The organism is Massilia timonae (genome assembly GCF_001866515.1).
In the GTDB taxonomy this organism is placed as follows: Bacteria; Pseudomonadota; Gammaproteobacteria; order Burkholderiales; family Burkholderiaceae_D; genus Telluria; species Telluria timonae.
In genome coordinates, this window is record NZ_JRYB01000001.1 from 3,509,304 (window position 1) to 3,566,570 (window position 57,267).

The 57,267-nt window shown below is 66.8% G+C and carries 52 protein-coding genes (2 of these 52 running past the window's edge); 25 read left to right on the forward strand and 27 right to left on the reverse strand.

The window, feature by feature from the left end:
* From prmB to dapC, 6 genes are all read right to left on the reverse strand, one after another.
* Positions 1–772, reverse strand: the 5' portion of a protein-coding gene (prmB, locus tag LO55_RS15150; RefSeq protein ID WP_071362092.1) for a 50S ribosomal protein L3 N(5)-glutamine methyltransferase. 122 nt of this gene lie to the left of the window's left edge; only the first 772 of its 894 coding nucleotides appear in the window; the start codon lies at positions 770–772; its stop codon lies beyond the left edge, outside the window.
* 32 nt (positions 773–804) lie between these two features.
* Positions 805–1,941 carry a succinyl-diaminopimelate desuccinylase gene (dapE, locus tag LO55_RS15155; RefSeq protein WP_071362093.1) on the reverse strand — a complete coding sequence of 379 codons (1,137 nt, stop codon included), beginning with the start codon at positions 1,939–1,941 and terminating at the stop codon, positions 805–807.
* Positions 1,938–2,297, reverse strand: a complete 360-nt coding sequence (locus LO55_RS15160; RefSeq protein WP_071362094.1) for an ArsC family reductase — start codon at positions 2,295–2,297, stop codon at positions 1,938–1,940. Before LO55_RS15160 ends, dapE begins: the two co-directional genes overlap by 4 nt.
* Before the next feature lie 142 nt (positions 2,298–2,439).
* Entirely contained in the window at positions 2,440–3,591 is a 1,152-nt protein-coding gene (locus LO55_RS15165) for a PilT/PilU family type 4a pilus ATPase (RefSeq protein WP_071362095.1), read from the reverse strand.
* 80 nt (positions 3,592–3,671) lie between these two features.
* The gene (dapD, locus tag LO55_RS15170; RefSeq protein WP_071362096.1) at positions 3,672–4,496 is read right to left on the reverse strand and encodes a 2,3,4,5-tetrahydropyridine-2,6-dicarboxylate N-succinyltransferase; all 825 of its coding nucleotides are present in this window, start codon (positions 4,494–4,496) and stop codon (positions 3,672–3,674) included.
* A gap of 46 nt (positions 4,497–4,542) precedes the next feature.
* The gene (dapC, locus tag LO55_RS15175) at positions 4,543–5,757 is read right to left on the reverse strand and encodes a succinyldiaminopimelate transaminase (protein ID WP_071362097.1); all 1,215 of its coding nucleotides are present in this window, start codon (positions 5,755–5,757) and stop codon (positions 4,543–4,545) included.
* A 147-nt stretch (positions 5,758–5,904) separates the two neighbouring features.
* Between dapC and LO55_RS15180 the strand changes: the two genes are divergently transcribed.
* Complete coding sequence (locus tag LO55_RS15180) at positions 5,905–6,678, forward strand: YoaK family protein (RefSeq protein ID WP_005666613.1); 774 nt, start codon at positions 5,905–5,907, stop codon at positions 6,676–6,678.
* Here LO55_RS15180 and LO55_RS25885 read toward each other — a convergent pair.
* The 5 genes from LO55_RS25885 to LO55_RS15200 all read right to left on the reverse strand — a co-directional run bounded on the left by LO55_RS25885 (position 6,564) and on the right by LO55_RS15200 (position 16,081).
* Complete coding sequence (locus LO55_RS25885; protein ID WP_083415340.1) at positions 6,564–9,644, reverse strand: sensor histidine kinase; 3,081 nt, start codon at positions 9,642–9,644, stop codon at positions 6,564–6,566. The two genes, LO55_RS15180 and LO55_RS25885, sit on opposite strands and share 115 nt — an antisense overlap.
* A gap of 96 nt (positions 9,645–9,740) precedes the next feature.
* Entirely contained in the window at positions 9,741–10,727 is a 987-nt protein-coding gene (locus tag LO55_RS15185) for an SUMF1/EgtB/PvdO family nonheme iron enzyme (RefSeq protein ID WP_071363801.1), read from the reverse strand.
* Positions 10,728–10,742: 15 nt separating this feature from the next.
* Positions 10,743–12,614: an arylsulfatase gene (locus LO55_RS15190; RefSeq protein ID WP_071362098.1), complete on the reverse strand. Its 1,872-nt coding sequence runs from the start codon at positions 12,612–12,614 to the stop codon at positions 10,743–10,745.
* Between the two features lie 10 nt (positions 12,615–12,624).
* Entirely contained in the window at positions 12,625–14,787 is a 2,163-nt protein-coding gene (locus tag LO55_RS15195; RefSeq protein WP_071362099.1) for a TonB-dependent siderophore receptor, read from the reverse strand.
* Between the two features lie 253 nt (positions 14,788–15,040).
* Positions 15,041–16,081, reverse strand: coding sequence for an AraC family transcriptional regulator (locus LO55_RS15200; protein ID WP_071362100.1), 1,041 nt, complete (start codon positions 16,079–16,081; stop codon positions 15,041–15,043).
* 88 nt (positions 16,082–16,169) lie between these two features.
* On the opposite strand from LO55_RS15200, the gene LO55_RS15205 reads away from it, so the two are divergent.
* From LO55_RS15205 to LO55_RS27020, 4 genes are read left to right on the forward strand one after another with little or no spacing between them, the layout of a single operon-like run.
* Positions 16,170–17,777 carry an FAD-binding oxidoreductase gene (locus LO55_RS15205; RefSeq protein WP_071362101.1) on the forward strand — a complete coding sequence of 536 codons (1,608 nt, stop codon included), beginning with the start codon at positions 16,170–16,172 and terminating at the stop codon, positions 17,775–17,777.
* The gene (locus tag LO55_RS15210; protein ID WP_071362102.1) at positions 17,774–19,345 is read left to right on the forward strand and encodes a glycerol-3-phosphate dehydrogenase/oxidase; all 1,572 of its coding nucleotides are present in this window, start codon (positions 17,774–17,776) and stop codon (positions 19,343–19,345) included. The genes LO55_RS15205 and LO55_RS15210 overlap by 4 nt, the downstream gene beginning before the upstream one ends.
* A complete protein-coding gene (locus LO55_RS27015; RefSeq protein ID WP_229410150.1) occupies positions 19,309–20,157 on the forward strand; it encodes a xylulokinase in 849 nt (282 codons plus the stop codon). Before LO55_RS15210 ends, LO55_RS27015 begins: the two co-directional genes overlap by 37 nt.
* Positions 20,076–20,927: an FGGY-family carbohydrate kinase gene (locus LO55_RS27020; RefSeq protein WP_229410151.1), complete on the forward strand. Its 852-nt coding sequence runs from the start codon at positions 20,076–20,078 to the stop codon at positions 20,925–20,927. The genes LO55_RS27015 and LO55_RS27020 overlap by 82 nt, the downstream gene beginning before the upstream one ends.
* A gap of 4 nt (positions 20,928–20,931) precedes the next feature.
* Here LO55_RS27020 and LO55_RS15220 read toward each other — a convergent pair whose 3' ends face one another.
* From LO55_RS15220 to LO55_RS15240, 6 genes are all read right to left on the reverse strand, one after another.
* On the reverse strand, positions 20,932–21,330 hold the full coding sequence (locus tag LO55_RS15220) for a GFA family protein (protein WP_071362103.1): 399 nt from the start codon (positions 21,328–21,330) through the stop codon (positions 20,932–20,934).
* A 285-nt stretch (positions 21,331–21,615) separates the two neighbouring features.
* Entirely contained in the window at positions 21,616–22,509 is an 894-nt protein-coding gene (locus LO55_RS26375; protein ID WP_143054526.1) for a hypothetical protein, read from the reverse strand.
* A gap of 106 nt (positions 22,510–22,615) precedes the next feature.
* Positions 22,616–23,974 carry a diguanylate cyclase gene (locus LO55_RS15225; protein ID WP_071362104.1) on the reverse strand — a complete coding sequence of 453 codons (1,359 nt, stop codon included), beginning with the start codon at positions 23,972–23,974 and terminating at the stop codon, positions 22,616–22,618.
* Positions 23,975–24,186: 212 nt separating this feature from the next.
* Positions 24,187–25,380, reverse strand: coding sequence for an aminotransferase-like domain-containing protein (locus LO55_RS15230; protein ID WP_071362105.1), 1,194 nt, complete (start codon positions 25,378–25,380; stop codon positions 24,187–24,189).
* Between the two features lie 163 nt (positions 25,381–25,543).
* Entirely contained in the window at positions 25,544–26,005 is a 462-nt protein-coding gene (locus LO55_RS15235) for a RidA family protein (RefSeq protein WP_071362106.1), read from the reverse strand.
* Between the two features lie 75 nt (positions 26,006–26,080).
* Positions 26,081–27,001, reverse strand: coding sequence for a DMT family transporter (locus LO55_RS15240; protein WP_071362107.1), 921 nt, complete (start codon positions 26,999–27,001; stop codon positions 26,081–26,083).
* 112 nt (positions 27,002–27,113) lie between these two features.
* On the opposite strand from LO55_RS15240, the gene LO55_RS15245 reads away from it, so the two are divergent.
* Positions 27,114–28,535, forward strand: coding sequence for an aminotransferase-like domain-containing protein (locus tag LO55_RS15245; RefSeq protein ID WP_071362108.1), 1,422 nt, complete (start codon positions 27,114–27,116; stop codon positions 28,533–28,535).
* 5 nt (positions 28,536–28,540) lie between these two features.
* On the opposite strand, the gene LO55_RS15250 is transcribed toward LO55_RS15245, so the two are convergent.
* Positions 28,541–29,032, reverse strand: coding sequence for a VOC family protein (locus LO55_RS15250; RefSeq protein WP_071362109.1), 492 nt, complete (start codon positions 29,030–29,032; stop codon positions 28,541–28,543).
* Between the two features lie 201 nt (positions 29,033–29,233).
* Here LO55_RS15250 and htpG point away from each other — a divergent pair, with 201 nt between their 5' ends.
* A complete protein-coding gene (gene htpG, locus LO55_RS15255; protein ID WP_071362110.1) occupies positions 29,234–31,153 on the forward strand; it encodes a molecular chaperone HtpG in 1,920 nt (639 codons plus the stop codon).
* Positions 31,154–31,205: 52 nt separating this feature from the next.
* Here htpG and LO55_RS15260 read toward each other — a convergent pair whose 3' ends face one another.
* From LO55_RS15260 to kynU, 9 genes are all read right to left on the reverse strand, one after another.
* Positions 31,206–31,544 (reverse strand): DUF3325 family protein, encoded by a 339-nt coding sequence (locus LO55_RS15260; protein WP_071362111.1) that lies wholly within the window; start codon positions 31,542–31,544, stop codon positions 31,206–31,208.
* 9 nt (positions 31,545–31,553) lie between these two features.
* Positions 31,554–33,728: a TonB-dependent siderophore receptor gene (locus tag LO55_RS15265; RefSeq protein WP_083415342.1), complete on the reverse strand. Its 2,175-nt coding sequence runs from the start codon at positions 33,726–33,728 to the stop codon at positions 31,554–31,556.
* A gap of 107 nt (positions 33,729–33,835) precedes the next feature.
* Positions 33,836–34,732 carry an aromatic amino acid DMT transporter YddG gene (yddG, locus tag LO55_RS15270; RefSeq protein WP_071362113.1) on the reverse strand — a complete coding sequence of 299 codons (897 nt, stop codon included), beginning with the start codon at positions 34,730–34,732 and terminating at the stop codon, positions 33,836–33,838.
* A 7-nt stretch (positions 34,733–34,739) separates the two neighbouring features.
* Positions 34,740–35,138, reverse strand: a complete 399-nt coding sequence (locus LO55_RS15275) for a GFA family protein (protein ID WP_005666645.1) — start codon at positions 35,136–35,138, stop codon at positions 34,740–34,742.
* Positions 35,135–35,662 carry a GNAT family N-acetyltransferase gene (locus LO55_RS15280; protein WP_071362114.1) on the reverse strand — a complete coding sequence of 176 codons (528 nt, stop codon included), beginning with the start codon at positions 35,660–35,662 and terminating at the stop codon, positions 35,135–35,137. Before LO55_RS15280 ends, LO55_RS15275 begins: the two co-directional genes overlap by 4 nt.
* Entirely contained in the window at positions 35,659–36,207 is a 549-nt protein-coding gene (locus tag LO55_RS15285) for an RBBP9/YdeN family alpha/beta hydrolase (RefSeq protein ID WP_005666648.1), read from the reverse strand. The genes LO55_RS15280 and LO55_RS15285 overlap by 4 nt, the downstream gene beginning before the upstream one ends.
* Entirely contained in the window at positions 36,197–37,348 is a 1,152-nt protein-coding gene (locus LO55_RS15290) for an acyltransferase family protein (protein WP_071362115.1), read from the reverse strand. The genes LO55_RS15285 and LO55_RS15290 overlap by 11 nt, the downstream gene beginning before the upstream one ends.
* A gap of 59 nt (positions 37,349–37,407) precedes the next feature.
* Positions 37,408–38,256 (reverse strand): tryptophan 2,3-dioxygenase, encoded by an 849-nt coding sequence (gene kynA, locus LO55_RS15295; protein ID WP_071362116.1) that lies wholly within the window; start codon positions 38,254–38,256, stop codon positions 37,408–37,410.
* Between the two features lie 12 nt (positions 38,257–38,268).
* Positions 38,269–39,543, reverse strand: coding sequence for a kynureninase (kynU, locus tag LO55_RS15300; RefSeq protein ID WP_177185528.1), 1,275 nt, complete (start codon positions 39,541–39,543; stop codon positions 38,269–38,271).
* Between the two features lie 599 nt (positions 39,544–40,142).
* On the opposite strand from kynU, the gene flhD reads away from it, so the two are divergent.
* From flhD to LO55_RS15390, 18 genes are all read left to right on the forward strand, one after another.
* A complete protein-coding gene (flhD, locus tag LO55_RS15305) occupies positions 40,143–40,460 on the forward strand; it encodes a flagellar transcriptional regulator FlhD (RefSeq protein WP_005666655.1) in 318 nt (105 codons plus the stop codon).
* Between the two features lie 54 nt (positions 40,461–40,514).
* The gene (gene flhC, locus LO55_RS15310; RefSeq protein WP_071362117.1) at positions 40,515–41,114 is read left to right on the forward strand and encodes a flagellar transcriptional regulator FlhC; all 600 of its coding nucleotides are present in this window, start codon (positions 40,515–40,517) and stop codon (positions 41,112–41,114) included.
* Positions 41,071–41,877 (forward strand): class I SAM-dependent methyltransferase, encoded by an 807-nt coding sequence (locus LO55_RS15315; RefSeq protein ID WP_071362118.1) that lies wholly within the window; start codon positions 41,071–41,073, stop codon positions 41,875–41,877. Before flhC ends, LO55_RS15315 begins: the two co-directional genes overlap by 44 nt.
* 147 nt (positions 41,878–42,024) lie before the next feature.
* The gene (gene motA, locus LO55_RS15320) at positions 42,025–42,879 is read left to right on the forward strand and encodes a flagellar motor stator protein MotA (RefSeq protein ID WP_005666659.1); all 855 of its coding nucleotides are present in this window, start codon (positions 42,025–42,027) and stop codon (positions 42,877–42,879) included.
* 52 nt (positions 42,880–42,931) lie between these two features.
* The gene (gene motB / locus LO55_RS15325) at positions 42,932–43,861 is read left to right on the forward strand and encodes a flagellar motor protein MotB (RefSeq protein WP_071362119.1); all 930 of its coding nucleotides are present in this window, start codon (positions 42,932–42,934) and stop codon (positions 43,859–43,861) included.
* A 26-nt stretch (positions 43,862–43,887) separates the two neighbouring features.
* On the forward strand, positions 43,888–44,436 hold the full coding sequence (locus tag LO55_RS15330; RefSeq protein WP_005666662.1) for a hypothetical protein: 549 nt from the start codon (positions 43,888–43,890) through the stop codon (positions 44,434–44,436).
* A gap of 68 nt (positions 44,437–44,504) precedes the next feature.
* Entirely contained in the window at positions 44,505–44,870 is a 366-nt protein-coding gene (locus LO55_RS15335; protein ID WP_005666664.1) for a response regulator, read from the forward strand.
* A gap of 48 nt (positions 44,871–44,918) precedes the next feature.
* The gene (cheA, locus tag LO55_RS15340) at positions 44,919–47,093 is read left to right on the forward strand and encodes a chemotaxis protein CheA (protein WP_071362120.1); all 2,175 of its coding nucleotides are present in this window, start codon (positions 44,919–44,921) and stop codon (positions 47,091–47,093) included.
* A 31-nt stretch (positions 47,094–47,124) separates the two neighbouring features.
* Positions 47,125–47,628 (forward strand): chemotaxis protein CheW, encoded by a 504-nt coding sequence (locus tag LO55_RS15345; protein WP_071362121.1) that lies wholly within the window; start codon positions 47,125–47,127, stop codon positions 47,626–47,628.
* An 80-nt stretch (positions 47,629–47,708) separates the two neighbouring features.
* Entirely contained in the window at positions 47,709–48,563 is an 855-nt protein-coding gene (locus LO55_RS15350) for a CheR family methyltransferase (RefSeq protein ID WP_005666669.1), read from the forward strand.
* Positions 48,564–48,578: 15 nt separating this feature from the next.
* Complete coding sequence (gene cheD / locus LO55_RS15355; protein WP_005666670.1) at positions 48,579–49,178, forward strand: chemoreceptor glutamine deamidase CheD; 600 nt, start codon at positions 48,579–48,581, stop codon at positions 49,176–49,178.
* 23 nt (positions 49,179–49,201) lie between these two features.
* Positions 49,202–50,266, forward strand: coding sequence for a protein-glutamate methylesterase/protein-glutamine glutaminase (locus LO55_RS15360; RefSeq protein ID WP_071362122.1), 1,065 nt, complete (start codon positions 49,202–49,204; stop codon positions 50,264–50,266).
* Positions 50,267–50,407: 141 nt separating this feature from the next.
* The gene (cheY, locus tag LO55_RS15365; RefSeq protein ID WP_005666673.1) at positions 50,408–50,806 is read left to right on the forward strand and encodes a chemotaxis response regulator CheY; all 399 of its coding nucleotides are present in this window, start codon (positions 50,408–50,410) and stop codon (positions 50,804–50,806) included.
* 1 nt (position 50,807) lies between these two features.
* Entirely contained in the window at positions 50,808–51,449 is a 642-nt protein-coding gene (gene cheZ / locus LO55_RS15370) for a protein phosphatase CheZ (protein ID WP_005666675.1), read from the forward strand.
* 32 nt (positions 51,450–51,481) lie between these two features.
* Positions 51,482–52,696, forward strand: a complete 1,215-nt coding sequence (locus LO55_RS15375) for an EAL and HDOD domain-containing protein (protein ID WP_071362123.1) — start codon at positions 51,482–51,484, stop codon at positions 52,694–52,696.
* Between the two features lie 205 nt (positions 52,697–52,901).
* On the forward strand, positions 52,902–55,289 hold the full coding sequence (locus tag LO55_RS15380; protein ID WP_071362124.1) for a DUF3141 domain-containing protein: 2,388 nt from the start codon (positions 52,902–52,904) through the stop codon (positions 55,287–55,289).
* 11 nt (positions 55,290–55,300) lie between these two features.
* Complete coding sequence (locus LO55_RS15385) at positions 55,301–56,239, forward strand: phosphate acetyltransferase (protein WP_071362125.1); 939 nt, start codon at positions 55,301–55,303, stop codon at positions 56,237–56,239.
* A gap of 4 nt (positions 56,240–56,243) precedes the next feature.
* Positions 56,244–57,267, forward strand: the 5' portion of a protein-coding gene (locus LO55_RS15390) for an acetate/propionate family kinase (RefSeq protein ID WP_071362126.1). It continues 179 nt past the right edge of the window; 1,024 of the gene's 1,203 nt are visible here — the first part of the coding sequence; it begins with the start codon at positions 56,244–56,246; its stop codon lies off the right edge, out of view.

Sequence of the window (57,267 nt, forward strand, 5' to 3'; positions counted from 1 at the left end):
CGATCTCGACCACCAGGATGCCGTCCGGGGTCAGGCGCTCGGCGGCGCCGGCGATGATCTTGCGCACCAGGTCCATGCCGTCTTCGCCGCCGGCCAGCGCGATCTGCGGCTCGTTCAGGTATTCCGGCGGCAGGGTGCGCATCGATTCCGAGTTCACGTACGGCGGATTGCTGATGATCAGGTCGTACTTCTTGAACGGCACGTTCTCGTACAGGTCGGACTCGATCGGGTTGACGCGGCCTTCCAGCTTGTATTCGCGGATGTTGTGCTCGGCCACGGCCAGCGCATCCTTCGAGATGTCGACCGCGTCGACCACCGCGTTCTCGAAGATGTCGGCCGCCATGATCGCCAGGCAACCGCTGCCGGTGCACAGTTCGAGCACGTTCTCGACGCCGTCCGGGTCGGTCAGCCATGGGCTGAACTGCTGCGGGATCAGCTCGGCGATGAAGGAGCGCGGCACCAGCACGCGTTCGTCGACGTAGAAGCGGTATTCGCCCAGCCACGCTTCCTTGGTGATGTAGGCGGCCGGCACGCGCTCGGTGACGCGGCGCTCGATCACGGCCAGCACCTGCAGCACTTCGTCGGGCAGCAGCCTGGCGTCGAGGAAGGGCTCGAGGCGGTCCAGCGGCAGTTTCAGGGTGTGCAGGATCAGGTAGGCGGCTTCGTCGAAGGCCTCGGCGCTGCCGTGGCCGAAGAACAGCTTGGCGCCGTTGAAGCGGGTGACGGCATAGCGCAGCAGGTCGCGCGGCGTACTGAAGGTGGTGTTGGTCATGGTCTTGTTCTCGTGTTGGTTCAGCGCCCCGATCAGGCAGCCAGCAGGCGTTCGAGCGTGCGGCGGTAGATGTTCTTCAGGGGATCGATGTAGCGCAGCTCGATATGTTCATCGATCTTGTGGATGCTGGCGTTCGGTGGGCCGAATTCTATCACCTGGGGGCAGATGCGGGCGATGAAGCGGCCGTCCGAGGTCCCGCCGGTGGTCGACAGTTCGGCCTGCACGCCCAGCTCTTCCTTGATGGCGCCGCAGATCGTGTCCGACAGCGTGCCCTTTTCGGTCAGGAAGGGCTGGCCCGACAGCGTCCACTCCAGGTCGTAATCCAGGCCATGGCGGTCGAGGATGGCGTGCACGCGCGCTTCCAGGCCCTCGGCGGTGCTGGCGGTCGAGAAGCGGAAGTTGAAGTCGATCGTCAACTGGCCCGGGATCACGTTGGTGGCGCCGGTGCCGGCCGCCATGTTCGAGATCTGCCAGCTGGTCGGCGCGTAGTACTCGTTGCCTTCGTCCCAGACCTCGGCGGTCAGCTCGGCCAGCGCCGGCGCGGCCTGGTGGATCGGGTTGCGCGCCAGGTGCGGATAGGCGATGTGTCCCTGGATGCCCTTGATGACCAGGTGGCCCGACAGCGAACCGCGGCGGCCGTTCTTGATCGTGTCGCCCAGCACGTGGTTTGACGTCGGCTCGCCGACCAGGCAGTAGTCGAGCGTCTCGCCGCGTTCTTCCAGCAGGTCGACCACGACCGCGGTGCCGTCGACGGCCGGGCCTTCCTCGTCGCTGGTGACCAGGAAGGCGATCGAGCCCTTGTGGTCGGGGTGGTGCGCGATGAATTCCTCGCAGGCGATCACCATGGCCGCGATCGAGGTCTTCATGTCCGAGGCGCCGCGTCCATACAGCTTGCCGTCGCGCTGGGTCGGCACGAAGGGTTCCGATTCCCACTGGTGCAGCGGGCCGGCCGGGACCACGTCGGTATGGCCGGCGAACACGAACAGCGGCGCTTCGCTGCCCTTGCGCGCCCACAGATTGGTCACGCCGTTCGACTCGATGGTCTCGCAGCGAAAGCCCAGCGGCGCCAGTAGCTCGATCAGGCGCTGCTGGCAGCCCTTGTCGTGCGGCGTGATCGAATCGAGCGCGATCAGCTCTTCGGTCAGCAGCAGGGTGCGGGAAGGCTTCACTTGGCGCCCTCGAACTTGCTGGCGTACTGGTCGGCGGAGAAGCCGACCGAGACCGGGCCGACGCCGGCAAGGACCGGGCGCTTGATGACGGACGGGTTTTCCAGCATCAGATCGGTCGCGCTGTCGGCATCGTTGACTTGCGCCTTGCGTTCGTCGGACAGGTTGCGCCAGGTCATCCCCTTGCGGTTGACCAGGGTTTCCCAGTCGACGTCCTTCAGCCAACCCTGCACCAGTTCGCGGCTCAGGCCTTGTTTCTTGAAGTCATGGAAGGTGAAGTCGTGGCCATTGTCGGCCAGCCAGGTGCGGGCCTTCTTGACGGTGTCGCAGTTGGGGATGCCGTAGAGAGTCGTAGTCATGGGTAATCTTGGCCGCCGGGGCGGCGTGGTCGTTCGAAAAGGCGTGAGGATAGTGTATGCGCGCGGCGGCGCACAAGGTGCTTCGGTCGATTGTACACAGATGAGGCGGACGGGCGCGCCGCCTGCTGCATCGGGCGCCGGATCAGGAGTTGAGCGTGAACTCGGTGAACGAGGCGCCCTGGGGCGCCGCCGGTTTCTCCCGCTCCTGCTCTTGCGTCTGCTGGACCTGGCTCTCCGGCCCATTGTTGAGCAGCCAGAGCAGGTTGGTGGCCGAGTCGGCATTGGCCAGGGCCTCGTCCTGGGTCACCAGGCCCTCCTTGACCAGCTTGAACAGCGCGCCCTCGAACGATTGCGAACCGGGCGACAGGCTCTTGTCCATCGCTTCCTTGATCTGGCCGATCTCGCCTTTCTCGATCAGGTCGGCGATGTAGCGGGTGTTCAGCATCACTTCGACCGCCGCCTGGCGCGCGCCGCCGGCCGCCGATTTCACCAGCCGCTGCGAGACGATGGCCTTGACGCTCGAGGCCAGGTCTTGCAGCAGGGCGGCGCGGTTTTCCATCGGGTAGAAGCTGATGATGCGGTTCAGCGCGTTGTAGCTGTTGTTGGCGTGCAGGGTGGCCAGCACCAGGTGGCCCGATTGGGCATAGGCCAGGGCCGCGGCCATCGTTTCGCGGTCGCGGATCTCGCCGATCAGGATGCAGTCGGGCGCCTGGCGCATCGAGTTCTTCAGGGCGATGCCGAAGCTGCTGGCGTCGCTGCCGATCTCGCGCTGGTTGACGATCGATTTCTTGTTCTTGAACAGGTATTCGATCGGGTCTTCGAGCGTCAGGATGTGGCCGGTGCGTTGTTCGTTGCGGTGGTCGAGCATGGCGGCGATGGTGGTCGACTTGCCGGAGCCGGTGGCGCCGACCACCAGCAGCAGGCCGCGCTTTTCCATGATCAGTTCGGACAGCACCGGCGGCAGGCCGAGCCCGCCCAACGGCGGGATGTCGGCCGGCACGAAGCGGAACACGGCCGAGACCGAGCCGCGCTGGCGGAAGGCCGACAGGCGAAAGCGCCCGAGGTTCGGGACCGACACGCCCATGTTCAATTCGTTGTCGCGGTCGAGTTCGGCCAGCTGTTCGGGCGTGGCGACCTCGGACAGCAGCGACAGGATGTTCTCGGGTTCGAGACGATGCTGGTTGATGGGGATGAGGGCGCCGTTGATCTTGATGTGCACCGGGGAGTTCACGGCGAAGAACATGTCGGAAGCGTTCTTCTCTTTCATCAGCTGGAACAGGCGGTCCATGGCCATCGCATCGTCTCCGTTTGTTTCGGGTATTCCGGGGCCGGTTGGATGCGTCGGCGGCGAAGCCGCCGACGCATCCAGCCAGCTTAAACGCCGCGCAGCAGCTCGTTGATGCCGGTCTTCGAGCGCGTCTGCGCATCCACGCGCTTGACGATCACCGCGCAGTACAGGCTGTACTTGCCGTCGGCGGACGGCAGGCTGCCCGACACCACGACCGAACCCGACGGCACGCGGCCATAGGTCACTTCGCCGGTTTCGCGGTTGTAGATCTTGGTCGACTGGCCGATGTACACGCCCATCGAGATCACCGAGTTCTCTTCGACGATCACGCCTTCGACGATTTCCGAACGGGCGCCGATGAAGCAGTTGTCTTCGATGATGGTCGGGTTGGCCTGCATCGGTTCCAGCACGCCGCCGATGCCGACGCCGCCCGACAGGTGGACGTTCTTGCCGATCTGGGCGCAGGAGCCGACGGTGGCCCAGGTGTCGACCATCGTGCCTTCATCGACATAGGCGCCGATGTTGACGTAGGACGGCATCAGGACGACGTTCTTGCCGATGAAGCTGCCGCGGCGGGCGACGGCCGGCGGCACCACGCGGAAACCGCCGCGCGCGAAATCTTCCGGGGTGTAGTCGGCGAACTTGGTCGGCACCTTGTCGTAGAACTGGATGTCGCCCGAGGCGACCGGCACGTTGTTCTCCAGGCGGAACGACAGCAGCACGGCCTTCTTGATCCACTGGTTCACGACCCAGGCGCCGGTGTCCTTCTGCGCCACGCGCAGGCTGCCGTCATCGAGGCCGGCAAGGACGTGGGCGACGGCGTCGCGCACTTCGGCGCTGGCGTTGTTCGGGCTGATGTCGGCGCGCTGTTCCCAGGCGGTGTCGATGATGGTTTGCAGTTGTTGGGTCATGATGCTGGTCTTGGTTGAAATGAAAAACAGGTATTCGTGGGGGCCGTTATTTCAGGCCCTGGCAGAACTGGACGATGCGGTTCGCCGCTTCCAGTCCTTCGTCGACGCCGGCCACCAGGGCCATGCGGATACGATCGCGCCCCGGATTCTGGCCGTGCGCTTCGCGCGCCAGGTAGCTGCCCGGGAGGACCGTCACATTATAGTCGGCGTACAGGCGGCGTGCGAAGTCGGTGTCCGACAGGCCGGTGCGGCGCACGTCGGCCCACAGGTAGAAGCCGGCGTCGGGCAGCTCGACGTCCATCACGCCCTTGAGCAGCGGGGTGATGAGGGCGAACTTCTCCTTGTACAGCGCGCGGTTGTCCTGCACGTGCTGCTCGTCGTTCCAGGCCGCGATCGAGGCCGCCTGCACCGGCGGCGACATCGCGCCGCCGCAATAGGTGCGGTACAGCAGGAATTTCTTCATCGCCACCGGATCGCCGGCCACGAAGCCGGAGCGCATGCCCGGCACGTTCGAGCGCTTCGACAGGCTCGAGAACACGATCAGGTTGCGGTACGGCTGTTCGCCACCGCTCCTTCCGAGCTGGTGCGCCGCTTCCAGCGCGCCCAGCGGCGGCGCCGAGCCGGTATAGATCTCGGAATAGCACTCGTCGGCCGCGATCAGGAAGCCCCAGCGGTCGGACAATTCGAACAGCTGGCGCCAGTCGTCCAGCGACAGGGTGGCGCCGGTCGGATTGCCGGGCGAGCACACATACAGCAGCTGCACGCGCGGCCACACGTCTTCCGGCACGCTGCCGTAATCCGGCGCGAAGTTGCGCGCGGGTTCGGAGTTGACGAAGTACGGCGCCGCGCCGGCCAGGTAGGCCGCGCCTTCGTAGATCTGGTAGAACGGGTTCGGGCACATCGCCAGCGCATCCGGCCGGGAGGCGTCGATCATGCACTGGGCGATCGCGAACAGCGCTTCGCGCGAGCCGTTCACCGGCAGCACCATGGTGGCCGGGTCCAGCGCCGGGATGCCGTAACGGCGTTCCAGCCAGCCGGCGATCGCCGCGCGCAGGGGCTCGCCGCCGACCGTGCTCGGATAGTTGGCCAGGCCGGCCACCGAATGCGTCAGCGCTTTTTCGATGAAGGCCGGCGTCGGATGCTTCGGTTCGCCGATGCCCAGGCTGATCGCGGAATAGGCCGGGTTCGGGGCGACGCCGGCAAACAGCTGGCGCAGCTTTTCGAACGGGTAGGGATGGAGCTTGTCGAGATGGGGATTCACGGCAGTCTTGGGCGCACAACGGTGTGCGCTTTTCGATAATTTTTTATTATAGCTCCATGAATGGAAGAACGTTCGAGCGTGCGGCAAGTGATTTGCGGTAACATTAATCGTCTACCGACCAGCGATTTTTCTGGAGAGCCATCCGCCGTGCCGATCAGTTACGCGCGCAGCCTGACAGGACATGAACGCACGCCCGGCGCCAATCGGCACCTGGGCGTGGCGCTGGCTTTCGTTGCCGGCGCCATCAATGCCGGGGGCTTCCTGGCGGTGCGCGAATACACCTCGCACATGACCGGCATCGTCTCCAGCGCGGCCGACCACCTGGTGCTGGGCGAGACCGACCTGGTGCTGGCCGCGCTCGGCGCGCTGCTCAGCTTCCTGCTCGGCGCGGCCTGCACCGCGATCCTGGTCAACTACATCCGGCGCCGCGGCCTGCACAGCGGCTTCGCGCTGCCCCTGTTGCTCGAGGCTGTGCTTCTGCTGGTGTTTGGCATCCTCGGCGCGCGCCTGGCCCGGATCGATGCCTTCTTCATTCCGCTGACCGTGATGCTGCTGTGCTTCATGATGGGGCTGCAGAACGCGGTCATCACCAAGGTCTCGCGTGCCGAGATCCGCACCACCCACATGACCGGCATCGTGACCGACATCGGCATCGAGCTGGGCAAGATGGCCTACTGGAACGCCGACGGCCCGCTGCGCCAGCCGAAAGTCACGGCCAACCTCGGGCGCCTGCTGCTGATGCTGTCGCTGCTGGGCGCGTTCTGCCTGGGCGGCGTGGTGGGAGCGCTGGGCTTCAAGCACCTGGGCTATCTGTCGACCGTGCCGCTGGCGGCCTTCCTGTGCGTGCTGGCGATCGTGCCGGTGGTCGACGATGCCGTGCGCGTGCTCGGCGGGCAGGGCGGGACGGGGCGCGACGCCTGATCCGCCTGGCCCGGCCCGACCGGAATCGCCAGCGTGATCCGGGTGCCCGCGGGGCCGCTGTCGATGCGCAGCCTGGCCCCGATCTGGAGCGCGCGCTCGCGCATGCCTTGCAGGCCGAAGTGGCCGGGCTTGTCCATGGCGCAGCCGCCGCTTCCTTCGTCGCCGACGGTCAGCGTCACGTCGCGCTGGTCGGCGTCGGCGCTGAGCCGGACCGGCCCGGGCGTATGCCGCAGGGCGTTGACCAGGGCTTCGCGCACGATCGCATGCACGTCGCGGCGCAGGCGCACCGGCAACCGGTCGACCGATCCCGGCGCCGCCGCCAGCGCCAGGCGCTGGCTTCCTCCAGGAAGGATCAGTTCCACGTCGCGCAGCAGCCCCTGCCAGAACGCGTCGACGTTGGCGAAGCCCTGGCGCAGGCCCTGGACTTCGTCGCGGCCTTCTTCCAGCACCTGTTCGGCGTTCTCCAGCACGCGCTCGAGCTCGGTGCGCACCGGGCTGTCGGCCGGCAGTCCGGTCAGCACCGAGTGCATCCGCAGCAGCATCCCTTGCACGCCCTGCAGGAAGGTGTCGTGCAGGGAGCGGGCGATCGATTCGCGCTCGCGCATGCGCGCCATCAGCTCGCCTTCGATGCGCTCGGCCAGCCGCCGGGTGCGCAGCCGGTAGGCCCACGCGGCCATGAGCACGAAGGCCAGCAGGCAGGCGGCCATGAACCACCAGGTCTGGAACCAGCGCGGCGGGATGTAAAAGGCCAGGGTCGTGACCGGGCCCGCCACGCCGCTCTCGTTGATGGCCATCACCTCGAAGCTGTGCGTCCCAGGGCGCAGCCGCTGGAAGAAGGCGCTGCGCCGCGTGCCGGCTTCCTCCCAGTCCCGGCTGCCGGCCAGGCGATAGCGGAAGCTCACCTTTTGCGGCATGCGCAGGCTGGGCGCCGTGTAGTCGATCTGTACGTTCTCGGTGCCCTGCTCGAGTGTCAATCCCGTGCCGGCGCCGTAGTGGCGCGCCCCGCTCGAGACGGCCAGCACCTCCACCGCGGGCGTCGCCGGATTGGGAGCGGTCTTGCGCGGATCGATCCAGGCCAGGCCGCGCTCGCCGGCGAACCAGAGCGTGCCGTCGCTGGCCATCGCCGCCGTGCGCGACAGCAGGCGCGACACGCCGCCGCCCAGGTAGCCGTCGGCGGCATCGAACAGGCGGCCGCGCAGCGGGGCGTCGGGGTCGTTCATCGAACGCGTCCAGTCTTCAGGCGTGACGCGGTAGATGCCGCGCTCGGCATTGATCCAGCGCACGCCGGCGGCGTCGGTGACGATGCCGCTGGCCGCGCCGATCCCGTCCGGCACGCTGACCGCGAGACGGCGGAAGCGGTTGCCTTCCAGGACCTGCATGCCATCCTCGCCCGAGACCACCAAGGGCGTGCCCGGCACGATGAGGCTGAACTTGCCGACGTCCAGTCCATCCCGGGCGCCGTACTCGCGCACCGTCTCGCCGTCGACGATGCGCAGGCGATTGCCGCGCAGCCCCAGGTAGCTGCGGCCGGCGGCGTCGAACGCCACTTCCTGCGGCTGGTCTTCCTTGACCGGCGGCCTGGTCCAGGCGCCGTCGCGGTAATGCCAGGCGCCCATGCGACCGGTCCAGAGCCAGATCTCGTCGTTGCCGGCGGTGAGGCGCCGGGGCCGGATGCTGTCGGCGGCCGCGCTGACCGCGGGCGGCAGTGCGATGCGCTCGACGCCCGTGCGGCCATGCCGCTCGATGCCGTGCTGGCCGCCCAGCACCAGCGTGCCGTCCGGCGCGCGATCGAGCACATGGGTGGCGATGGGGTCCGGCAGGTCGCGCGCCTTGCCGTGCTCGATGCGCACCAGGCCGGCGGTATCGTCCAGCCGCTGGACCCGCGCCGCGACGATCCCGCCGTCCGGATGCCGCGCGGGATGGGACACGCCGCGGTCGAGCAGTTCCGGCACCATGTGCACGACGTGGTCGCGCAGCCGCTCCAGGCCCGAGGGCGTGCCGACCCAGACGCTGCCGTCGCCGTCTTCCATCAGCGCCAGCACCGACAGGCTGGTCATCTGCCACGGCTGGTCGAGCCGCTCGGCGGCGCCGACCGGCGTGAAACGCTCGCCGCGCTGCCAGTCGGCCGGGCGCAGCACGCAAATGCCGACCGGGCAGTTGCCGGACCAGACGTTGCCGTCGCGGTCGAACAGCGACTGGTAGGTGTTGGCGCTGCCGGGTTGAAAGGCCACGCGGCGCGGCGAGGGCGGCGCCACCCGCTCGAACGCTTTGCCGAGCACCAGCCATACGCTGCCGTCCCGCGCCTCGAGCAGCATCGCATCGCCGCGCACCGCGCGCAGCCTGTGAAACCGCTGCGCGCCGGCCTCGCGCAGGTAGAGCGCCGCGCCGTCGGTGGCCCAGACCCGGCCGGCGCCGTCGGCCAGCACGTATTCGGCGCGGGCGGCGTCGTAGCCCAGTTCCGGGCCGATGCGCACGACGCGATCGCCCTCGACCCGGAACAGGCCGCGCCAGCCGGCGATCCAGGGGGCGCCATCGGCGCCGAGGGAGATGGCGAAGACGCTGCCGCTCTGTTCGGGCGTGAGCAGGTGCCGGTAACGTCCCTGGCGCAGCACACTCAGGCCGCCGCTGCCGTGCCCGATCCACAGTTCGCCGCCGGGGCCGGGCCGCAGCGCGCTGATATTGTTGTTCTGCAGGCGGCTGCCGTCGGCCGTCTCGAACGGCAGGAAGCGCAGGCCGTCGAAGCGCAGCAGGCCGGCGTAACGGCTGCCGACCCACAGCCAGCCATCCTGGCTGCGCGCCAGCGCATCGACGTAGCGTGGCGCGCCTTCCAGCTCGCCCCACCGTTCATGGCGATAGCCGTCCAGCGCGATGGCCGGGTCGAGGGCGAGGGCGGCCGGCGCGAAAGCGCAGGTCAGTACGACCAGCGTCGTGCACAGCCACAGGTGGAATCGGTAAATGATACTCATTCCCGAATTGTTGCAGCTAAATCCTTGCCGGTCCAGTCGTCGCGGCCGTTCAGGCGCCTGGCGACATCATGTCCTCCGATTCATCCCGCGCCATTCTCAGGCATCGCGCAGCACGGTGCGAAAGCCGATATGGCTGGCGCCCAGGTCGGCTTCCTGCGATTCGCGCGCCGAGGCCCGGTAGCGCAGGCAGTAGGTCGGGGCGCACAGGAACGAGCCGCCCTTGATCACGACCGGCGCGGCCGGCCGGCGCGCCGCCGCCACGGCGGTGTCGCCGTTCGCGTGCGGCTGGCGCGCGCCGCTGTAGCCATCCTTGGTCCATTCCCAGGCGTTGCCGATCATGTCGTGCAGTCCGAAGGCGTTGGCGGCGTAGCAGCCGACCGGCGCCAGGCCCGCATGGCCGTCCTGGGCGCTGTCGGCCAGCGGGAAGGGCCCCTGCCAGTAGTTGGCGGTCGGACGGCCGTGGGCATCGACCGGCGCGCCATCGAGCCCGGCGTCGTCGCGGCCGGCCTTGGCCGCGTATTCCCACTCCGCCTCGGTCGGCAGGTCGCGGCCCAGCCAGCGTGCATAGGCGAGGGCGTCGGCCTGGGTGACCAGCGTCACCGGCGCATTCGGGGCCGGCGCCCGCGCGCCGTGCGGCTCCTTCCAGCTGGCGCCGCGTGCATAGCGCCACCAGGCGTAGGGACGGCGCTGCAGCTCGGCCGCATCGGGCGTGTCGAACACGACGGCGGCGCCTTCACGCTCGGCCTCGGTGACATAGCCGGTGGCCTGCACGAAGCGTTCGAACTGGGCGTTGGTGACCTCGGTCTGGTCGATCCAGAAGCCATCCACCTTGTGGCGTGCGGTGCTGGCCGGGCGTTCGTCCGGATAGCCCGCGAGGCTGCCGAACACGAATTCCCCGTCGGCCAGGCGCACCATGCCGGCGCGCGCATCCCGGCCCCAGCCCGGCGGCAGGCCGGTCCCGGCCGCGCACAGGGTCTCGGTGCCGAGCTTCGCCAGGGGCGGCGCCTGGCGGGCATCGGTCACCGCCAGCGCGGCACTGGCAAGGGCGCCGGCGCCGGCCAGCGCCAGCAGGCATTCGGTCATGCGCATGTCGCCGTCCTAGTAAAAGCTGGCCGGACGCACCGGATTCACGCCGCCGACCTGCGCCATATAGTCTTTCCAGCGCTGCACCAGCCGGGCCACGATGTCCGGGTGGCGCGCCGAAAGGTCATTGTTCTCGGCGCGATCGGCCTGGATATCGAACAGCTGCCAGTGTCCATCCCGCGGACCGTGGGGCGGCTCGATCCAGACCGCCTTCCAGCGGCCGTCGGCGCTGAACACATAGCCGCGGCCATAGGCTTCGCCGGCCGCCGGCAGGCCGCGCTGGCCGATGTTTGACCCTTGCAGCAGCGGCAGCAGCGACGTGCCGGTGACCGGATACACGTTGCGGCCCTTGTAGACCACCTTGCCTGCGTTGCGGTCGCGCCCCGACGCCGGGTCGATGTCCGCCGGCGCGGGCTCGTGCGGCGGCGTGACGCCGGCCAGCGCCAGGAAGGTGGCGGCGTTGTCGGTGACGTGGGTGAAACCGTGCAGCACCGGCGCCGGCGTGGCGGGGCCGCGCTGGCCGGGCAGCTTGGCGATCAGGGGCGTCGAGACGCCGCCTTCGTGCGGCATGCTCTTCACGTTGCGCAGCGGCGCTGCGCTCACTTCGGCCCAGCGCAGGCCGTACTGGATGCGCTTGACCTGGTCGGTGCCCAGCCTGGCATAGACCTCGGGCGCGGCATTGGCCTCGTCGGTGGCTTTCGGGTCGGCGCCCGAATCGATCGGCCAGCCCTCGGCGCCGTTATCGGATTGGAACAGGATGAAGGTGTTGTCGTATTCGCCGATGTCCTTCAGGTGCCGGACCAGGCGTCCGATATTGTGGTCGAGGTTGTCGACCATGCCGGCGTAGATCTCCATGTAGCGGATCTGCGCCTTCTTTTCCAGCGGGCTCAGGCTGTCCCATTTCTTGTCGACCCGGCCCTGGCCGTGGTCGGCGTGGCCGTCGGCCGCGCCCTTGAGCGCGTTGACATAGCGCGCTTCCGGCGTGTCGTTGTTGCGCGACGCGGGCGCCCGCACCGGGCTGTCGGGTGCGCCGGCCCACGGCGTGAAGTCGGCCGGGATGATGCCCAGCTTTTTCATGCGTTCGATGCGCGCCAGGCGGATGGCGTCGTAGCCGGCGTCGTAGCGACCCTTGTACTTGCTCAGGTATGGCTCCGGCACCTGCAGCGGCCAGTGCGGCGAGGTGTAGGCGGCGTAGGCGAAGAACGGCTTGCCGTCGGCGCGGTTGGCGTCGATGTAGGAGATCAGGCGGTCGGTGTAGAAGTCGGTCGAGTAGAAGCCGGCGCCCGGCTGCACGTGCTTGCCGTCCTCGACGTAGTTGCGCGCGTCCGGCGCTTCCTTGCCGAAGTGGTTGCGCGCGGCGCCCGGCAGCAGCGCGTAGCTGCGCTCGAAGCCCCAGCGGTCCGGCGTCTTGCCGCGGCCGTCGCCGAAGCCGAGGTGCCATTTGCCCGCCATATAGGTATGGTAGCCGGCGTCCTGCAGCAGGTCGGCGAACGACAGCGCGTTGTCGTTCAGGTAGCCCTCGTAGCCGGGCGCGCCCTTGCGCTCGTCGCGCGGCGCGCCTTGCGAGCCCATGCCGACCAGGTGGTGGTCGGTGCCCGAGATCAGCATCGCGCGCGTGATCGCGCACACCGGCCCGGTGTGGTGGTTCGACAGCACGCGGCCGTCGCGCGCGAGCGCATCGAGGTTCGGCGTGTCGATTTCGCCGCCGAAGGCGCCGATGTCGGAGTAGCCCAGGTCGTCCGCCATGATGAACAGGATGTTGGGGCGCTTCGCGGGCGCCGCCGGCGCATTCTGGGCGCTGGCGTGCAGGGTCGGCGTGGGCGCGGAGTGGCAGGCCGCGAGCAGGGTCGCCGCGACCAGGGCCAGCACGGGTGTCGATGTGTTTATGGTGTTCCTCCTACAGGTCGATGCGGGCGTTGAACGAGACCGTGCGCGGCGCGCCGATCTGCAGCGAGTTCGAGCCCGCCGAATACCAGTAATCCTTGCCGGCCAGGTTGTTGACCTGCAGGCGCAAGGTCAGGTCGCGGCCCTGGACGCGGGTGCGCCAGGCGCCGCCCGCGTGCAACAGGGCGATCGACGGCACCTGGATCGTGTTGGCGCTGTTGGCTTCCTGCTCGCCCAGGTAGCTGGCGTTGGCGTGCAGCGACAAGCCGTCGACCTGCGGCAGCCGCGCTTCGAGGCCCAGCACCGCCTGCAGGCGCGGCGTGCTTTCGACCCGGTTGCCGATCAACGCGGGGCTGGTGGCCTTGTACTCGGCGTCGAGCCAGGTGACGCCGCCGTTGGCCTTCAGCCAGCGCGCGAGGTCGGCGCGCGCGTTGACTTCCAGGCCGCGGTAGCTCAGTTCACCGCCCTGCGTGTAGACGCCGCGCGGATCGCTGCCGTAGTCGGCATAGGCGGCGCCGCGCTTGACCCGGAACAGGGCCGCGTTCGCGCCCCAGCCGGCCTGGTCGACCTTCACGCCGAGTTCGGCCTGGCGGCTGGTCAGCGGCGCCAGCACTTCGTTGGCGTTGGCATAGGTGGCGCCGACCGTGCCGCCATCTTCCATCGCCTCGACGTAGCTGGCGTAGACGGTCGCGTAGGACGTCGGCTGGTAGAGCAGGGCGGCGCTCGGCGACAGCGGTTTCTTGTTGTAGCGCGAGGTGGACGCGCCGCGCGCGTTCCAGTTCAGGTTTTCGTAGTCGACATGGCGCGCGCCGAGCAGCACCGACCAGTGGTCGCCGAACTCGATGGTGTCGCTGGCGAACACCGACTTGTGGGTCCACTCCGAGATCTTGTAGAAGATGCTGCGGTCGAAGGTGGAGGTGTCGACCAGCACCGGTGGCGTCGCGTACAGGTTGCCGACGGTGGCGGGGCCGAACAGGCTGAGGTTCGATTCGGGATTCAGGGTGCGTTCGAGCGTCTGGTAGCCGGCGCCGAAGGTCACGCGGTGGCGGAGCGGGCCGGTATCGAACTTGCCTTCCACGCTGGCCTGCAGCGCGTCATAGGTCAGGTTCGGGCGGTAGAACGGCGCCAGCCGGTTGCTGTAGTCGCCGCGCTGGTTGCTGAGATAAAGCGTTTCGTTGGCGCTGTCGATGCGCTTGACGGTGTGACCATAGCTGAGGCTGGCTTGCCAGGCGCGGCCGATGCGCCAGTCGAGCGCCGTGGCGCCCATCCACAGGGTCGAGTTGTAGTAGGAGCTGTCATAGGCGCCGAAATCCTTGCCGCCGTCCACGGGCGCCGGCAGGCCGGTCCGGGCCGGGTAGTTCTGCAGCGAGACGGTCGGCACGGCGCCGTCGATGTCGCGCTCCTGGTAGAGGAAGTTCGCGCTCCAGGTCAGGTCGCTCGTCAGGCGCGCGCCCACGGCCAGCGAGGCGGCCTGGCGCTCCAGTGCGGCGCCGTTATAGGTGCCGCCTTCCTCGCGCGCCAGGTTGGCGCGGTAGCCGAAGCGGCCCTGGGCGCCGAAGCGGCCGCCCGCATCCACGTGCGCGCGCTTCAGGCTCGCGCTCGACCAGCCGACGTCGGCGCTCAGGAGCGTCTCGCTGGTCGGCTTCTTGGTGATGTAGTTGATGATCCCGCCAGGCGCGGCGAAGCCGTACAGGAAGCCCGAGGCTCCCTTGAGCAGCTGCACCGACTCGACGGTTTCGAGGGGCAGCTCGACGCCGAACATCTGGAATGGCTGGCCGTCGATCTTGAAGCCGTTGGTGAAGTCGAGCCGCAGGCCGCGCACGTTCACCGCGTGGGCGGCCTGGGTGTAGGTGCCGCCCTGCGCGCTGACCGAGGCGTCGTCGGCGAACACCTGGCCCAGCGTGGCGATCTGGCGATCCTCGATCTGCTGGCTGGAGACGCTGGCGGTGGCGAATGGCGTATCGAGGTCGGAGCGGTTGCCGAGGGCCCCGAGGGCGCCGCGCTCGTCGCGGGCGCGCTCGCCGTTGACGGTCACGGTCTGCACTTGCAGCGGTTCGAGGCTGGCGGCGTCGGGAGCGGCGAGCGGACCTTGCGCATTCGCTTGCGCGGCGCCCGCCAATGCGCCGGCGACGATCAGCCCGAGGCGCCTGCGGCGCGGCTGGGTAAGATTTTGCATGATGAGTTCCTGTCGTTATCGAGGGCTTGTTGCAGGACGTCGCACCATACGGATGTGGCAGGTTCGAAGGTCCGGCGGGCCGCGGGCCCGGCGCTTGCGTGCAGCGAATCCGGGCGGGCATGCGAGCCGATGCAGCGCGCCGTGGGTAACGGCGACGCGTTGATGAGTTGGCATGGTAAGTTCTACACGCTGCGTGTAGAACGATTGATTACGATGATCGATATGCGGAAATAAGATGCGGCATGAGCCGTGTTCACGCGGCCTGCTCGCGCCATGCGCCCGGATTCATGCCGCTCCACTCGCGAAACGCATGCGTGAACGCGCTCTGTTCCCGGAAGCCGAGCAGGAAGGCGACGTCGACCAGGCCCAGCTCGCGCCGGCGCAGGTAGTCCTGGGCCAGGCCGTAGCGCACCGCATCGAGCACCTGCTGGAAGCTCGAGCCGGCATCGGCCAGCTTGCGCTGCAGGGTGCGCGCCGACAGCCCCAGCTCGGCCGCCACCGGCGCCAGCCGCGCCTCGCCGCTGGCCAGGCGCGGCAGCAGCGCGGCCCGCACGCGCGCCACGATGGGTTCTTGCCGCGCGGCGCGTTCTTGCAGCAGCCGTTCGGCGTGGTGCAGCAGGAGCGGGTACACGCTGGTGTCGGCGTTCGGCACCGGCATCGCCAGCAGGGCGGCATCGACGGCGGCGCAGTTCAGCGGTGCGCCGAACTCCGGCGCGATGCCCAGCACGCGCCGGTATTCGGCGTCGCCGTGGCCCGGGTCGGGATGCCGCAAGCGCAGCGCCAGCGGCATCAGCGGCCGCCCGGCCAGCCAGCTGCCGAACACGCGAATGCCCGCGTACACGCTTTCCACCAGGTGCCGGGTGGCGTCGGGATAGTGGCTGATCCACTCGTAATGCGCTTGGGCGCCATGCTGCGCCAGACGGCTGCGGCCCAGGTCGTGGGCCAGCGATTCGTAGCGCTGGGTCAGCTCCAGCGCATGGCCGAAGCTGTTGCAGGCCAGGAGCAGCATGCCGTAGGCGCTGTAGGTGGCCGGACGCGCTTTTTCGCCCACGTGCAGGCCGAAGAACGGATCGTTCGCCAGGCGCGCGCCGGCTTCGAGCAAGCCGATGTAGCGTCGTGCGGGCAGGCTCTCGGGCAGCGGATCGAGTGCGCCAGCGGCCAGGCCGGCAGCCTGGGCCAATACGGGCAGGGCAAGGCCGCGCTCGAGGGCGGTTTCCAGCAGGGGCTGCAGATAGGAACCGGTCACGCGCGCGTCATCGGGCGGCAGTGGCGTGATTGAGCAAGGCTGTGTCATGAAAGCGCAATACGGTTGGCGGGAGCGACTTTAATGTGCTATTTGAGGTGGTAAAAAGAGCAACTCGAAGTATAACGGAAAGTCATTGATGCGGCGTTGGAACGGTTGGGGTGACGAGTCGATTACGGTGCAGCTCGAAGGAGAGGCCAGAGCCTTCCTCGGTGCACGGCTGGGCCGGGGGACGGCCCCGCAGGACGCGACCTTCGAACAAGCCTGCGCCGGCTTGCCCCCTGGCCGCCTGCCGCCCCATCCGCTGATCGACGCCACCGGCCCCACGCGCGTGCGCCACGCCCATGGACAGAGCCTGCCGGACTGGCTGCGCCTGCGCCACGGCCGCATGGGCAAGGTGCCGGACGGCGTGGCCTTTCCCGAATCCGGCGCGCAGGTGCGCGAACTGCTGGCCTTCGCCGCCCTGCATGACGCGGTGGTCATCCCCTACGGCGGCGGCACCAGCGTGGCCGGCCACCTCGACGTGGGCCACAGTTCCAACGGCGGCCTGCGTCCGAGCCTCTCCATCGACATGGGCCGCATGCGCGCCATGATTTCGCTCGACCGCGAGGCGCAGCTGGCCTGTTTCGGGGCCGGCGTGTCCGGCGCCGATCTCGAAGCCCAGCTGCGCGCCCACGGCTATACCCTGGGACACTATCCGCAATCGTTCGAATACTCCACGCTCGGCGGCTGGATCGCCACCCGCTCGTCGGGGCAGCAGTCGTTGCGCTACGGGCGCATCGAGCAGATGTTCGCGGGCGGGCGCATCGAGACGCCGTCCGGCACCCTCGACATCCCGACCTTTCCGGCTTCGAGCAGCGGCATCGACCTGCGCGAGATGGTGCTCGGCTCCGAGGGCCGCATGGGCGTGCTGACCCACGCCGTGGTGCGCATCAACCGCCTGCCCGAGCACGAAGCCTTCCACGCGCTGTTCTTCCCCGACTGGGAACATGCGGTGCAGGCGGCGCGCATGCTGGCCCAGGCGCGCCTGGGACTGTCGATGCTGCGCCTGTCGAACGCCGGCGAGACGCGCACCATGCTGGCGCTGGCCGGCCACGGTCGTCGGGTGGGATTGCTGGAGCGCTACCTGGGCTGGCGCGGCTGCGGCCAGTCCAAATGCATGCTGCTGGTCGGCGCCAGCGGCGCCAGGGGCGAGACGCGCGAGGCGCTGCGCACGGCGGTGGCGCTGGCGCGGCGCCTGCACGGCGTGCACGTCGGGCGCGCGCTGGGCGAGCGCTGGCGCCGCAACCGCTTTCGCAGCGTCTACCTGCGCAACGCGGCCTGGGAGCAGGGCTATGCGATCGACACGGTCGAGACGGCGCTCGACTGGCCGCACGTGACGCAGGCGGTGACCGCGATCGAGCAGGCCGCGGCGGCCGCGCTGGAGGCGTTCGGCGAGCGCGTGCACGCCTACACCCACCTGTCGCACCTGTATCCCCAGGGCGCCAGCGTGTATTCGACCTTCGTCTACCGGCTGGCGGGCGACTACCAGGCCGACCTGGCGCGCTGGCGCCAACTGAAGGACCGCGTCTCGAGCGCGATCGTCGGCTGCGGCGGCACCATCAGCCACCAGCACGGCGTGGGCGTCGACCACGCGCCGTGGCTGGCGGCCGAGAAGGGCGAGCTGGGGCTGGGCGCCATGGGGGCGCTGTTCCGTCACTTCGACCCCGAATGCCGCATGAACCCGGGCAAGCTGGTGACGCCATGAGCGGGGCCAACGTCTTTCCGCCCGGGCGCGACTGGGACTTGCTGGTGATCGGCGGCGGCATCACCGGCGCCGGCATCCTGCTCGAAGCCGCGCGGCGCGGCCTCAAGACCTTGCTGGTCGAGCAGAAGGACTTCGCCTGGGGCACCTCGAGCCGCTCGTCGAAGCTGGTGCACGGCGGCCTGCGTTACCTCGCTTCCGGCGACCTGCGCCTGACGCGCGACGCCGTGCGCGAGCGCGAGTCGCTGCTGCGCGCCGCGCCCGGACTGGTCGAGCCGCAGGGCTTCGCCTTTGCCGACCATGGCACCGACGTCAAGCGGCGGCTGGGCTTTCTTTCCATGCTGCGCGTGTACGACGTGCTGGCCGGCCGCCGCGAGCCGCGCTGGGAACGCCCGGAATCGTCCCGCATGCCGTCGCCGAATAGCCCGGAAGCCAACCCGGCTGGCGGCATCCGCTACACCGACGCCAAGACCGACGACGCGCGCCTGGTGCTGCGCGTGATCGACGAGGCGCGCGCCCACGGCGCGGTCGCCTGCAACTACGTGACCGTGCAGGCGCTGGTGCGCGACGGCGGCAAGGTGCACGGGGCCATGCTGCGCGACGAACGCAGCCAGGCCGAGACGGCGGTGCGCGCGCGGGTGGTGGTCAACGCCACCGGCGCCTGGTCCGACCTGCTCGGCGCAGAAGCCGGCGCCAAGCCCGATCGCGCGCCGCGCCTGCGGCCGCTGCGCGGCAGCCACCTGGTGCTGCCGGCCTGGCGCCTGCCGCTGGCGCAGGCGGTCAGCCTGCTGCACCCGGCCGACAGCCGGCCCGTGTTCGCCTTCCCGTGGGAAGGCGTGACCCTGGTCGGCACCGACGCCGACCACGAACAGGGTTTGAACACCGAGCCGCGCATCACCCGTCCCGAGTTCGACTACCTGATGGCGGCCCTGCACGCCCAGTTCCCCCAGCTGGGCTTGAGCGAGCAGGACGTCGTCGCCACCTTCGCGGGCGTGCGCCCGGTGATCGACGGCGGCCAGCATGGCGCGCCGTCGTCCGAGAAGCGCGACCACTTCGTGTGGTCGGAGCCGGGCCTGGTCTCGGTGGCCGGCGGCAAGCTGACCACCTTCCGCGCGATCGCCCTCGACGTGCTGCGCCACGTGTCGCAGCAGCTGCCCGGCTGGCAGCTGCGCGCCGAGCGCGGGCCGGTGTTCGCGCGGGTGACGGTGCCGGCGCGCCACGACCTGCCGCCCGGCGTGCTGCGCCGGCTGGCCGGCCGCTACGGCGCCCAGGCCAAGCCGCTGCTGCTGGCGGCGCGCAAGGGCGAGCTGGAATGCATCCCGGGCACGCAGACCCTGTGGGCCGAACTGCGCTGGGCCGCCCGTTCCGAGCAGGTCTACCAGCTGGACGACCTGCTGCTGCGCCGCACCCGGCTCGGCATCCAGCTGCCCAACGGCGGCCTCGATCAGATGACGCGCATCCGCGCCATCTGCCAGCCGGAACTCGGCTGGGACGATGCGCGCTGGGAAGCGCAGGAGCGGCGCTACCTGGCCGAGTGGCGCAAGCAGTACGGGGTTCCGCCCGCTGCCTGACTGGACTTGACTCCGCCAGCCCGCGGGATCCGCTGCTGCTGGCCGTCGACAACGGCACGCAAAGCGTGCGCGCCCTGCTGTTCGACCTGCGCGGCGAACTCGTGGCCAGGTCGCAAGTGGCGCTGGACGCCTACCGTTCGCCGCAACCGGGCTGGCACGAGCACGACGTCGACGCCTACTGGCAGGCGCTGTGCCGCGCTTTCCGTCAGCTATGGGCACAACCCGGCGCCGAGCCCGCGCGTCTGGCCGGCGTTGCCGTCACTACCCAGCGTGGCACCGTGGTCAACCTCGATCGGAAGGGCCGTCCGCTGCGTCCTGCCATCACCTGGCTCGACCAGCGCCGCACCGGGGACGCCCCGCCGATCGGACCGCTATGGCGCGCGGCCTTCCGCGTGGCGGGCGTGGCCGGCACCGTGCGGCACCTGGCCGGCGAAGCCGAGATCAACTGGATCCGCGCCCACCAGCCCGAGGTCTGGGAGGCCACCGAGAAGTTCCTGCTGCTGTCGGGCTGCCTGAACTGGCGCCTGGATGGGCGCTTCGTCGATTCGAGCGGCTCGCAGGTGGCCTATATCCCCTTCGACTACGGGCGCCTGCGCTGGGCCGCGCCGCGCGCATGGCAGTGGCAGGCGCTCGCCGTCGAGCCTTCCATGCTGCCCGCGCTGGCGCCGCCGGCGCGTGCCTGGGCAGCATCACCGCGCAGGCGGCGCGCGACACCGGCATCCCGGAGGGCTTGCCGCTGCTGGCGGCCGCCGCCGACAAGGCCTGCGAGACGATCGGCGCCGGCTGCTGCGCGCCGCACGTGGCCTGCCTGAGCTACGGCACCACGGCCACCATCAACGTCACTTCACAGCGCTACGTCGAGGCGGTGCGCTTCGTGCCGCCGTATCCGAGCGCGCTGCCGGACGCCTACAGCATCGCGCACCAAGTGTTTCGCGGCTACTGGATGGTTAACTGGTTCAAGGAGCAGTTCGGCCACCACGAGCAATCGCGCGCGCTGCTGGAAGACGTGGCGCCGGAACGGCTGTTCGACGACCTGGCCAGCAGCGTGCCGCCGGGATCGATGGGGCTGATGCTGCAGCCTTACTGGACGCCGGGCATCCGGCTGCCGGGGCGCGAAGCCAAGGGCTCGATTGTGGGTTTTGGCGACGTCCATACGCGCGCCCACGTGTACCGCACGATCCTGGAAGGGCTGGCGTATGCGCTGCGCGAAGGGAAGGAGCGGATCGAGCGGCGTGGCGGGGTGCGCATCACCGAGCTGCGGGTGTCGGGCGGCGGCTCGCAGAGCGACGCGGCGATGCAGCTCACAGCGGATATCTTCGCGCTGCCGACGGCGCGGCTGCACGTGTATGAAACGTCAGGACTGGGGGCGGTGATCGATGCCGCGGTGGGATTGGGGCTGTATCCGGATTTTCCCAGCGCGGTCGCGGGCATGACGCGGGTAGGAAAGGTGTTCGAGCCGATTCCGGGCAACCGGGCGGTCTACGCGCGGTTATACCAGGACGTGTATCTGCGGATGTACCGGCAACTGCGGCCGATGTATCGTGACATCGCCCGCATAACGGGTTACCCGCGCGGCGCCTGATTCGTCAGGGGATGTGCTCGGCGCCGGGCGGCGGAACCGCCCAGGCGTGCATGCGTTCTTCGTACACCGAGACTGTCGGCCCCGGGAACAGGGGATCGGCGAAGGCGCCGATCGGAATGGCGATGGTGTCCTCGGCGCCTTCGGTCTGGAAGTAGACGGTCGCGCCGCAGATAGGGCAGAAGTGGAAATGCGCGCGCGAGCCTTCGTCGCCCGCCAGCGCGAAACCGGTCGACGTTCCAGAAACCACGACCTGATCGCGCGCGAGCCTGGCCTGCGCCGCGAACACGCTGCCGCTGCGTCGCTGGCAATTGAGGCAGTGGCAGATCGAGATGCGCACCGGGTCGCCGCTGACCTCGGCCGTCACTCGGCCACAACTGCACTGGGCCATACGGAAAATATGCATATCCGAGAATTCGTGGCATCTTTTTCCCCGTCACCATGCCAAACAACACCATGCACGGCAGGACGATATACAACAAGGTATCGGTTTCCTCGAGATCGAATTTGATTTCGCGATGAAACCGATGAGTGAGTCCCCGCTGGCGCCGATGATCGCCGAGATCACGGCGACGTATCGCATTCGGCCTACTGTGGCAAGACGGTGCGATACTTGGAGAGTCATTTTACAAAAAAGAATACCCTTGAGCGCAGAAGAGCTGGGGATTCGCCTATCTAAACTAGTTAAATTTTATTTAAAAATATTTCGTGGATGCATTGATGGGATGTAAGGCATGCCAATGGGCGCCTTCCCATAATAAGGTGAGGAGGTATTTGGAAGATAGTGATCGGTTATAAACATACTTTTTTCACAGGATGCTAGACACTCGTAGAAATAATCAATCTCTCCCAGCGGCTCGTGCGCAGACATCTTAATGGCTTCACGACTATTGTAGAGAGTGCGTATTTCATTTATCATGATAATCGCATTCTCATCGTCGAAATCGTTAACTCTTTTATCTTCAGATAATTTCGATACACTCAATGCATCACGTGCCGAAAGCGTTGTTAGTGCAAATTTGAGTCGATCACGATAATACCTCAAACAGTCGCAAAAGTAATTCTGCCAATCTACCGACATCGCGACGGCAACAAACAAACGGTGATCATAATCCTCACGCTCAATTGTCTTGTGTAGACACGGTCTTCCGTACTCATACCGGTGGGCTAACGGAGGACGCGGGCGGCTGAATGACTGTAGAAACGATAGAGGCGAATTGTTGAAATGGATTCGTGATTTCGGTTGGATAGGATATTGGTAGTCGGTTGTAGGCATCATATCATCAAGGAATTCGGCAACAATTGCGCAAGAAGCGATGTATTCTTGAAGTCGCGCGATAGATGAGATGAGTTTCCCATCAATATCTTCAATCTCTTTTCGAGTTTTTTTCAGTTTATCTTCAAAATCTTGAATTTGCCGAACTGCGGATACTGTATGAATTAGCCATCGAGCTCTAGACTCAAGCTGCAATCTCCCTGGCGCATAGAATCCACGGCGTTCTGAAATTTCTAAAAAGTGTTCAGCTTGAGCATGCAATGCTGAAACAGCCGTCGGAATGTCGCCAGCGTTTAAATGCTTGGCCAACTGATATCGTAGACTCCAAGATGCTGTCATGATCTAAAAAACCGGATTTTTCCAAAAGATTTAATTATTTTTTCTGAAGTTGAACGTCAGGGCTATTGACAGTTTCCTAATGCGCCATCCCACCCCGCGCCTGCTCCCACGCCGCCCCGGCCTGCGCGACCACCACCTGGTTGCGCCCGCGCGCCTTGGCCTCGTACATCGCCCGGTCGGCCGAGATGAAGAACGAGCGGATATCGTCGAACAGCGTCGGCACGATGCAGGCCACGCCGATGCTGACCGTCACCACGCCGGCGCCTTCCGCGCGCGGATTCGGGATCGCCAGCCGCTCGACATGGGCGCGGATCGCCTCGCCCAGCCGCGCCGCCGCGCTGGATGCGGTGTCGGCCAGCAGCACCACGAATTCCTCGCCGCCGTAGCGCGCGGCCAGGTCGGTCGGGCGCATCGCGTGCGATTGCAGCGCTTCGGCGATGGCCTGCAGGCAGGCGTCGCCGGCGGCGTGGCCCAGGCTGTCGTTGTAGCCCTTGAAATGGTCGACGTCGAGCACGATCAGCGACAGCGGCTGGCCGCTGCGGATGGCGCGCTGCCATTCCTTGTCCAGGAAGGCGTCGAAGTGGCGGCGGTTGGCGATGCGCGTGAGCGGGTCGATCAGGGCGGCGCGCTGCAGCGCCGTCTCGGACTGCTTGTGGTGGGTGATGTCGTGCAGCAGGGCGACGAACAGCGCTTCGCCGCCCGCCACCGGCGACAGGCTCAGGTCCATCGCGCGCATCGTGCCGTCCGACTGGCGCACCAGCACTTCGCGCGTGCCGCGGCAGCGCGCGGTCGCCTCGGCGTCGAGCGGGCGGGCGAAATAGTCGGCGTAGTCGCAGGCGGCGGGCGGCTCGACCAGGTCGGCCAGCAGCTCGCCTTCCAGCACTTCCTTGGGCTGCGACAGGAAGCGTTCGCAGGCCGGGTTGGCGTACACCACGCGTCCCTCGCAGTCGACCAGCATCAGGCCCTCGTCCATGCCGTCGACGATCAGCTGCAGGCGCTCGGCCTGCTGCTTCTGGCTTTCGCTGCTGCTGCGCAGGCGCAGCTGGGCGCGCACGCGGGCGCACACTTCGGCCATGCGCACCGGCTTGGCGATGTAGTCGGCGGCGCCGGTGTCGAAGCCGGCGACGATGTCCTCGGTCTCGCCGCAGGCGCTGACGAAAATGACGGGGATGTGGGCGGTGTCGGGCTGGCGCTTCAGGCGGCGGCAGATTTCCAGGCCGTCGAGGTCGGGCAGGATCACGTCGAGCAGGATCAGGTCGGGCTGGACGCGGGTGGCGATGTCGAGCGCGCGCTTGCCGGAACTGGCGACGAAGGTCTGGTACCCCTGCTGGCGCATCATGTCCTGCAGCAGCCCGAGGCTGTCGGGAGCGTCGTCGACGATCAGAATCGCGGATTGGCGCGCCGGTGCGGCGAGCGCTAGGGCAGGATGCATCATCGGTGGCGGGCAGACCTCATCAGTGTCGAGAAATCATACTCTTTTACACGGAGATTTTGGACACACACCTTGCCTAAAATCCACTACCTGATGCAATTGTTGCACTGTCGCAACTGACCCGCCATTGGCCCGGTCTTGCCCAGGCAGGTTAATACCGGTATCGACTGACCGTCGACAAAGAAACAGGGCCGCATTCGCGGCCCCGTGGGATCTTACAGCATGCCGGCGATCAGCTTGCCGAGGACCGCGATGCCTTCGCGGATGCGCTCCGGCGGCACCGTCACGAAGGACAGGCGCAGCGTGTTGCTGGCAGGGTCGTTGGCGTAGAACGGCGCGCCCGGCACGAAGGCCACGCGCGCGGCCAGCGACTGTTCCAGCAGCTTCATGGCGTCGATCTGCTGCGGCAGGGTGACCCAGATGAACATGCCGCCTTCAGGCTTGGTCCAGCTCACGCCGGCCGGGAAGTGTTCCTGCATCGCGTCCAGCATCACCTGGCACTGGTCGCCGTACAGCTGGCGGATGGTCGGGATGTGCTGGTCCAGGAAACCGTCCTTGACGACCTCGTGCACCACCATCTGGGTCAGCTGGGCGGTGTGCAGGTCGGCCGCCTGCTTGGCCAGCTCGAGGCGGCGCACCAGCGGCAGCGGGGCGCAGACGTAGCCCAGGCGGATGCCCGGGGTCAGCACCTTCGAGAACGAGCCCATGTAGATCACGCCGTCCGGGTTCATCGCGACCATTTTCGGGCTCGGCGCGCCCTTGTAGCTCAGCGAACCGTAGGGATCGTCCTCGATCAGCGGCACGCCGAGGCGGGCGCAGGTTTCCACCAGTTCCTGGCGGCGCTCGACCGACAGCGAACGGCCGGTCGGGTTCTGGAAGTTCGGCAGCGCGTACAGCATGCGCGCGCCTTGCGCGATGCCTTCCAGCGACGACGGCACCAGGCCGTGTTCGTCGGTGTCGACCGATTTGAATTCGGGGCGGTAGACCGAGAACGCCTGCAGCGCGCCCAGGTAGCTCGGGGTCTCGACCAGCACGCGGCTGCCTTCGTCGATCAGCACCTTGCCCAGCAGGTCGAGCGCCTGCTGCGAACCCGAGGTCATGAGGATCTGTTCCGGCAGGATCGTCGAACCTTCCGTCGACAGCGAACCGGCAATCCACTCACGCAGCGGCGCGTAGCCATCGGTCGGGCCATATTGCAGCGCCACTTTGCCGTTGTCGCTCAGGACCTTGTCGTAAGCGGCTTTCATGCGCTCGACCGGGAAGGTGGCTGGCGAGGGCAGGCCACCGGCGAACGAGATGATCTCCGGACGCTGGGTGATCTTCAGGATCTCGCGAATGAACGAGCTCTGCAGCTGCTGGGCGCGTTCCGAGAACTGCCACTGGATGGGATTGGGGTTTTCGATTTTCATACTGGTCTCACAGGAAGGTGCACGGTCGTGCCGGGCCATTATATAAAACACGCCGCGTTGGCGGCTTCACGTCGGCGAATGGAGCCGGGTCAGCCGCGCGAGGTACAACAGTAATTGATTTACCGACAAATTAATGCCGGTTGTTGACACGTTATCGCCGGCTTTATGCCACTTCCACGATCATTTCGATCTCGACGCAGGTGCCGCGCGGCAGCGATGCAACGCCGAAGGCCGAGCGCGCGTGCTTGCCGGCGTCGCCGAACACCTCGCCGATCAGTTCCGAGGCGCCATTGGTGACCAGGTGCTGTTCGTTGTAGTCCGGGGTCGACGCGACCAGGCTCATCAGTTTGACGATGCGCTTGACGCGGTTCAGGTCGCCGCCCACGGCTTCCTGCAGGGTGCCGATCAGGTCGATCGCGACCGAGCGCGCGGCGGCCTGGCCATCCGCCGTGGTCTTGTCGCGGCCCAGGATGCCGGCATTGATGCTGCCATCTTTGTTCTTGGCGATATGGCCCGAGATGAACACGAGGTTGCCGGTCTGGACGTACATGACATAGGCCGCGGCCGGGGTCGCCGGCGCTTCCAGGGTGATGTTCAGTTCCTTGAGTTTGTCGTAGACGGACATGGTGTTTTCCATAAGTTGCGTGAATGAAGCCGGTATTGTACGTCGAGCGGGGACCATGCACATCGAATGGCTCGGTCAGCCAGGCCGGCGCCGCACCTGCAGCCGCCGTCCGGCGAACACGACGCCGATGACGGCCAGCGCGAACAGGCTGTCGTGCAGGGTCAGCGGTTCGCCCAGCAGCACGGCGGCGCCAACCAGGCTCATGAAGGGCTGCAAGAGTTGCACCTGGCCGACCCGGGCGATCCCGCCCATGGCCAGGCCGCGGTACCAGAAAAAGAACCCGACGAACATCGAGAACACCGTCACATAGGCCAGGCCTACCCAGGCCGCGGCGCCGGCGCCGGCGAACGCCTCCGGCCGCGGGATGTAGTGCCAGGCCAGCAGCGGCGCCACCAGCGGCAGGGCCAGCAGCAGCGCCCACGAGATCGTTTCCGGGCCGCCCAGGGTGCGCGCCAGCCTGCCGCCTTCGGCATAGCCGACGGCGCCGGCCGCCACGGCCAGGAACATCAGCAGGTCGGCCAGATGCAGGGCGCCGCCGCCCTGGGACAGGGCGAATGCGATCACCAGCGCCGCGCCGAACACGGCCACCAGCCAGAAGGCGGCGGATGGCCGCTCGTCGCCGCGCATGGCGCTGTACAGGGCCGTCAGCAGCGGCAGCAGGCCGGCCAGCACCGCGCCGTGGGTGGCCGGCACCCAGCGCAGGGCCATCGAACTCAGCAGCGGAAAGCCGATCACCACGCCCAGCGCCACCAGGATCAGCGGCGCCAGCGCGGCGCGCGGCGGCAGCGGGGCCCGGCGCCATCCGAGCCACAGGCCGGCCAGCAGCGCCGCGCCGAGCGCGCGCCCGAGGGCGATGAACAGCGGATCGAGTTCGGCCACCGCCATGCGGGTGAACGGCAAGGTCAGGCTGAACATCGCCACGCCGGCCAGGCCGAGGAGCATGCCGCGCGCTTCGTCGCGGCTGGCGGTCGGGATGGGGCGGGCGAGGGTGGTCATCGGGTGTCCTTGGTCGGGCTTGCGGCAACGCGGCAGTGGGTCTATCCTAGCCGCACGGACCAATACAGTCCCAGTACACTTCTACCGATAATTTGCCGACTGTGGTGGTGAAATGACCGATACACTCGCCGTCGCCTTACCCTTCGTTTTGGCGCGCGACGCCGGCGCGCCGCTGGCCGACCAGATCGTGAGCGCGGTGGCGGCGCGCGTCGACGAGCGCCTGCTGCGCCCCGGCGCGCGCATGCCCTCGATCCGGCGCTTCGCCGCCAGCCACGGGGTGTCGCCGTTCACCGTCGTGGCCAGCTACGACCGGCTGGTGGCGCAGGGTTACCTGGAATCGCGCCGCGGCGCCGGTTTCTTCGTGCGCGAGCGCCAGGCGCCGGCGCACAAGCCGCCGTCATCGCAGCCGGCGCCGGTTCCGGCCGAACTCGACATCGCCTGGCTGGTGCGCAGCATGTTCCGCCAGGCCCCGCTCGGGCTGGCGCCGGGTTCCGGCGTACTGCCGGCCGACTGGCTCGACGGCGCGGCGGTGGCCAATGCGCTGCGCGCGCTCAGCCGCCAGAACTGCGACGGCTTGCTCAATTACGGTTCGCCGCACGGTTTTTTGCCATTGCGCCAGCAGCTGCAACGGACGCTGGCCGAACTCGAGATCGAGGCCGCGCCCGAGCAGCTGGTGACCACGCTGGGCGTGACCCAGGCGCTGGATCTGGTGGCGCGCGCGTTCTGCCAGCCGGGCGACACGGTGCTGGTCGACGATCCGGCCTGGTTCCTGATGTTCGGTTCGTTCGCGGCGATGGGCCTGAAGGTGGTCGGCGTGCCGCGCCTGGCCGACGGCCCCGACCTGGCGCGGCTCGAGGAACTCGCCGCCCTGCATCGCCCGCGCCTGTTCGTCATCAACTCGGTGCTGCACAATCCCAGCTCGACCTCGGTGTCGGCGGCCAAGGCTTTCCAGGTGCTGCGCGTGGCCGAGCAGCACGACTTCCTGGTGGTCGAGGACGACATTTACTGCGGCCTGCACCCGGGCGGCGCCACCCGCCTGGCCGCGCTGGACGGCTTGCGGCGCGTGATCTACCTAGGCGGTTTTTCGAAGTCGATGGCGGCCAACCTGCGGGTCGGCTTCGTCGCCACCTCGCGCGAACGGGCCGCGCTGCTGGCCGACCGCAAGATGCTGGCCACGCTCAGCACCAGCGACATCGGCGAGCGCGTGGTCTATAAAATCCTGGCCGAGGGCCACCACCGCAAGCACCTCGATCGCGTGCGCGGCCGCCTGGATGCGGCGCGGCCGGGCGCGCTGCGCCGGCTCGAGGCGCTCGGGATGCGGGTGGACCCGGCCCCGGCGGCCGGGATGTTCCTGTGGGTCGACGCCGGCGCCGACACCAATGCGCTCACCGCGCACGCCATGCGGCAGGACTTGCTGCTGGCGCCGGGCAGCCTGTTCTCGCCCAGCCAGCAGCCGTCGACCCGGATGCGGCTGAACCTGGCGGCGCTGCAGGATCCGGCCGTATGGCGTTTTCTCGAGGCGCGGGCCGGCTGACCGGGTCAGCCGGCCTGCTGGGCGGGACAATCGCCGGGCTTCATGTCTCGCATCGCTTCCATGATCTGCTCGTCCGTCATGTCGCGCTTGTGGGTGGCGATCGACCATAGGTGGCCGAACGGGTCGGCGACCTGGCCGTAGCGGTCGCCCCAGAACATGTCGGCCAGTTCCATGGTCGGCCGGGCGCCGGCTTCCAGCGCCCTGGCCCACACGGCGTCGGCATCGTTCACGTACAGATGGATGGTCACGGGCGAGCCCTTCAGGGCGAGCGGGCCCTGGCTGCCGAATTCGGGAAACGCGTCGGCCAGCATGATGGGCGAGTCGCCGATGCGCAGCTCCGCATGCATGATCCTGCCGTCCGGTCCGGGCATACGGGCGAGCTCGACGGCGCCAAACGCTTTCTTGTAGAAGTCGATCGCTTCGCCCGCTTTGTCGCACACCAGGTGCGGGGTGACGGTACGGTAGCCTTCCGGGATGGGACGCACTGCCTGGTTCATGGTGTTCTCCTGGGTTGTGTGGATGGGGTGCTGCCATCTCCACGACGAATGGGCGGGGCAGGATTCGACATGACGGATGCATGAAAGTGCGATTTTCTTCAGTTCATCCTATTTCTTATCAAAAAGACCTCTTGAAATCCTCCTTGGCATCCTTATATGCCTCCGAGTCTGACCAACCCCATGTTTTTAACGAGGAACAAGATGGCGAACGCCGAAAAAGAAACCCTTGGCTTCCAGGCAGAAGTAAAGCAGCTGCTGCAACTGATGATCCACTCCTTGTATTCGAACAAGGAGATCTTCCTGCGCGAACTGATCTCGAACGCGTCCGACGCGGCCGACAAGCTGCGCTTCGAGGCGATCAACAACGACGCCCTGTACGGCAACGACCATGAACTGAAGATCAAGGTTTCGTTCGACAAGGATGCGAAAACCATCACGATCTCGGACAACGGCATCGGCATGAGCCGCGACGAGGTGATCGCCCACCTGGGCACCATCGCCAAGTCGGGCACCAAGGAATTCTTCAGCAAGCTGTCGGGCGACCAGCAGCAGGACGCGGCCCTGATCGGCCAGTTCGGCGTGGGCTTCTACTCGGGCTTCATCGTGGCCGAGAAGATCGTCGTCAATACCCGCCGCGCCGGCGCCTTCGCCGAGCAGGGCGTGCGCTGGGAATCGCGCGGCGAGGGCGACTACTCGATCGAGCAGATCGAGAAGACGGGCCGCGGCACCGACGTGATCCTGCACCTGCGCGAAGGCGAGGAAGAGCTGCTGTCGTCGTGGAAGCTGAAATCGATCATCCGCAAGTATTCCGACCATATCTCGCTGCCGATCGTGATGCAGAAGGAAGAGTGGGACGAAGAGAAGAAAGAAACGGTTCTCAAGGACGAACTCGAGACCGTGAACCAGGCCAGCGCGCTGTGGGCGCGCTCGAAGAACGACATCACCGAAGAGCAGTACCACGAGTTCTACAAGCACGTTTCGCATGACTTCCAGGACCCGCTGACCTACACCCACAACCGGGTGGAAGGCCGCAGCGAATACACCCAGCTGCTGTACGTGCCGGCGCACGCGCCGTTCGACCTGTGGGACCGCAACAAGCGCGGCGGCATCAAGCTGTACGTCAAGCGCGTGTTCATCATGGACGACGCCGAGCAGTTGATGCCGACCTACCTGCGCTTCATCAAGGGCGTGATCGACTCCGCCGACCTGCCGCTGAACGTCTCGCGCGAGATCCTGCAGGAGTCGCGCGACGTGCGCGTGATCCGCGAAGGTTCGACCAAGCGCGTGCTGGGCATGCTCGAGGAAATGGCGAACTCCGAAGAACAGGCCGGCAAGGACAAGTACACGACCTTCTGGAAGGAATTCGGCCAGGTGCTCAAGGAAGGCATCGGCGAGGACGCCACCAACAAGGACCGCATCGCCAAGCTGCTGCGCTTCGCCTCGACCGCCAATGACTCGTCCGAGCAGACCGTGTCGTTCGCCGACTACGTCGGCCGCATGAAGGAAGGCCAGGACAAGATCTATTACGTCACCGCCGACAACTACCAGGCGGCGAAGAACAGCCCGCACCTCGAGATCTTCCGCAAGAAGGGCGTCGAGGTGATCCTGATGACCGACCGCGTCGACGAGTGGATGCTGTCGTTCTTCACCGAGTTCGAAGGCAAGGAACTGGTGTCGGTCGCCAAGGGTGGCCTGGATTTGGGCGCGCTGGAAGACGAGCTTGAAAAGAAGGAACACGCCGAAACCGAAGCCGGCTACAAGGAGCTGGTCGAGAGCATGAAGGGCGCGCTGGGCGAGAAGGCCAAGGACGTGCGCGTGACCTTCCGCCTGACCGACTCGCCGGCCTGCCTGGTGGCGGACGAAAACGAGTTGTCGGGCAATCTGCTGCGCATGCTGAAGGCCGCCGGGCAAGAAGCGCCGGAGTCGAAGCCGATCCTCGAGATCAACCCGAACCACCCGCTGGTGCAGCGCCTGAAGTACGAGGACGCGAGCGGCGCGCGCTTCGCCGACTGGTCGCACATCCTGTTCGACCAGGCGACGCTGGCCGAAGGCGGCAGCCTGGCGGATCCGGCCTCGTTCGTGAAGCGCCTGAACGAGATGCTGCTGGCGGGCGGCAAATAAGCCTGAGCGCGAGGTAAACAGAAAGCCGGGACAGCGATGTCCCGGCTTTTTTTCATCCCAAGCGCAGTGCCAGCGCCGCCATGCCGCCCAGCGCCGCCGCGGCAGCGGCAAGGCGCGCCGCGCGCGTCGCTGTCGCCACGTCATGCGACAGCAGGCCGATCGCGATCCATGCCGCCGCCGTCAGGCAGCCGATCCACGGCACGAAGCCGTATCCCTGCGCGCGCAACGCTCGACAGTACAGCAGCGACACCAGCAGGGCCAACGTGCCGAGCGCCTGGACGCCGCGGGCATCGCGCCAGTGGCGCTCCATCGCCAGCCCGAGCGCCAGGAAGCCGGTCACCGCCGCGGCGAGGGCGGACAGGCCGAACAGCGTGGCAAGCAGCGACGGCATCGCGCGCCCTCAGAACATCGCCTGGAGCGTCGCCGTCACGTTGCGCGGCTCGCCGTACCAGTTGCCGCCCCTGGCGTCGCCCAGCGTGCGGTAGTAGTGCTTGTCGAAGATATTGTTGAAGTTGAGCGCGGCCAGCAGGTTGCGCTTGATCCGGTAGCCGACCCGGCCCGACCATACCGCGTAACCCGCCTGTTCGACGCGCAGCGCGCCGCTGGTCTTGTAGGTCAGGCTCTGGGCGTTGACGCCGCCGCCCACGCTCCAGGCGCTGCCGCTTGGCCGCCAGCTGGCCCAGATGCGCGCCAGGTGGCGTGGCGTGAAGGTCGACAGCGGCTGGTTCTCGTTGGCGCTCGGCAGCCCGGCGGCGGTGCGGTCGCGCAGGTACTTCGTCTGGTTCCAGGTGTAGCCGGCGCTGACGTCGAGGCCGGGCGCGAGCTGGCCGGTCAGCTCGGCATCCAGGCCCTGGCTGCGCACTTCGCCTTCGGCGACGAAGCAGGCGCCGCCGGTCGGCGAACCGATGCAGGGCGAGGGATTGAGCGGATCGCTCTGGGAGCGGTTCTTCTCGAGGATGCGGAATGCGGCCAGCGAAGCGTTCAGGCGTCCGCCGAACAGCGCGCCTTTCAGGCCCGCCTCGATATTGCTGCCGGTAGCGGGATCGAGCGGGTCGCCGCTGGCGGTGTACTGGTTGGCCTGGGAGCGGAAGATCTCGGCATAGCTCAGGTAAGTCGTCCACGCGGGAGCGAAGTCCCACTGCAGCGCGCCGTAGGGAGTGAATTCGCCATCCTGCTCATAGGGTTGGGTGCCGTAGGCGTTCGTCACCAGGTTGAAGGTCGAGCTCTTCCAGTCGCTGACGCGGCCGCCGGCGATCAGCTTCACGGTGTCGGTCAGCGCGAAGCGCACCGAGCCGAACAGGCCTGACTGTTCGACCGCCGCCAGCGTGTGGGTGGCGGGGCGTGCGATGGCGGTCGGCGCCACGGCGTAATCGTAGGGATCGAAGGTGTAGGGATTGACCACCGGGTTCGCGATCGTGTACAGCTGGCTGGTGCTGTCATAGTCGCGCTGCATCCAGTTGGCGCCCAACAACACGTCGTGGCGGCGACCGAAAGCATGGAAGCCGCCCTCCAGGGTGGCGTCGGCCGCCTTCTGTTCGCCCAGCAGGTGAGCGCGGAACGACGACAGCGATGGACCGCGGTTGCTTGCGCGGTCGACCGCGCCGAACGCCGAGCCGCTGAGGTCATGGTTGTCCTCGCGCATGCGGCTGAAGGCCACGCGCAGTTTCCAGTCGTCGTTGAAGCGATGGTTCAGGTCGACGATGGCGGTGGTCGACGCGATCGTGGTGTCCGACCAGGCCGCGTTCATATAGGTCGACCGCGGCAGGCCCAGGTCGCCGCCGTCGGCGAAGCGCGGCAGGCCGCCATAGAACGGCGTGATGTCGTTTTCCTCGCGGTGGATGCCCACGCCGAGCGTGGTCGTCGGCGCCAGGTCGGCCTCGACGATGGCGTACAGGACCGAGCGCTGGTTCCTGGACACGTCGTAGAAGAACTCGCGGTCTTCGTGGGCGCCGACGACGCGGGCGCGCATGCTGCCGCTGTCGTTCAGGATGCGGTTCGCATCGACCTGGGCCCGGTAATTGTCCCAGCGGCCAGCGCTGGCCAGCGCCTCCACCTGGTTGATCTTGAGCGGGCGCTTGCGCACCAGGTTGACGGCGCCGCCGGGGCTGCCGGACCCGTTGAACAAGCCGGCAGGGCCACGCAACACCTCGACCCGCTCGAACACCGACAGGTCGGGGCTGATGTTGAAGCCCGAGCCGCGCTGGGTGGCGACGCCGTCGTACTGTATCGTGTCGATCTCGAAACCGCGCGAATAGAAGCGGCGCTCGTGGCTGCTGCCTTGCTCCACCACCAGGCCGGTGATGTTCGCGAGCGCCTCGTCGAGGGTGCGCAGGTTCTGGTCGTCCAGGCGTTGGCGGGTGGCGACCGACACCGATTGCGGCGTCTCGCGCTGGCTGGCGCTGCCTTTGGCGACCGACGCGGAATCGGCCGCATAGCCGCTGTCGAGGCGTTCGGCGTTGACCACCACGGTCGATGGCGCCGGCGTTTCGTCGGGTGCTTCGGCGGCCAGGACGGCGTGGCTCGGATAAACGAGGGCCAGGGCAAGCGCGAGCGGCAGGCGCATCGGTGCATTCATGCGAATCTTTCTACAGGAGGTGGGCGGGCAGACGCGATAATATCGAGAATGCAAATGAGAATGATTCGCATTGTGATGTATATGGTGAATTTATGCAATATGCAAGCTCAGGCCTTTCTGCGTGTGGCCAGCCAACATAGAATGGAACCGGCGCACACCATCGCCGCGCCTTGCCAGAACGCGAGCGACAGCGGCGTCTGCAGAACCAGCGCCGCCAGCGCGGCGGACAGCACGGGTATGAAGTACGAGGCGCCGGCCAGGACCGTGACGTTGCCGTGCAGGATGCCCACGTTCCAGGCCGCATAGCCGAAGCCCATGGCCGCGGCGGCCAGCGCCAGGTAGACGAGCGCGCGCAGGTCGACCCGCATCGGCTCGCCGCCAAGTGCAAGGTACTTGATCCACAGCGCGGTGGCGGTCAGCATGAAGAACAGCGTGACCCCATTGCTGCCGTTGGCGATGCGCGCGGTGACGGTGCAGTAGCTGGCCCAGATTAGGGCGCCGATGAAGGCCAGGCCATAGCTGAGCGGGTTGTCGCGCACGTTCGCCGCCATCGCGGCCGGGTCCAGACCCGCGTCGCCGCCCAGCACCCAGCACACGCCGCCGATCGCCAGCGCCAGTCCGGGAGCGATCAGCCAGGTCGTCCGCTGGCCGTTGAACACGATGGCGGACACCATGGTGAAGGCCGGCCACAGGTAGTTCACCATGCCGACTTCGATCGCCTGGCGGTTGGTATTGGCGTAGCCGATCGACAGCGCCAGGCACATCTCGTAGGCGACGAACAGGAGGCTGCCCAATACCAGATAGGCGCGCGGAAACGCGCGCACCTTGCTCGGGCCGACTGTCAGCAGCAGCAGGATCGAGGCGACCGTATAGATCAGCGCGCCGCCGCCGGTGGCGCCGAAGCTCGCGCTCACGCCGCGGATCAGGCCGACGATGGAACTCCACAACAGGATGGCAAGCAGGCCGATCAGTGTGGCCCGCGTGGTCTTGCTCGTACTGCGCATGCTTACGTCATAAGTGGCGGATCTCGGCCGGTGGCGTGATCCAGTTGTCGTTGCGTCCATCGATATGGCGCACCGGCGCGGCCAGCAGATCGGCGACCGGCAGGTCGTCCAGGCTGGCGACCGTGACGGCCACGAAAGGACCCGAGCGCGGCGCAGCGCCGGTCGAGAACACATTGATGCCGCATTCGCCGCAAAAGTGGTGACCGTCGCGCCGCGTATGGAAGCGGTATTCGCGCAAGAAGCCTTGGCCCTGCAGCAGGCGGAAGGCCGTCGGCGCGAGCTGGACGGCCCAGAAGCGCATCTTGCTGCAGATCGAGCAGTTGCACTTGACCGTGCCGAGCGCCAGGTCGATGTCGGCCGCGTAACGCACCGCGCCGCAGTGGCAGCTTCCGTGGTAGGTCTTCATGCCTGGCGCGCCTGCCACGCGGCGCGGCCGATCTCGTACGCCAGCGTCGGACGGCCATGCCAGACTTCCTCGCCACGAAACCGCATGCCGAGTTTTTCCATGATGCGTGCCGAGCGCAGGTTGCCGGTATCGCAGATCGCGCACAGCAGCGGGACCTCGAGTTCATCGAAGGCGAAGCGCGCCATGCGCTCGGCGGCTTCGATGGCGTAGCCGCGCCCCCAGCGGTCGGGCCGCAGGCGCCAGCCGATCTCGTGCGGGTTGGCGGGGTCTTGCGCCAGGTGCTGGATGCAGCCGGCGCCGACCAGTTCTCCCGTGTCATGTTCGATGAAATTCCACCATGAGTAGCCGATCGTCTCCCAGCGCGCCTTGACCCGGGCGATGACGGCGCGGGTTTCCTCGGGCGTCTCGGCCTGGCCGCTGATGTAGCGCATGACCTCGGGATCGCCGTTCAGCAGGCGCATGCCGTCGTAGTGCGCATCGGTCACCGGCTCGAAGCGCAGCCTTGCGCTGTGCAGGACCGTCATGTGCTGGAGACCTCGTCGCAGAACTGCTCCAGCAGGCGCAGGCCTTCGGGCCAGTCGCCATGGCCCGAATCGGCATTCAGGTGCCCGGCGTCGCCGATCTCGACCAGGCGGCTGCCCCAGGCGCCGGCGAAGGCGCCCGTGCGGTCAAGGCTGGCGAAGGGATCGTTGGCGCTGGCCACCACCACGCTGGGGAAGGGCAACGGCTGCAGCGGGATCGGCGCCCAGCAATTGAGGTCGGCCGGATATGTCGCCGCCTCGACGTCGCTCGGCGCGACCAGGAAGGCGCCCGCCACCTTGAGCGGGGAGCCGGACAGCGCCCAGTGCGCGACCAGCATGCAGCCCAGGCTGTGCGCCACCAGGATCGGCGCGCCCTGGCAGTCGGCGATGGCGGCGTCCAGCTCGGCCACCCATTCGTCGCAATGGGGATTGGTCCAGTCGCGGTGCGCGGCGCGGCGCCAGTGCGGATTGCGTTCATGCCATAGCGTTTGCCAGTGGCGCGGGCCGGAATTCCACAGGCCGGGCAGGATCAGGACATCACACTTCATCTTGCTTCTCCTTGATGGGGGCAGCGCAGGCGCGAGCCAGCCGGGCAGGGCGCCACAGCGCCGCCGCCAGGCGCGCGAGCAGGCGCCGGAACACGTCCTTGCGCTGCTCGGTCAGCATGCCGAGCACGGCGGTCGCGACGGCCACGGCCAGGCCGAGGGCCAGCAGATCCACCATGCTGCCGGGATCGTGCGGATACAGCGCGGGCCAGGCGATCAGCACCAGCGCATGCGACAGGTAGAGCGTCAGCGTGTACGAGGCCAGGCGCCGGATCGGCGCCGCGCAGCGCAGCAGCGCGTCGAAGCGGGCGAAGCGCGCGCAGGCGAAGTTCAGGCAGACGATCAGCCCGAACACGTAGTCGGCCAGGAAGCGGTCGGCATTCCCGAGCGTGAAGGCTTGTCCGAGCCAGGAAGCGCGGCCGGCCGCGCGCAGGGTTTCCTCGATCCCGCTTGCTTCGTAGAGCACCAGCAGGACCAGGCTGGCGATCCAGCCGAGGCGCGCCAGGGCGCATGGGAGCGCATGCCTTGCCTGCCAGTGGTAGAGCGCGACCCCGGCCAGCCAGACCGGCAGCAGCAGCCACAGTTTGATGCCCATGACGGCCAGCACCAGGCCCAGGGCCGGCAAGCGCCACGGCCCGCGCACGTAGCAGGCGACGCCGAACAGCACGTAGTACCAGACCTCGTAGTTGAGCGACCACCAGGGGCCGAGCCAGGGCGGCACTTCGGCCAGGGCCCACAGGTCGCCCAGGAACAGCAGGTGGAACGGGATGTAGAGCCAGGGCTTGGCCAGCTGGTAGTGCAGGTCCATGCCGGTCATCAGGTGGCCGCGCACCAGGCTGGCGCAGGCGAAGGCCAGCAGCAGCACCGGCAGCGCCACCGAATAGATGCGGGCGGCGCGCGCCAGCGCGTATTCGCGCGCGCTCGGGCGGCGCTGCGCGGTGGTATAGGCGATCACGAAGCCCGACAGCACGAAGAAGGCCATCACGGCTTCGCGCCCGAACAGGGTCAGGTGGTCGGCGCCGGGGGCTTCCACCAGGCCGAACTGGCGCACGTGCATCGCCACGACCGCCAGCGCCGCCAGGAAGCGGACCAGGTCGAGGTAGACCGAGAACGGCTGGTCGAGTGGGGAGGGGGCGGCGCGCATGGCGTTTATATTAATGCAAAACGGACCGATGGCGACGCCAACCGGTCCGCCGCCGGCAGTCAGAGCTCGGTGCGCAGCGCGAACAGTTCCGGGAACAGCACCACGTCCAGCATCTTGCGCAGATAGCTCACGCCGGCGGTGCCGCCGGTCCCGGTCTTGAAGCCGATGATGCGCTCGACCGTGCTGACGTGGCGGAAGCGCCAGAAGCGGAACGCCGTCTCCAGGTCGACCAGCTTTTCGGCCAGCTCGTACAGCGCCCAGTGACGGGAGGTGTCGCCATACACCTGCAGCCAGGCCGCCTTGACCGAGTCGTCGGCGCGGGTCGGCCCGGTCCAGTCGGCGTCGAGCCGCGCCGGGTCGATGGCGAAACCGCTGCGCGCCAGCAGCATCACCGCCTCGTCGTAGATCGAGGGCAGGGCCAGTTCGCGCGCAAGGATGGCATGCGCGTCAGGGGCCTTCTCGTGCACCGCCAGCAGGGCCGGGTTCTTGTTCCCGAGGATGAATTCCAGTTCGCGGTACTGGAACGACTGGAAGCCCGACGAGGCGCCGAGGTAGGGGCGGATCGCCGTGTATTCGGGCGGGGTCATGGTGGCCAGCACGTCCCAGGCGTGCACCAGCTGGTCCATGATGCGCGCCACCCGCGCCAGCATCTTGAAGGCGGGCGGCAGGTTGCCTTCGCGGATGTGGCGCCGCACCGCCTGCAGCTCGTGCAGCATCAGCTTGATCCACAGTTCGCTGGTCTGGTGCTGGATGATGAACAGCAGCTCGTTGTGATTCGGCGAGCGCGGATGCTGGGCGTTCAGGATCTGGTCCAGGCCCAGGTAGTCGCCGTAGCTCATGGCTTCGCGCAAGTCCATTTTGGCGCCATGCCATTCGGCCGGCTGGCCCTCGTTCTGTTCCTTGTTCATGTCGGCGCCTTGTCAGGTGACGGCGCCGCGCGCGGCGGCCAAGTCGTAGTCGTTGCGGTCCAGGATGTCCTTCAGGATCTCGACCGCATCCCAGACGTCCGCGTAACTCGTATACAGCGGCGTGAAGCCGAAGCGCATGATCTCGGGCTCGCGGTAGTCGCCGATCACGCCGCGCGCGATCAGGGCCGCCATCACCGCATAGCCGTGCGGGTGGGTGAAGCTCACCTGGCTGCCGCGGCGCGCGTGTTCGCGCGGCGTCACCAGGCCCAGCGGATGGCCGGCGCAGCGGCGTTCGACCAGGCCGATGAACAGGTCGGTCAAGGCCAGCGACTTGGCGCGCACCGCCGCCATGTCGGTCGCCTCGAAGATCTCGAGGCCGCACTCGACCAGCGCCAGCGAGACGATGGGTTGCGTGCCGCACAGCGCGCGCCCGATGCCGGCCACCGGGGCGAAGGCGGGCGCCATCGCGAACGGGCTGGCATGGCCCCACCAGCCCGACAGCGGGTGGTCGAACCCCGCCTGGTGTCTTTGCGGCACCCAGATGAAGGCCGGGGCGCCCGGCCCGCCGTTCAGGTATTTATAGGTGCAGCCGACGGCGAAGTCGGCGTCGGCGGCGCGCAGGTCGACCGGCACCGCGCCGGCCGAGTGGGCCAGGTCCCAGACCGCCAGCGCCCCGGCCTCGTGCGCGAGGCGGGTCAGCGTGGCCATGTCGTGCTGGTAGCCGGTGCGGTAGTTGACGTGGGTGAGCATCAGCACCGCGGCATCGTGGTCGAGCGCGGCCGGAATCTCGTCCACGCTGTCCACCAGGCGCACCCGGTAGCCGCGTTCCAGCCAGCGGCTCAGGCCCTCGGCCATATAGATATCGGTCGGGAAGTTGCTGCGTTCGGTGACGATGGTGCGGCGGTCGTCACCGCGGCGGGCCGCGCTGGCGCCTTGGGACTGGATGCGCAGCGCCGCAGCCAGCGCCTTGAACAGGTTGAGCGAGGTGGTGTCGGTGACGGCCACTTCGCCGGGTCCGGCGCCGATCAGCGGGGCCAGGCGATCGCCCAGGCGTTTCGGCATGTCGAACCAGCCGGCCGTGTTCCAGCTCTTGATCAGGTCGGTTCCCCATTCGCGCGCCACCACGTCCTGGGCGCGGCCCAGGGCGGCGCGAGGGCGGGCGCCGAGCGAGTTGCCGTCCAGGTAGATGACGCCCTCGGGCAGGTCGAAGCGGGTGCGCAACCCGGCCAGCGGGTCGAGCGCGTCGCGCGCCAGGCAATCGGCGCGGGTGAGGATTGGTGCGGTCATGCCGGTCCCATATGAATAGTTGACGCTTCAAGAATGCGCGCAGGTCGGCAGTGTAGCAAGTTCCCGCGCCCGTCGACAGCCGAATGTTGCCGTTACAGCATTAAATGTATTGACGAAAAAATTTTGAAATTTTTTTGCAGCCAACCCTAAAGTTCCTGATGAGCTGTCCGATAACGAGTCAGAAGGGCGGCAAGGCGTCGAAAAAATAGTAAAAAATATTTTCAAACAGCCCTAAAGTCCGTCGTCGGGCTGCCGTTAATGGATGAGTGGAGTGCATAAAAGCGACACTCGCAGCCACGACAAAGCTGAAAATTCTGAGTTTCCAGCGGTAAATTCAGCAAAACCTGTAGTGATTCTGCGACAGACGACGTCTGACGTAGACCCAGATCAAGGCGCTTCCCGGCGCCATTTCAGCCCGGTTTTTTCATGGGTTTTCATAGGGAGCCAGAGGCGTTTGTCAGACAAACTCCTACGGCTCCATCTCGTCGTTCGCCTACCCAAAATACAGGTTTTGTCCAATTCCTGAAAAGTTTCCCCACAGTCAGAATCTATCTCGTCGGCAACACAAACAGCGCCGAAACAACCAACGGAGAGAGAAGATGACGATGAACGACATGATGGCTGAGATTCGCGACGCAAACCTGAGCTACCTGATGCTGGCCCAGCAGATGATTCGTGCCGACAAAGTCACCGCCATCTTCCGCCTGGGCGTGTCGGCCGAGATCGCCGACCTGATCGAAGGCATGAGCAATGCCCAGATCCTGAAGCTCGCCGGCGGCAACATGATGCTGGCCCGTTTCCGCTTCGACGACACCGCGATCCTGGGCATGCTGACCAGCCACACCAAGGAACGCAGCCTGGCGCAATCGCACGCAGCCATCCTGATGGCGGGCCAGCCGGTCGAAGAGATCGTATAATCCCTGCCAGCGGCCACTTGGTGGGGCCGCCTTGGAACAGGCTGGGAGCAGTGCATGAGCAAGAAAAGCGTCGTATCCGAAGCGCAGGAAATCCAGCTCGCGATCGAACTGATCAACCTGGGCGCACGCCTGCAGTTGCTGGAGACCGAGGTCTCGCTGTCGCGCGAACGCTTGCTCAAGCTTTACAAGGAGCTCAAGGGTGTCTCTCCACCCAAGGGCATGCTCCCGTTCTCCACCGATTGGTTCCTGACCTGGCAACCGAACATCCACTCCTCGTTGTTCATGAACATCCACCAGTTCCTGGTGGAGCATGCCGGCGCCTCCGGCATCCAGGCCGTCATGAAGGCCTATCAACTCTACCTCGAACAGATGCCGCCGGCGCCGGGTGAAGAGCCGCTGCTGTCGCTCACGCGCGCCTGGACCCTGGTGCGTTTCTTCCAGAGCGGCATGCTGCTGCTGGCCCCGTGCAGCCGCTGCCAGGGCAAGTTCATCGTCAACGCCCTCGACCTGAACGCCGACTACCTGTGCGGCCTGTGCCACATGCCTTCGCGCGCCGGCAAGACCCGCAAGGCCAAGGATGCCCGCGAGGCGGCCGAGCGCGCCGTCGCCGATGCGGCCGACGACGAGGATTCCGCCGGCCGGGACAGCGCCTGACTTGGCGCCGCGTCTGTTGCGCTTTCCGGCGGTCCGGGCGCTCCTGATCCAGGTCGCCGCCTTTCCGCTCACGCTCGCCGTCGTCTACCTGCTCGCCAGCAGCGGCTTGATATTGTCGTATTGGCACGTCGCCCTGGTGCAGGGCGTGCTGGCCGCGCTGCTGTCCTGGTGGCGCGGGCTGGCTAGCTGGTGGCGCGCGATCCAGTTCGGCTTTCCGCTGGCGTTGCCGGGCGCCAGCGCGCTCGAACTGCCGCCGGCCGCCTTTCTCGCCGTCTTCCTGTTCCTGTTATTGCTGTACTGGTCGACTTATCGCACGCAAGTGCCGTATTACCCGTCCGGACGCAAGGTGTGGGCGGCGGTCGCGGCCGCGCTGCCGCAAGACCGGCCGGTGCGCGTGATCGACATCGGCAGCGGCATCGGCGGCCTGGTGCTCGACTTGCAGCGGCGCCGGCCGGAGTCGCGCTTCGAGGGCATCGAGCTGGCGCCGCTGCCCTGGCTGGCCAGCCACCTGCGCGCGCTGGCCACCCGTAGCCGCGCGCGCTTCATCCGCGGCGACTACGAACGACTCGACCTCGGCGACTACGACGCGGTGTTCGCCTATCTGTCGCCGGCCGCGATGAGCGCGCTGTGGCGCAAGGCCGCGCGCGAGATGCGACCCGGGTCGACGCTTTTCAGTTACGAATTCGTCATCGAAGACCGGCCGCCGAGCCGCGTTATCCATCCTGCCACAGACGGGCCGGCGCTGTACATGTGGGACTTTTAGGCGACAAATGGTGAGTATTCGGGGTGGTTTTACTTGCCCGTGGACCATTCTCCAGCTAGAGTAGTTCCCTGAATAAACTTTTTCTGAAATTACCGGTTTCGGGTCCTCAGGACGAGGTCGGAACAGGCTTTTCTGGAGCAAAATCCCTTGTTAGTGATTGTTGGTTACATCATCGTCTGCGCCTGCGTGTTCGGCGGGTTTGCGCTCGCCGGCGGCCACCTGGCTTCGCTGTGGCAGCCGATCGAGCTGTTGATGATCGGCGGCGCCGCCTTTGGCGCCTTCTTTGTCGGTAACAACGGCAAGTCGATCAAGGCCACCATGAAGGCCTTGCCGAGTGTCTTCAAAGGCTCCAAGTTCACCAAAGACATGTATATGGAGCTGATGGCCCTGCAATTCGACGTGCTGTCGAAAGTGCGCAAGGAAGGCCTGATGTCGATCGAGGGCGACATCGAGGCGCCCGAATCGTCGCCGCTGTTCTCCAAGTATCCGGCGGTGCTGGCCGACCATCACATCATCGAATTCATGACCGATTACCTGCGCCTGATGGTGTCGGGGAACATGGACGCGATGCAGATCGAAAACCTGATGGACAACGAGATCGAGACCCACCACCACGAAGGCGCCGTGCCGGCCCACGTGATCGCCAAGGTCGGCGACGGCCTGCCGGCCTTCGGCATCGTGGCGGCGGTGATGGGCGTGGTCCACACCATGGAATCGGTCGGCCTGCCGCCGGCCGAGCTGGGCATCCTGATCGCGAAGGCGCTGGTCGGCACCTTCCTGGGCATCCTGCTGGCCTACGCCTTCGTCACCCCGCTGGCGAGCGTGCTGGAACAGAAGCTCGAGGAATCGACCAAGATGTTCCAGTGCGTGAAGGTCACGCTGCTGGCGAGCCTGAACGGCTATGCCCCGGCCCTGGCCGTCGAATTCGGCCGCAAGGTGCTGTACTCGACCGAGCGCCCGACCTTCGCCGAGCTCGAAGAGCATATCAAGAAGAAGAAGTAAGCCGCGATGACCGCATTCGAATTCACCCCCGGCTGCATGAAGGGAGGCGCGCATGGCTGACGACAACGCGCGGCCCATCGTCGTCAAGCGGATCAAGAAGGTGGCCGGCGGCCACCACGGCGGCGCCTGGAAGATCGCCTACGCCGACTTCGTGACCGCGATGATGGCGTTCTTCCTGCTCATGTGGCTGCTGGGCTCGACCGCCAAGGGCGACCTGGTCGGCATTTCGGAATACTTCAAGACGCCGCTGAAGGTGGCGATGGCGGGCGGCTCCGGTTCGGGCGACTCGTCGTCGGTGATCAAGGGCGGCGGCGAAGACCTGACCCGTACCGCGGGCCAGGTCAAGCGCGGCGATTCGCCGCCCGAGAAGAAGACCTACGACCTGCAGGCGGCCAAGGCCGCGCTGGCGCGCGAAGAAGGACAGCGACTGCAAATGCTGAAGGCGCGCATCGAGTCGGCCATCGAGGTCAACCCGATGCTCAAGAAGTACCAGAACCAGCTGCTGCTCGACATCACCAGCGAAGGCCTGCGCATCCAGATCGTGGACGAGAAGAACCGGCCGATGTTCGCGCTGGCCAAGGCCGAGCTGCAGCCATATACCAAGGAAATCCTGCACATCATCGGCATGGTGCTGAACGAAGTGCCGAACAAGATCGGGATCTCGGGCCATACCGATTCGACGCCGTACTACAGCGATGCCGGCTACAGCAACTGGGAACTGTCGGCCGACCGCGCCAACGCCTCGCGCCGCGAGATGGTGCTGGGCGGCCTGCAGGACGACAAGGTGCTGCGCGTGGTGGGCCTGGCCTCGGCCGCCCACCTCGATGCGAAGGACCCGTTCAACCCGGTCAATCGCCGCATCAGCATCATCGTCATGAACAAGCGCACCGAAGACGCGGTGCGGCGCGACGCGGCGACGCTGGACGTGCCGGCGGATGCCGAAGCGGCGGCCACCGCCACGCTGGAAGCAGTGACAAAGTAAGCCAGGGCAGGACTGGAGAGAGTGAAATGACAAGAAAAAAAATATTGGGATCGCATGTGAAGCGCCTGCTGTCGGGCGTGTCCATGCACGGGCGGCGCCACCTGACCGAGGTCGAGACCGACCTGCTGCAGACCGAGCTGCTGCTGGAAGAAGCGATCGACAAGCTGACCGCCAGCTTCATGGCGGTGCACACGGCGGTCGGCGCGCGCCAGGAAGCGATCGAGCGGCTGCTGGAGGGCGGTGCGCTATCGCTTGAAGATCGATCCTTGCTGTCGTCGATGTCGTCCGAAGTGGGCGCGCACGTGAACACGGCGATCACCAGCATGCAGTTCCAGGACATGACGGCGCAACTGATTGAACGTACACTGCGGCGCGTGGCGGGGCTGCGCGACTTTTTGGGCACGCTCAGCGAGCATGGCGCCGACATCGCGCCCGAGACCGACAGCGACGAGATCGTCGACCGGCTCGGCAAGGTCAGCATGGCGCTGGCGATCCAGTCGCTCGAACTGCGCAGCATGCTGCGCCGCTCGGTCGAGCAGAAGCACCTGGAAAGCGGCGACGTCGAGCTGTTCTGAGCGCTGTCGGGGTATTAACGAATAATTCAACCGGCGTGAAGCCGGATACAAAATAGCAGGAGCATAAAATGGCAAAAACGATTCTCGCGGTCGACGATTCCAGTTCGCTGCGCCAGATGGTGGCCTTCAGCCTGAAGGCGGCTGGCTACAACGTGGTGGAAGCGGTGGACGGCCAGGATGGCCTGGACAAGGCGAAGCTGCAGAACGTCGACCTGGTGCTGACCGACCAGAACATGCCGAAGATGGACGGCCTGCAGCTGATTAAAACCTTGCGTACCCTGCCGGGTTACGCCAAGACGCCGATCCTGATGCTGACCACCGAATCGTCGGACGAGATGAAGAACAAGGGCCGCGCCGCCGGCGCCAACGGCTGGCTGGTCAAGCCCTTCGATCCGCAGCGCCTGATCGAGGTGGTCAAAAAAGTGATCGGCTGACGCCATGCGCGACGCCCTGACCATGCTTTCACTCGAGCGGACGGCATCATGACCATCGACATCAGCCAGTTTTACCAGGTCTTTTTCGACGAGGCAGAAGAACTGCTCGCCGAAATGGAACGCCTGCTGCTGGGCGTCGACGTCGCCGCGCCCGATGCGGAAGACCTGAACGCGATCTTCCGCACCGCCCACTCGGTCAAGGGCGGCGCATCGACCTTCGGCCTGACCGACATGTGCGACGTGACCCACGTGCTGGAGTCGCTGCTGGACCGCATCCGCAAGGGCGAGATGGCGCTGACCTCGAACCACGTGGACGCCTTCCTGGCGGCCAAGGACGGGCTCAAGATGCAGCTCGACGGCCACCGCCATGGCGCGCACGTCGACAACGAGGCCATCGCCAACGTGCGCATGGCCCTGCACGACCTGGCCGAGGGCCTGGTGCCGGCCGCGCCGGTGGTGGCGCCGTCCTACCTGACGGCCCAGCCGCGCACCGAGCACCAGATCGAAGGCGCGCACCGCTACAAGATCGAACTGCCGCAGGTGGCCCAGCGCGACATCAACGCCCTGGTCGACGAACTGGGCCTGATGGGCCGCGTCTCGGTGGCGCCGCTCGAGGGCGGGCGCACGGCATTGATCATCACCACCCACGAGAGCCTGGACGACATCATCGCGATCTGCTCCTTCGTGCTCGACCCGGACGACCTGAAGATCTTCGAGGCGCCGGCGCTCACGCCCGAACAGCGCGCGATCGAGGCGGCCGAGCGCAAGCGCATCGAGGATGCGCAGGGCTACGGTTTCTTCGGTCCCGACGACGATATCAGCCCGGCCGGCGGCGAGCTGTCGGAAGACGATCTCGGTTATGGCTTCTTCCAGCCGATCGAGCAGATCCGCGCCGCGGCCGGCATCGTCGCCGCCCCGCCGGAACCCGTGGCCGCCAGCATCTCGGCGCAGGCACACGGTCATGCCCAAAGCGTGGTCGAGCACCTGGCCGAACTGAGCGCCGAGAAAAAGGCCGCGAAGAAGGACGATAAAAATGAATCGTCCTCGATCCGGGTCTCGGTGGAGAAGGTCGACCAGCTGATCAACCTGATCGGCGAACTGGTGATCACCAACGCCATGCTCGAGCAGCGCAGCAATGTGCTCGACCCGATCCTGCACGAGCGCCTGCTGTCGTCGGTGAGCCAGCTGGGGCGCAACACGCGCGAGCTGCAAGAGGCCGTGATGTCGATCCGCATGATGCCGATGGACTTCGTGTTCTCGCGCTTCCCGCGCATGGTGCGTGACCTGGCCGGCAAACTCGGCAAGAAGGTCGACTTCATCACCCACGGCGCCGCCACCGAACTGGACAAGGGCCTGATCGAACGCATCGTCGATCCGCTGACGCACCTGGTGCGCAACTCGATCGACCACGGCGTCGAGATGCCGGCCGCGCGCGTCGCCGCCGGCAAATCGGAAGCGGGGCGCCTGTTCCTGTCGGCCGGCCACCAGGGCGGCCACATCGTGATCGAAGTGGCGGACGACGGCGGCGGCCTGAATCGCGAGAAGATCCTGGCCAAGGCGGCCTCGAACGGCCTGGCGGTGTCCGACAACATGACGGATTCGGAAGTCTGGCAGCTGATCTTCGCGCCCGGCTTCTCGACCGCCGAAGTGGTCACCGACGTCTCCGGCCGCGGGGTCGGCATGGACGTCGTCAAGCGCAACATCACCGCCATGGGCGGCACGGTCGACATCCGTTCGGCGGCCGGTTTCGGCACCACGATCTCGATCTCGCTGCCCCTGACCCTGGCGATCCTGGACGGCATGTCGATCAGGAGCGGCGACGAGATCTATATCCTGCCGCTGTCCTTCGTGGTCGAGTCGCTGCAGCCGGCGCCCGAAGACGTGCGCGACATCGCAGGGCGCGGGCGCGTATTGAAGGTGCGCGGCGAATACCTGCCCTTGATTCCGCTGCACCAGATGTTCGACATCGAGCCGCGCCACCGCGAACCGAGCGACGGCATCGTCGTCATCCTCGAGACCGAGGGCAAGAAGGCGGCGCTGTTCGTGGACGAACTGGTGGGCCAGCAGCAGGTGGTGGTCAAGAACCTGGAAGCGAATTACCGCAAGGTGGCCGGCATTTCCGGCGCAACCATCATGGGCGACGGCGGCGTCGCCCTCATCCTCGACGTGGCGGCGCTGGTGCGCTCGTCGCGTCAGCTGGCCGACGACCCCGTCGTTCTATAAATTTCTACATCATTAACAAAAGAGGAAACCCATGTCCAACCTGGCAAACACCACCTCGGCTGACGGGACCGCGAACGACGGCGCCGGCAACGAATTCCTGGCCTTCACCCTGGGCTCCGAGGAATACGGCATCGACATCCTGAAAGTGCAGGAAATCCGCGGCTACGAAGCCGTGACCCGCATCGCCAACGCGCCCGAATTCATCAAGGGCGTGATCAACCTGCGCGGCATCATCATCCCGGTGGTCGACATGCGCATCAAGTTCAACCTGGGCACCCCGGTGTACGACCAGTTCACCGTCGTGATCATCCTGAACATCGGTGGCCGCATCATGGGCATGGTGGTCGACAGCGTGTCCGACGTGACCACCCTGACCCCGGACCAGATCAAGCCGGCGCCGGAGATGGGCACCGCCTTCAACTCCGACTACATGATCGGCCTGGGTACGGTCGACGAGCGCATGCTGATCCTGGTCGACATCGACAAGCTGATGTCCTCGGGCGAAATGGGCCTGATCGACAAGCTGGCCGCCTGATTTCGCGGCGGCACGCAGCACCAACCATCCGGACCGCGCCATGACGGCGCGGACCAACCAGCATTCATAAGGCAACAAACGTGCCGCAGCAGAAAACAGAGACGGTCAAGGAATTCGACTTCACCCGCCGTGACTTCGAACGGGTGCGTGCGCTGATTCACCAGCGCGCGGGCATTTCGCTGGCCGACAGCAAGCAGGAAATGGTCTACAGCCGCCTGGCGCGACGCCTGCGCGCGACCGGCATCCAGTCGTTCGCCACCTACCTGGACGACCTGGAAGCGGGCCGCATGGACCGCGAGTGGGAATCGTTCACCAATGCGCTGACGACCAACCTGACCTCGTTCTTCCGCGAGGCGCATCACTTTCCGCTCCTGCTCGAGCACCTGGTCGCGGTGCGCAAGAAGGATACGCGACCGCTCACGATCTGGTGCTCGGCGGCGTCCACCGGCGAAGAGCCGTATTCGATCGCGATGACGGCCTGCGAGGCCTTCAACACGCTCACGCCGCCGGTGCACATCGTCGCCACCGACATCGACACCAATGTGCTGTCGACCGCCTCGAATGGCGTGTACCCGATGGAGCGGCTCGACAAGATGTCGCCGGAGCGCCTGCGCCGCTTCTTCCTGAAGGGGAAGGGCGCCCACGAGGGCATGGCGCGCGTGCGTCCCGAGTTGCGCAACCTGGTCACCTTCAAGCAGCTCAATCTGCTGGCCGACGGCTGGCCGCTGGAAGGACAGTTCGACGCCATCTTTTGCCGCAACGTGATGATTTATTTCGACAAGCCGACCCAGCGCAAGATCCTGGGCCGCTTCGTGCCGCTGATGAAGCCGCATGCGCTGCTGTTCGCGGGCCACTCCGAGAACTTCCTGTACGTGTCGGACGCGCTGCGCCTGCGCGGCAAGACGGTGTATGAACTCGATGGACGCAGTGCCTGAAGGCGTGGGACGACCATGAACAGCCAGTTCGCCACCAATCTCTATCACGACCGCACCTTCAACGTCGATGCGGCCAAGATCCTGCCGGGCGAGTATTTTTATACCGGCAAGGACATGCTGATCGCCACCGTGCTCGGCTCCTGCGTCTCGGCCTGCATCCGCGACCGCCTGACCGGCCTGGGCGGCATGAACCACTTCATGCTGCCCGATGGGGGGGCGGACGCCGGCAGCAACCCGGTCTCGGCCTCGATGCGCTACGGCTCGTTCGCGATGGAGATCCTGATCAATGACCTGCTCAAGGCCGGCGCCCGCCGCGAACATCTCGAAGCCAAGGTGTTCGGCGGCGGCGCCGTGCTGCGCGGCTTCACGGCGATGAACGTCGGCGAGCGCAACGCCGCCTTCGTGATGCAGTTCCTGAAGACCGAACGCATCCCGGTGCTGGCCGAAGACCTGAACGACATCTACCCGCGCAAGGTGTTCTTCTTCCCGCGCACGGGCAAGGTGCTGGTCAAGAAACTGATGCAAACCCAGAACGACACGCTGGCCAAGCGCGAACTCGACTACGCCAAGCGACTCAAGGTCGAACCCGTCGGCGGCGCCATCGACCTGTTCTGACCTGTTAGTTGAAAGGAATAAGCATGAAGACCAAGGTGCTGATCGTCGACGACTCGGCGCTGATCCGCAGCGTGATGAGCGAGATCGTCAATTCCCAGCCCGACCTCGAAGTGGTCGCCACCGCGCCCGATCCGCTGGTCGCGCGCGAGTTGATTAAAAAGCATAACCCCGATGTGCTCACCCTGGACGTCGAGATGCCCAAGATGGACGGCCTCGACTTCCTGGAAAAGCTGATGCGCCTGCGGCCGATGCCGGTGCTGATGGTGTCGTCGCTGACCGAGCGCGGCTCGGAAATCACGATGCGCGCGCTCGAACTGGGCGCGGTCGATTTCGTGACCAAGCCCAAGATCTCGATCCAGACCGGCATGCGCGAGTATGCCGACATGATCGCCGACAAGATCCGCGCCGCCGCGCGCGCCCGCATCGCGCCGCGTTCGCGCACGCCGCAGGCAGCCAGCGCGCCGCTGTCGGCCCTGAGGAGTCCCCTGATTTCTTCCGAAAAACTGATCATCATCGGGGCCTCGACCGGCGGCACCGAAGCGATCCGCGAATTCCTGATGCAGATGCCGTCCGACTGCCCGGGCATCCTGATCGCCCAGCACATGCCGGAAGGCTTCACGAGTTCCTTCGCTAAGCGCCTCGATTCGCTGTGCAGGATCAGCGTGGTCGAGTCCGCCGGCAACGAGCGGGTGCTGCCCGGCCACGCCTACATCGCGCCGGGCCACTCGCACCTGCTGCTGACCCGCTCCGGCGCCAACTACATGACCCGCATCGAACAGTCGCCGCCGGTCAACCGCCACCGTCCCTCGGTCGACGTGCTGTTCCGCTCCGCCGCGCAGGCGGCCGGTAAAAACGCCGTTGGTGTTATCCTGACCGGCATGGGCAAGGACGGCGCGGCCGGCATGCTCGAGATGCGCCAGGCCGGGGCCCACAACTTCGCCCAGGACGAAGCCAGCTGCGTCGTGTTCGGCATGCCGCGCGAAGCGATCGCGCTGGGCGCCGCCCACGACGTCGGCCCCTTGCCGGCCTTGCCGCGCATGGTGCTCGACCATCTGGCGGCGCAGGGCGGCCGGGCGTTGCGTGTTTGATCCGAATTAGAACTGGTGACAGGCTTTAGGGGCTATTTTATCGCCGTAAGGCAACAAAAATGCTATTCTTGAGCCTGTTATCGAGCCCACCAGGGCAGCTCACCCAACAAACCACAGTATAAGATTCAAACGGAGTTATTCATGGCTGATCCAAAGATGCGTTTCCTGGTTGTTGACGATTTCTCGACGATGCGCCGCATCGTCCGGAATCTGTTGAAAGAACTGGGTTATGCCAACGTCGACGAGGCAGAAGACGGCGTGATGGCGCTGGCCAAGCTGCGCAGCGAATCGTTCGACTTCGTGGTGTCGGACTGGAACATGCCGAATATGGACGGCCTGACCATGCTGCAGAACATCCGTGCCGATCCCGCGCTGGCCAAGCTGCCGGTGCTGATGGTGACCGCGGAAGCGAAGAAAGAGAACATCATCGCCGCCGCCCAGGCCGGCGCCAGCGGCTACGTGGTCAAGCCGTTCACGGCCGCGACCCTCGACGAGAAGCTGAACAAGATCTTCGAGAAACTGGACAAAGCCGGAGCCTGAGATGGGTGAGATGAACTCGGCGCTCGACGCCGGGGCCGCCTCGAACGAAGAGGTGTTGAGCCGGATCGGCCACATGACCCGCGCGCTGCATGAAAGCCTGCGCGGGCTCGGACTGGACAAGCTGATCGAGAAGGCGGCGAGCGACATCCCCGATGCGCGCGACCGCCTGGACTACGTGGCGCGCCTGTCGGAACAGGCGGCCAAGAAGGTGCTGGACGCGACCGACGCGGCCGGCCCCCTGCAGGACGCTATCGAGACCCGCGCGGCCGAGTTGTCGGACGGCTGGCAGGCGCTGCTCGACAAGGGCGCCAGCGAGGCCGAATGGCGCGCGATGGCCCAGCGCACGATCGCCAGCCTGAACGAGTCGGCGGCCGGCGCGGTCGCCACGCGTGGCGAGCTGATGAACATCATGATGGCCCAGGATTTCCAGGACCTGACCGGCCAGGTGATCGGCCGCATCACCGGCATCGCGCAAAACCTCGAGAAGCAACTGGTGCAGGTGCTGATCGATTTCGCACCGAGCGAGATCAAGCGCGAGCTGGACAACGGCCTGCTGAACGGGCCGCAGATCAAGCCGACCGGCACCGAAGTCGTGGCCAACCAGGGGCAGGTCGACGATCTGCTCGACAGCCTCGGGTTCTGAACCGGCGCCGCGCATTCACTTACGGCGCCTTCATGCATCGCACCAACTTCATCGTCCGCGAACCGCTGCTCGATCCAAGGCAGCGCGTTCTCGGCTATGAGCTGTCGTGGCAGCAGCACGACGGACGCATTCCCACCGACCATGACCTGGAAGGGCTGGTCGGTTTCGTGGCAGAACACGTCAACCACCAGGAACATGGCTGGCTGTTGCGCGACAAGATCCTGTTCCTGGACGCCGTGCCGGCCATGCTGTCGACCGACGCGCTGCACGCGCTGCCGCCGGAACGCACCGTGCTCGCCTTCGATATCCGCCAGCTGACCGACCAGGATGTGCGCTCGGCCGTGCAAGCCGTGCGCGCCGGCGGCGTCGGGGTGGCGATCCGCGGCTGCGACATCAATCTGCTGGGGCGCAACCTGACGCCGTATGCGTCCTACCTCGAGGTGCGCTTTACCGGCGCCAACGTCGCCGACCAGGCGCGCAGCTACGCCGCCGCCAAGCATTCGGCGCTGCGCATGGTGGGGCGGCCGGTCGGCACCTGGGCCGACTTCGACGCCTGCGCCGCGCTCGGGCTCGACGCCTTCGTGGGCAAATTGCACCTGACGCCGCGGCCGGGCAATCCGGTCAAGGGCATGAACCCGACCCAGAGCGTGATCCTGCAGCTGATGCAGCTGGTGCAGAACAACGAGGACGTGCCCAAGCTCGAAAGCGTGCTGAAACGCGACCCGGCCCTGACCTACAAGCTGCTGCGCTACATCAATACCGCGGGCTTTGGCGCCGGGCGCGAAGTGCAGTCGCTGCGCCAGGCGATCTCCCTGCTGGGTTATGCGCCGCTGTACCGCTGGCTGGTGCTGCTGCTGGCCACGGCCAGCTCGAGCGGCTATTCGCCGGTGCTGATGGAAACCGCCGTGGTGCGCGGCCGCCTGGCCGAGCTGCTGGGGCAAAAGTACCTGGGTAAAGGCGAGGCCGAGAACCTGTTCGTGGCCGGCATGTTCTCGCTGCTCGACCGGCTGCTGGGGCTGAGCATGCAGCAGGTGCTCGAGACCATCCAGCTGCCCGACGGGGTGGTGCAGGCGCTGACGCGGCGCGAAGGGCCGTACGGTCCCTACCTGGCGCTGGCCGAGGCCTGCGAGCTCAACTCGAACCTGGTGGCGTCGCTGGCCGATGCGCTCGCGATCACGCCCTCCGAAGTCAATCAGGCCCACCTGTCGGCGCTGGCCTGGGCGCAGAGCGTCGCGGTCGACGCCTAAAGCTTCTCTCCACAGCGCCCGGCTGGACAGCCGGCGCCTCCCGCATCACCGCATTGACCATGGCCCCGCGCCAACATGGGACCATGGACTGATTGCGCCCTGACCAGATGGGCGGACAATGAACGCTGCAGTGGATCATGCGGCGCGCTCATGGGCCTCCCGAGCGCCTCCCGAGCAAAGCTTTCCTCCCCTTTGAGGTTCTTTCATGGACACCAAGCACCTTGCACGGAGCCATGAGATTGGCACCAAGATCAGTCTCATCCATCAAAAGCGCATGAAGACCGCGCTGGCGCAGTTCGGCCAGCGCGCCCGCGCCGCGGTGAGCGAGGCGACGGGCGACAAGGTCCGGGACGCCAGGGTTGGACCCGGGGCCTGGATGGCCGGGCTCAATCCCTGGTCGTACCAGCACTACGCGCTCGATGCCTTCCAGCGCTCCATCCTGTTCTGGGACACCTTGCGCCAGCGCGGCGACAATTTCCTCGAGCGCGCGGCGAAAGGATCGGCGCCAGTCCTGCATTTCGATTACGAAACCATCCTCGACGGCCGTGGCTTCGCGCGGCCGGTGAACTATGCGCTGCTGCGCATCGTTCCCCCGGCCGGCGTCACGACGGATCCGGCAAAGCGCCCTTATCTGATCATCGATCCGCGCGCCGGCCATGGCCCCGGCATCGGCGGCTTCAAGGACGACTCGCAGGCCGGCGTGGCGATGCGCGCCGGCCATCCGGTGTACTTCGTCAGCTTCTTCCGCGACCCCGAGCCGGGGCAGACGATGCTGGACGTGTGCAGCGCCGAAGGGCAGTTCGTGAAACACGTGCGCGCGCTGCACCCGGCCAGCGAGAAACCGGCCATCATCGGCAACTGCCAGGGGGGCTGGGCGGCGATGATGCTGGCCGCCTCCAGCCCCGACGATACCGGACCGCTCCTGATCAACGGGGCGCCGATGTCGTATGTGAGCGGCGCCTGGAACGAAGGCGAGGGCGACAATCCGATGCGCTATGCCGGTGGGATGCTGGGCGGCACCTGGCTATCCTCCTTCGTCGCCGACCTCGGCAACGGCGTATTCGACGGCGCCCATCTGGTACAGAACTTCGAGAACCTGAACCCGGCCAACTCGCTATGGGACAAGTATTACAAGGTGTACCAGCTCGCCGACACCGAACCGGCGCGCTACCTGGACTTCGAGCGCTGGTGGGGCACGTATTACCTGTTGAACCGCGAAGAGATCGAATTCATCACCCGCAACCTGTTCGTCGGCAACAAGCTGTGGTCCGGCGACGTCAAGGGCAATACCGGCCAGGCCTTCGACCTGCGCGCCATCGAGATGCCGATCATCCTGTTCGCATCGATGGGCGACAACATCACGCCGCCGGAGCAAGCCTTCAACTGGGTGGCCGACATCTATGGCAGCACCGAGGAAATCAAGGCGCGCGGCCAGGTGATCGTGGGCCTGCTGCACCAGAATATCGGCCATCTCGGCATTTTCGTCTCCGGCAAGGTGGCCAAGAAGGAATATACCCAACTGGTTTCGGTGCTCAATGAAGTCGAGCTCCTGCCGCCCGGCCTGTACGGCATGCAGATCACCGAAACCAGGGACGGCAGCCTTGATGGCAAGCCGCAATACGAGGTCACCTTCCACGAACGCCGGCTCGAGGACGTCAGCACCCAGTTCAATCGCTTCAACCGCGTCGACGAACAGCCGTTCGAGGCGGTGGCGGCGCTGTCCGACTTCAACCAGCGGGGCTATGAACTGTTCGTGCAACCGTTGGTGAAGGCCATGTCCAACGATCTGAGCGCGCGCCTGCTGCGCGTCTTCCACCCCTTGCGCGTGCAGAACTGGGCGCTGTCGAGCCGCAATCCCTGGATGGCGTGGCTCGAACCCGCGGCGCGGACAGTCCGGGAGCAGCGCCAAGCGCTGGGCGAAGGCGATCCGTGGCGGCGCCTGGAAGACGCCGGCGCCGAACTGGTCAGCGCGTCGCTGGACCTGTATCGGGCGGTGCGCGACGCCAACACCGAAGCGGGCTTCTTCAGCATCTACGCGAACATGTACTCGCTCTACCTGGCGGACCGCAAACCGGCGCAAGCGGCACCCGCGACGCAGGATGCGCGCGCGCTGCCTTACGTTCAGGAGGCGCTGGAATCGATCGCCGAGGGTGGCTATGCCGAGGCCTTCGCCCGCCTGGCCAGCCTGCGCGCCCAGCAGGGCGCGCTGCTGCCGCTGTCGCGTCTGGTCAAGCGCAAGGAACTGGCGCAGGCGTATGCCGACTATCTGCCGGACGTGCCGCTCGACCAGTGGCGCCGCCTGCGCGGCGAGCAGGAAATCATCACCAGTTACGAACCCGAGAAGGCGATCGCCACCTTGCCGGCGCTGCTGAGCGACCCGGGCGACCGCGAGCGGCTCCTGAGCCTGATCGACGAATTGATGGCCGACGAGCGCGTGCAGGCGACGCCGCCGACGAGCGCGCAGCTGGCCATGGTGGAGCGGCTGCATGCATTGCTCAGTGGCGAACCCGGGGCCGAACCCGACGGCCAGGACGGCCAGCGGCCCGCATTCCGGCCGGTGCCGGATTCGCGGACCTCCACGCGCCTTCATTGAAAGGACCCGAGATGGAACCGAAGCACGAGAAATACCAGCGGCTGATCGACTATTGCAAGGAACTGCCGCCGCTGCCGACCGCCGTCGTCCATCCCTGCGACGCCAGCTCGCTCACCGGCGCGCTGGAAGCCGCGCGGATCGGCCTGATCGCCCCGGTCCTGGTCGGGCCGCGCGCACGGATCGAGGCGGTGGCGCAAGAGAACAGCTTGCGGATCGGCGACGTGCCGATCGTCGAGGCGGCCTACAGCCATGCGGCGGCGGCGAAGGCCGTCGAGCTGGTACGCGAGGGCAAGGCCGAGGCCTTGATGAAGGGCAGCCTGCATACCGACGAGCTGATGGGCGCGGTGGTCAAGCGCGAGACTGGGCTGCGCACCGCGCGCCGCGTCAGCCACTGTTTCGTCATGGACGTGCCCGGGTATGCCGATGCGCTGGTCATCAGCGATGCCGCCGTGAATATCGCGCCGACGCTGGAAGAAAAGATGGACATCCTGCAGAACGCCATCGACCTCGCGCACGCCCTGCAGTTCAGGGAAGTGCGGGTGGCGGTGCTGTCGGCGATGGAAACCGTCAACCCGAAAGTGCCTTCCACGGTCGAGGCCGCCGCACTGTGCAAGATGGTCGACCGCCACCAGATCCACGGCGCCCTGGTCGACGGCCCGCTGGCGCTCGACAACGCGATCGACCCGGACGCGGCCAGGATCAAGAAGATCGATTCGCCCGTCGCCGGGCGCGCCAACGTGCTGCTGGTGCCCGATCTCGAGGCCGGCGACATGCTGGCCAAGAGCCTGTCCTTCCTGGCCGGCGCCGATGCGGCCGGCATCGTCCTCGGCGCGCGGGTGCCGATCATCCTCACCAGCCGCGCCGACTCGATGGTGACCCGGCTGGCCTCGTGCGCGGTCGCCACGCTGGTGGTCAAGGCGCGCCGCGAGAGCGGCAAGCCGGTGAGGTGACGCCATGGCCGACCTCATTCTCGTGCTTAACGCCGGCTCGTCGAGCATCAAGTTCCGCGCCTTCGACGCCGGCCCGGCCGAACCCGAGCTCGTGCTCCACGGCCAGGTCGAAGGGCTCTACAATGCGGCGAAATTCAGCGCGAAGGACGCCGACGGGGCGCTGATCGGCGAGCGGCGCTGGGAAGCCGACGCCGCGCTCGGACACCAGGAGGCGACCGACTACATCGGCGACTTCCTGCGCAGCCACCGCGCAGAGCACCGGCTGGTGGCGGTCGGCCACCGCGTCGTGCATGGCGGCGTGCAGTTCACCGAAGCGGCGCTCGTCACCCCGGCCGTGATCGAAGCGCTCGACCGTTTGACGCCGCTGGCGCCGCTGCACCAGCCGCACAACCTGGCGCCGATCCGCACCCTGCTTGATGCGCGGCCGGACCTGCCGCAAGTGGCCTGCTTCGACACCGCCTTCCACCGCGCGCAGCCCGAGGTGGCGCAGGCCTATGCGCTGCCGGACAGCATCACCAGGCTGGGGGTGCGGCGCTATGGCTTTCATGGCCTGTCGTACGAATACATCGCGTCGGTGCTGCCGGCCTATCCGGAGCTGGGCGCCGCCCGCGCCACCCTGGTGGCGCACCTGGGCAATGGCTCGAGCCTGTGCGCGCTGGCGGGCGGCAAGAGCGTGGCCAGCACCATGGGATTCACCGCCGTCGACGGCCTGCCGATGGGCACCCGCTGCGGCAACCTGGACCCGGGCGTGGTGCTGTTCCTGATCGACTATCTCAAGATGGATGCGCGCGCCATCGAAGACCTGATCTACAAGCAGTCGGGCCTGCTCGGCGTGTCGGGCATCTCGAGCGATATGCGGACCTTGCTGGACAGCGACGATGCGCGGGCGCGCTTCGCGGTCGACCTGTTCGTCTACCGCATCGGCCGCGAACTCGGATCGCTGGCCGCCACCACCGAGGGCATCGGCGCCCTGGTGTTCACCGCCGGCATCGGCGAGCATTCGGCGCTGATCCGCGAACGGGTCTGCC

Coding starts and splice junctions, on each gene's coding strand:
- LO55_RS15335 (WP_005666664.1), top strand. CDS start 44,505: ATGGCAAAAACGATTCTCGCGGTCGACGATTCCAGTTCGCTGCGCCAG.
- LO55_RS15185 (WP_071363801.1), bottom strand. CDS start 10,727: ATGACCGAATGCCTGCTGGCGCTGGCCGGCGCCGGCGCCCTTGCCAGT.
- LO55_RS15360 (WP_071362122.1), top strand. CDS start 49,202: ATGAAGACCAAGGTGCTGATCGTCGACGACTCGGCGCTGATCCGCAGC.
- LO55_RS15225 (WP_071362104.1), bottom strand. CDS start 23,974: ATGATGCATCCTGCCCTAGCGCTCGCCGCACCGGCGCGCCAATCCGCG.
- cheD (WP_005666670.1), top strand. CDS start 48,579: ATGAACAGCCAGTTCGCCACCAATCTCTATCACGACCGCACCTTCAAC.
- LO55_RS15275 (WP_005666645.1), bottom strand. CDS start 35,138: ATGAAGACCTACCACGGAAGCTGCCACTGCGGCGCGGTGCGTTACGCG.
- LO55_RS15385 (WP_071362125.1), top strand. CDS start 55,301: ATGGAACCGAAGCACGAGAAATACCAGCGGCTGATCGACTATTGCAAG.
- LO55_RS15220 (WP_071362103.1), bottom strand. CDS start 21,330: ATGCATATTTTCCGTATGGCCCAGTGCAGTTGTGGCCGAGTGACGGCC.
- LO55_RS15280 (WP_071362114.1), bottom strand. CDS start 35,662: ATGACGGTCCTGCACAGCGCAAGGCTGCGCTTCGAGCCGGTGACCGAT.
- motB (WP_071362119.1), top strand. CDS start 42,932: ATGGCTGACGACAACGCGCGGCCCATCGTCGTCAAGCGGATCAAGAAG.
- LO55_RS15260 (WP_071362111.1), bottom strand. CDS start 31,544: ATGCCGTCGCTGCTTGCCACGCTGTTCGGCCTGTCCGCCCTCGCCGCG.
- LO55_RS15230 (WP_071362105.1), bottom strand. CDS start 25,380: ATGAAAATCGAAAACCCCAATCCCATCCAGTGGCAGTTCTCGGAACGC.
- yddG (WP_071362113.1), bottom strand. CDS start 34,732: ATGCGCAGTACGAGCAAGACCACGCGGGCCACACTGATCGGCCTGCTT.
- LO55_RS15345 (WP_071362121.1), top strand. CDS start 47,125: ATGTCCAACCTGGCAAACACCACCTCGGCTGACGGGACCGCGAACGAC.
- cheZ (WP_005666675.1), top strand. CDS start 50,808: ATGGGTGAGATGAACTCGGCGCTCGACGCCGGGGCCGCCTCGAACGAA.
- LO55_RS15235 (WP_071362106.1), bottom strand. CDS start 26,005: ATGTCCGTCTACGACAAACTCAAGGAACTGAACATCACCCTGGAAGCG.
- LO55_RS15250 (WP_071362109.1), bottom strand. CDS start 29,032: ATGAACCAGGCAGTGCGTCCCATCCCGGAAGGCTACCGTACCGTCACC.
- LO55_RS15160 (WP_071362094.1), bottom strand. CDS start 2,297: ATGACTACGACTCTCTACGGCATCCCCAACTGCGACACCGTCAAGAAG.
- LO55_RS25885 (WP_083415340.1), bottom strand. CDS start 9,644: ATGAGTATCATTTACCGATTCCACCTGTGGCTGTGCACGACGCTGGTC.
- LO55_RS15165 (WP_071362095.1), bottom strand. CDS start 3,591: ATGGCCATGGACCGCCTGTTCCAGCTGATGAAAGAGAAGAACGCTTCC.
- LO55_RS15285 (WP_005666648.1), bottom strand. CDS start 36,207: ATGAAGTGTGATGTCCTGATCCTGCCCGGCCTGTGGAATTCCGGCCCG.
- LO55_RS15265 (WP_083415342.1), bottom strand. CDS start 33,728: ATGAATGCACCGATGCGCCTGCCGCTCGCGCTTGCCCTGGCCCTCGTT.
- LO55_RS15210 (WP_071362102.1), top strand. CDS start 17,774: ATGAGCGGGGCCAACGTCTTTCCGCCCGGGCGCGACTGGGACTTGCTG.
- flhC (WP_071362117.1), top strand. CDS start 40,515: ATGAGCAAGAAAAGCGTCGTATCCGAAGCGCAGGAAATCCAGCTCGCG.
- LO55_RS15205 (WP_071362101.1), top strand. CDS start 16,170: ATGCGGCGTTGGAACGGTTGGGGTGACGAGTCGATTACGGTGCAGCTC.
- LO55_RS15200 (WP_071362100.1), bottom strand. CDS start 16,081: ATGACACAGCCTTGCTCAATCACGCCACTGCCGCCCGATGACGCGCGC.
- dapD (WP_071362096.1), bottom strand. CDS start 4,496: ATGACCCAACAACTGCAAACCATCATCGACACCGCCTGGGAACAGCGC.
- flhD (WP_005666655.1), top strand. CDS start 40,143: ATGACGATGAACGACATGATGGCTGAGATTCGCGACGCAAACCTGAGC.
- LO55_RS15290 (WP_071362115.1), bottom strand. CDS start 37,348: ATGCGCGCCGCCCCCTCCCCACTCGACCAGCCGTTCTCGGTCTACCTC.
- LO55_RS15240 (WP_071362107.1), bottom strand. CDS start 27,001: ATGACCACCCTCGCCCGCCCCATCCCGACCGCCAGCCGCGACGAAGCG.
- LO55_RS15315 (WP_071362118.1), top strand. CDS start 41,071: ATGCGGCCGACGACGAGGATTCCGCCGGCCGGGACAGCGCCTGACTTG.
- LO55_RS15330 (WP_005666662.1), top strand. CDS start 43,888: ATGACAAGAAAAAAAATATTGGGATCGCATGTGAAGCGCCTGCTGTCG.
- LO55_RS15375 (WP_071362123.1), top strand. CDS start 51,482: ATGCATCGCACCAACTTCATCGTCCGCGAACCGCTGCTCGATCCAAGG.
- LO55_RS15245 (WP_071362108.1), top strand. CDS start 27,114: ATGACCGATACACTCGCCGTCGCCTTACCCTTCGTTTTGGCGCGCGAC.
- cheY (WP_005666673.1), top strand. CDS start 50,408: ATGGCTGATCCAAAGATGCGTTTCCTGGTTGTTGACGATTTCTCGACG.
- LO55_RS15195 (WP_071362099.1), bottom strand. CDS start 14,787: ATGCAAAATCTTACCCAGCCGCGCCGCAGGCGCCTCGGGCTGATCGTC.
- kynU (WP_177185528.1), bottom strand. CDS start 39,543: ATGACCGCACCAATCCTCACCCGCGCCGATTGCCTGGCGCGCGACGCG.
- kynA (WP_071362116.1), bottom strand. CDS start 38,256: ATGAACAAGGAACAGAACGAGGGCCAGCCGGCCGAATGGCATGGCGCC.
- htpG (WP_071362110.1), top strand. CDS start 29,234: ATGGCGAACGCCGAAAAAGAAACCCTTGGCTTCCAGGCAGAAGTAAAG.
- LO55_RS15380 (WP_071362124.1), top strand. CDS start 52,902: ATGGACACCAAGCACCTTGCACGGAGCCATGAGATTGGCACCAAGATC.
- cheA (WP_071362120.1), top strand. CDS start 44,919: ATGACCATCGACATCAGCCAGTTTTACCAGGTCTTTTTCGACGAGGCA.